We start from the raw sequence: 46,028 nt of genomic DNA, 5'->3' as shown, positions 1-46,028 counted from the left end.
ATCCGATTGAGAACGCCTTCGCCAAACTCAAGGCGCTGCTGCGAGCAAAGGCCGAGAGAACCATCAAGGCTCTGTGGGACGTGGTCGGCGCGGTCGTCGACCTCTTCACCCCAGCCGAATGTGCCAATTACTTCAAAGCCGCAGGATATGAACCGGATTAAACAGGACGTGCTCTAGTGCATCAAGCCTGCCGATCGCAGGGCATCCTCTATGACTTTTCGTATCTCCGCGGCGGAGTTGGGCTTCTGAGAAGGCGGGATGTCTGCACGTTTCGCAGACTGAGGGACATTGGGAACCCCAGCCTTGGGCATCGAAAAAGCGCGCGCGCAACCGGGCGCGAGCGCCTCGCTGTTGGCTCTTGCCGGCTTGGTCTTCGCATCTCGCATTACGCACGGCTTCGCTATTCCCCAGAACCGCGCGATATGCCGGGTAGAGGAGATACCGACGTCCAGCATGAACGGACCCCCAACGCCCAGCGCGGCGTCGCCGGCTGTGTCAAGTGGCGTACCGTGGCCCATTCCGGCGATGCGATATTCCTCGATCAGCTCCTGTCCTTGAGCATTGCACCAGACATACCGTGAATGACCATCCACCATTTCGGATCGGGTCGAACGTGCATCGAGTCCGTGAATGGCCCGCCATTGCTCGACGATGGCATCAGCGTTGGAAGATGATGATCGGCGGAGCCGTGCCAGACCGATATCGTAGGCCAAGGACCTTGGTGCGGCGAGGCATCGCGTAGGGATTTCTGCAATTGCCGACCCGATGGCATGCCATAACCGCGCATGCGGTCGAAGGCGGTCTTTGCGCTCCCGTAGGGCAGGCCGGCGATGATCGCGCCACCGGTAAAAACCTCCGGGTAGCACGCCAGCATCACCGATGCCATGGCGCCTCCCGCGGCGCCCAGGGTCGAGGCCATATTCGACGACAACCGCCTCGATCATCTGCCGGATGGAAAGGGCCTCTCGTTCCGCTTTGTGTCGCTGGGAACGAACCAGTTGAAGCACAGGTTGGGATTGTTGGCGCGTTGCTGCTCGGGAAATAGCAGCGCAAAACCTTCCTGATCGGCAAGTTGCGACCAGCCGGAGCCACTGTCGTAGCCAGCCGCCGTCTGCGTGCAGCCATGCAGCACCACGACGAGAGGCGCCGCTTCGGGCAGACTCATCCGGAACGTAGATCCTGGCACGCAAGGCACCCGGATTGGACCCGAAATCGCCAGATCCGATAACCGATCGCGGCATTGGTCTGAAAACCCGGCCCGGCGCGGAATGCGGCGAGGCGGGTGATGGTGTCGGAGATTTTTCGCAAATCAGTATTCCTTGTCGTCGGCCGTTAAGATGGCCACGACGCTGCGCAGAACGCGGATGCAGCAGTATCGTTGCTGCACTGCACAATAACAAGGTTCATTTGAACTGTTGCGGAGGGCCTCCAGGTCACCTCCCGCTCCAAACGGGGCTGGCGTAGTTCGCCTCGCCTAGAAGCCAATACGTCGGCCAAGGGCCAAATTGGCGCTCATACAAAGAAAAAGCCCACTGCCGGAGGAGGTGGCAGTGGGCTCGATTTGAAATGCAGCGCGGGAGGAGGTGCACCGCATTCAGCGTCGGCATCGCATCTGTGAGGAGTAGATGGCCGACAACAGGATCATATCGATCGCCGCATATATTGCAATGCACAAATTGCATATCGCATGTGCGAAAGCGAGACGTGGGTAAGCATCGACATGGTCTCGAAAGGATCCACTCTCAAAATCGTTGCCATAGCTGGCGGCTGTAGAGATTAATAGAGCTGGTCATTTGCTCTCCTTTCCGCTGTCGCAAGGAGGGCAGATCTGCGCCTCGATCAATACGTCGAGCGCTGGCGCTCGTCGGCGACAAGCAGATCCGGCTGCAGCATGAGCGCGCGCGCGTGCCAAGCCGATGCGCTGCCTTTGGCCTCCCGAAAAAGCGTGCGGGCATCGATCGGCCGCACTGCAGCTAAGCCCGGCGCGAACAAGAAGCCGGAACATACGCTCCTCGGGCCTTTCGCGCGAGAGGCCGCTGACGATTGCGGCTTCCGTCGAGATGCGGCGAACGCGATGGCGCGGATTGAGGGAGACGAAGGGATAGCGAACTCGGCCGCGTAGGCGCTGGCCGCGTCAATCGTGCTGATGTCGCCAGGCGTAGCTTCTTCACAAGACGGCGCACATGATGTCGATGTTCAGCTGGAGTACGCGGTGACGGAACCGATTAGCCTTGCTTGCAGCTTCATGCCGGGCTGCGGCGCGATCCGCCACTGATATGGTGGTGGCGTGCCATGGACTGCGTAGTCGCCAACGATGCGATCCTTGAGATGCGTGGGTTGTGCGACGACTGGCTGAAATTTTCTCCTGCGTCCCGGCAAGAGCGAATGAGCGCCGGGTAAGGCGTGGTTTGGTCCCCCCTTTTCCTATTCTGCGCAGATCATGCCGATAGCAGCCGCGCGCTCCCGCACGACCCTCGAGAGATAAGTCAAGCTGCGACCTTCTTGCCGGTCCGCTTCGCCGGCGCCGGCGTTTCCGACTCTTTCGGTTTGCGGCCGAGACCCATGGTCTTGGCCAAGGCCGAGCGCGCAGCGGCGTAATTCGGCGCGACCATGGGATAGTCCGCCGGCAGGCCCCATTTGGCGCGATATTCGTCCGGCGTGAGGCCATAGTGGGTCGACAGATGGCGCTTCAGCGATTTGAAGTTCTTTCCATCCTCAAGGCAGATGATGTAGTCCGCCATCACCGACTTCTTGATCGGGACAGCAGGCTTGAGAGCCTGCGGCTGTTCTGCGGAAACGCTGACGGAGGTTCCTTTCAGTGCCGCATGTACTTGGCCGATCAGGGCGGGGAGATCGCCCACTGGGACCGGATTGTTCGAGACATAGGCTGAGACGACGTCGGCGGTAAGCTCGATGAGGGCGTCGAGATTGTGATCGGCTTCTTCTGTCATGAAATTCTCCGGGTGGCTTGAAGACAGCAGGCGAAGTCTCGCTACATAGTGATGGTTGTGGCTGAAGGCAATAAATGTCTCGGCAGCATAATTATCGCCATAAAGCCATTGCTAATAGGCGTTCGCCCCGGAAATCGTTTCGGCTGCCAGGCGCCGGAACCGATATGCAGCCATGCCGTCTTGAGCTCTTGTAATTCCAAAAAAAACGTGACGAAATTCCGCGCTACACGAAAATACGGCCAGGTGAACGAAACCTGGCATTCGTCTTTCGTCAGTGACATTGGCCCAACGGGGCCGGTCTATTCCCGGCGACTTCTACGGATGACTGTTTGTTTTTTTGCGAGCTGATCGGCCTTTCGCCGGAGCTTGGTCCGAGAATGAAGTCAAACACGGGTTGGGGCTGACCGAGCGCTGTCGCCTGCAAGGCTGCCGGAATCCGTGCCGCGGCTTCTGCGTATTCGGCGAGCGCTGCAGGTGACATGCCGAGCGCACGCTCGAAGGTATGATCCGCCGTGTTCAGCCGACGAAGGAGCGCCGCGGCGCGTCCGGCATGACGCATCGCCGCCGCCTGCTTGCCCTCGCGGATCTTCACGCCGGCCGCCGAAAACAGGATCAATCCCTTGAAGAGCGTCCGAAGCGGAGCGCCTCGGTCTGCAACTTGCCACAGACCCTCCCACGCCTCATGGGCTTCCCAGTAATACCCATGGTTGAAGAGGTCGAGACCCCAAAGGAATATGTCTGAGTCCAGCGACGCCTCTGCCGCCAACGGCATGGCTTCGCTATTGTAGCTATGTCCCGCGGGGTCGCGCACGGGATGCGGTTGCCTGCCCGGCAGATACGCATACGATGGAAAGCTCTTTTCCGGCAGCCAGCGCCGGCGCAACATCGAACCAATAGTCATCAAAGCCGTATAGCACACCCGTGGCCCTGAACAGATGCTCAGTTCCGTGCATAGCCGCCGCATCAGGAATGTCTTGGCAAATAGTTGTCAGCCGGTCAGATCTCACGAACCTGCGAGGTTGCGTCGGCGGTCATCGGGCAGTTCATGCGGGCCCTCACTTCGTAGGCGGTCATATTGTGGCTCGGCAGTTAAACGGGGCCTTTCAATTTTGTGTGGTTCATACGCCGTTAGAGAATGACGGCACCCGGGGGGTATGTTCTCCTCAGATCAGGCCAGGAAGGAAGATAGATGCCTGAGCAGGTTTCGCCGGACTTCGCGGTGATGCGCAGCCGAACTGCTTACCGAGGATGCAGATCACGCATCCTCTTGAATCGTCATCGCCCTGACAGCACATTTCTGCAATGGTCGGCGGGCGTCGATGCGGCCCGGGTCGTGCAAATTGGCTATGGAGCAGGTGGAGGGGAACGAATGAACGCTGAGGCTTTTAGCAGCCCCATTTTCGTGAAGCGAGCCAGCTATATCGTGCAAGAGATTGCCAGTCTTGCGGACGCTATCGATTTTCTCAATGAGTGGCCCGAGGATCGCAGAGACCTGACCTACGAGACCGCCCTGAGGGCATGTTGTGATGCATATGCCGGGCACATACCGGTAGACGCTGCCAGCAATGCCTTTGTCGGCTTTGCAAAGCGAGTTGCGATATCGGAAGACCCAACCTCCGCCATGCAGTGGATCGCTGCGTGCAAGGCGGGCAGCGGAAAGGTGCAGGCGTAGGCTTGCACCAACTGTGCGACACTGGCGCAAGGCGACATTGTCGAGATTGAGCTAGCCAATCCGCGCCACCCCGACATGAACCAGACAGCGCTCATGACGATCTCTTGGACGCCAGCGACCAAGTTTAGCTGCGAGGGTGCAGCCGAATATTTCGGTAAGGAAATAAATGCGAGCGAGGCTGTCGCCGCTGGGTGTAGAGGGGGGGTGATGACCGGCTCGAGCAGATTTGAAAGGCCAGTCGTTGTTCAAGTCAGCCGTCACAGTTCGGAGCGTGTCGTGTTCGATGTCAATGACGCGTCCAACATCCTGCTGCGGCATCTCCATCGTCAGACCGCGAAGCGCAAGGCAGCAATGGACGCCTGTCTGCAGGTGTTGCGAGGTGAGGCTCATCCACCAGTCGCTCGGCGTGCTTTTGTGGCAGCCGCGCTCGAAGCAAAGCTTCTGCGCAGCGATTGAGAGCTTGGACGCGCGCTCATGAATTTCGTTCATCTCGGACAGAGTGGTCCAGGCGTCTAGCGATTATTCAGCGTTTGTTCATTATGATAGCGCACGATCATAACTGGACATGCTGGTAGCTCGTACATGCCTGAAGGCCCTGCGCGCCGACCCAGCGCCGGGGCCTTTTTACTTCCGCAAAATCGATTCTCCAGCAACGCGGGCACTTCGCAGGATGTCGCAATCCCGCGCTTGCGATGATACGCAGTACAGCGAATTGCGCGAGTCAAACGAATATGGGTTCCTCAAAATAAAGACTCGTCGACACCGATCCTGATGGATCGAGCCTCGACGACGAAATCAACCATCTTCAAACGGAATTGTTCAACGTTGCCGAGAGCCCGGTGTGCCGTCGAAGCCGACATTCGCGAGGTCGGCGGTCAACAACGATCATGGTGATCGCCAGCATATTTCGTATTCACATAACCGCCGTCGGCCGCATCGGTGCCGAGACCAGAAGTCGCTGATCGTATATGTCAGTTTTCGCAGCGGACGTACGCCATGATGTGAGTCTTGTCTTCCAAGCGCCGATGTGGCCGGGTAGGGTTTGCAAGGGGGGCGAACAACCGGATGAACGAACGGAATGATACTGGAAAAACTGCGCGCCTGTTGGGCGTTTAGCCCGACCGTCGATAGGAATGTCGCCCTGGTCGAAGGTTTTCTGAAGGGCAAGAGTTTCGCCGACCTAGCGCAAGAACATAGCCCGTCGAAATTGAGGGTGCGCCAAATCATCGAGAAGGCTGATCGGCTCGTGGGCGGCGGCATCCTGACCAAGGCTGAACCGTCCAAGGCCTCGCCTCGATCCGATTTCATGGTCGACTATCCATATGTGTGGAACCTGGCCGAGATGCACCGGCTCGGTAGCGTCACGCCGCATCATTTCTTTGCGGAGCTGGAACGCGCAGGATCGCTGGAGCGGCTGGTTGACAAGATGAAGCGGTTGCCGTGGCGCGCACCAACGACAGGTGAGCTGGCGCGCCTCGTGTGGCTAAGGGGGAGGGGCGAGAGCCCATGGCCTGCAATGAAGCGATCGAGCGTTGCGATCGTGGAACCAAGCTGCCCGGTCGACCATCCGGATCGCGGCCTTCAATGCCAGCTCGCCTTGGAACCCGCCTTCCAGCAATTGGCTGAGCGGGCAGCAGAATCCGGCTGGACCGAGAACGAGATAGCCTACGCGCTCCTCGAACTCGCCGGCGCGCGCCTCAAGAGCAACTCCGCCAATTGTGAGACTGAGAGGGCGAATGCTGCCGCCGCTCCACACAAAGTGAGGAAGAACCGTTTTGCGTGCAAAGGGCGACGTCGGACTCGTCCAAGAACCTAGCTGCGGCTTTCGCAAAAAATTTAGCCAGCTACCGACAATACGGGCTAAGGTCTCAGCGAAATGGATGGCCGGGCCTTTGAAGAAAAAGAAGCTGGGGAAGCGAGCGCGCCGTGGTAAGCCCATCGCACAGGTTGCCGCTTTGCCTTATCGCCGCGCTGCAGACGGAGACACTGAAATCTTGCTGCTAACGTCTCGGCAAACGGGCCGCTTCATCTTGCCCAAGGGGTGGCCGATGAAGGGTCGAACAGACCGCGAGGCTGCAGCTCAAGAGGCGGGTGAGGAAGCCGGAGTAGTGGGCACTTTGCATGAGCAATCTGTTGGCAGCTTCCATTTATTGCAAGCGATTGAAGGACACGTTTGTCCCGATAACCGTCAAAGTATACCCGCTTCACGTGCAGCAGGAGCTGGATGAATGGAAGGAGCAGAAGAATCGAAGACGGGCCTGGCTTAAGCCGGATCAAGCGGCACTCCTGGTCGATGAACCTAAGTTGGCTGCCCTACTGGAATCTATAGCACCTGAACTGGCTCGTTTCTGAAACGCTACAGGATAAAACATGCTCAATTGGTTTCGTGCGCTGTTGCCCCGCGAGGACAAGTTCTTCGACCTCTTCGAGCGCCATTCCCGCATCCTGGTCGCCGGCGCCGAGGCGCTACAGAAGCTGCTCGATGGCGGTGAGGGCTTCGAGCGCCATTGCCGTGAGATCGTCGAGCTCGAGGACCAGGCCGACGTGGTCACCCGCGAGGTGCTGCTCGCCGTGCGCAAGAGCTTCATCACCCTTTTGACCGTGGCGACATCAAGGACCTGATCCAGTCGATGGATGACGCCATCGACATGATGCACAAGGTGGTCAAGATGGTGAGGCTGTTCGAGCAAACGAGCTTCGAGCCGCGTATGCGCGAGATGGGCGCCGTCATTGTCGAGGCCGCGCATCTGACCGCCGAGGCGATCCCGCTGCTGGAAAAAGTCGGCGCCAATGTCACACGGCTCGGCGCACTTGCCGAGGAGATCACCAAGGTCGAGGAGCGCGCCGACGGGCTACACGACGCAGGCCTGAAGGAACTGTTCCAGCGCCACGGCAGGACCGACGCCATGGCGTGGATCGTCGGCAGCGAGCTCTATGGCCAGCTGGAAAAGGTGGTCGACCGCTTCGAGGACGTCGCCAACGAGATCAGCGGCATCGTGATCGAGAACGTTTGAGCGGATGGACCCCACTCTCGCCTTTCCGCTTCTCGTCGGCCTTATCGGCGTCGCTCTGTTCTTCGATTTCCTGAACGGCCTGCATGACGCTGCGAACTCCATCGCCACCATCGTCTCAACGCGTGTGCTGCGCCCGCAATATGCGGTCTTCTGGGCTGCCTTCTTCAATTTTATAGCCTTCATATTCTTCGGTCTCCACGTCGCCGAGACCATCGGCAGGGGCATCGTCAGCGCCGACATCGTGACGCCGCAGGTCGTGTTCGCGGCGCTCGTCGGCGCAATCGCCTGGAACATCATCACCTGGCTCTACGGCATACCCTCGTCGAGCTCGCATGCGCTGATCGGCGGGCTGGTCGGCGGGGCTGTCGCCAAGGCGGGAAGCGTCGCCATCGTCTGGTCGGGCCTGCTGAAGACGGTCGCGGCCATCGTGCTGTCGCCGCTCACCGGCTTCGTGCTGGCTCTGGTGCTGATACTCACCGTCTCCTGGATTTTCGTCCGCCAGACGCCGTTCGCGGTCGACAATACCTTCCGCACCCTGCAATTCGTCTCAGCCTCGCTCTATTCGCTCGGCCATGGCGGCAATGATGCGCAAAAGACGATGGGCATCATCGCGGTGCTGCTCTACTCGCAGGGCATGCTCGGGGGCGAGTTCTACGTGCCCTTCTGGGTGGTGATCACCTGCCAGGCAATGCTGGCGCTAGGCACGCTGTTTGGCGGCTGGCGTATCGTCCACACGATGGGCTCGAAGATCACTCGGCTCAATCCGATGCAGGGTTTCTGCGCCGAGACCGGCGGCGCGATCACGTTGTTCGGCGCGACCTGGCTCGGGATCCCGGTCTCCACCACGCACACTATCACCGGCGCGATCGTCGGCGTCGGAGCGGCACGGCGCATCTCTGCCGTCCGCTGGGGCATAGCCGGCTCGATCGTGATCGCCTGGGTCATCACCATGCCCTCTACGGCGCTGATTGCTGCCTGCTGTTATGGAATCGTGGCACTCTTCAGTTAATGCGGAGCCCGGAAGTTTGACTGACGATCGCGAAGGTCGACTGCTGCCGCTGCGCGAAGATCAGCTTTGGAGAGCGGCCAGAATGTCGCGAAATGGCGCGACCGAGCCGGCCGAAGGATTCGTTCTGCCGTACAGCCGCGGAGCGTTCTTCGTCGCGGTTGGGCGGCGAGCCGACTTTTCTGCCGCAGACCGGTCAGACCGGTTGACGTTGGAAAGCGGACATTCCTTCTGTTTCCGATCAAGTAGGGCTCACAAGAAGCTATCCAACTGGACTCTGGCTCAATCTGCTGTTCATTGTAACGCATGGGCAACCGAAAATCCTCGGGGGAAAGCAGGCCACCCCCGTTGTACAATCTCGGTTCAACTGGCCTTGCCGAAGCGATCTTGCAGACCATGGATCAGCCGCTGCTGGTCCTAAGATACGACCTTACGGTCGAGGAAGCCAATTCGGCGTTCTATAGGCTGTTCAAGGTCGACACCGAAGAGACCCGCGGGCGCCTGCTCTACGAACTCGGCAATGGCCAGTGGAATATCCCCGAGCTCCGTCGGCTCCTGGAAGAGATCCTGCCGCAGCAGTCGGTAGTGGAGCACTACCGGCTAGAGCATAAGTTCCCGGAGATCGGCAAAAGGATCATGATCCTGAACGCGAGGCGGCTGCCGCCCGAGGGCGACCGCCCTGAACTGATCCTTTTGGTCATCTCAGATCGCACCGAGACCGAACAGGCCCGGTTCGAACTCGAAGGCCACGTCGAGTTCGGGGAAAAGCTGATCGACAGTATCCGGGAGGCGCTGCTGGTGCTCGATTGGGATCTGAAGGTGGTTCGCGCCAACCAGCCCTTCTACGACGCCTTCCAGGTGTCTCCTGCCGACACTAAGGGGCGGCTTATCTACGAGCTCGGCAATCGGCAATGGGATATCCCGCGTCTGAGAGAGCTGCTTGAGAACGTCCTGCCCGACAACAACGCCTTCGATGATGTGGAAGTGGAGCATGATTTTGAGCACGTTGGCCGCCGCATCATGCTCATCAACGGCCGACGCCTCGACCATCTGGACCTCATCTTGCTGGCGATCCGCGACGTCACCGAGCAGCGCCGCATGGAGAAGGAGCGGGAAACGCGGGTGGGCGAGCTCCATCACCGGATAAAGAACGTCCTAACCACCGTCGATGCGCTGGTAAGACGAACGCTGCGCGACAGTGGTTCGCTTGAGGAATTCGGCCACGCCTTCGAGAGCAGGCTCGGTGCCATGGCACGCACGCAGGATCTGTTGGTGCGCGCGCCGAAAGGAAGTGTTGATATGTCCGAAATTCTGCGGCTGGAGCTGCAGGCGCATGGCGGACGGGAAGGTGGGAATTTCAATCTCGACGGCCCCGCAATCGCGCTACCGCAAGATGCGGTCCAGGCATTCGCAATGGCCGTTCACGAACTCACCACCAACGCAGTCAAGCATGGCGCGTTTGCTTCGCATGAGGGGCGAGTTGAGATTAGATGGACGTTGGAGGCGGGCGAAGAGGGCGCGACGCTTGTAATGTTTCGCTGGCGGGAACGCTGCCCGATCAAAATCAGCCCCAGCCGCACCGGCTACGGCACGAGCGTCCTGGAGGCCGCGTTCCGCCATACCCTGAAGGGCAGCTCCCGGCTTACGCTGCATCCTGATGGAGCTGAATTTTCGGCTGAGTTCCAGGTCTAATACCCCGCGGACATGTCGAGGCTGCGAGGACTGCCGCCAAATCCCGTATCCACATGATAGTGTCAGGCTGCGGTTCTGCATGCTGGCACAGCAACCGGTCTGGATCGAACGGGTTCTCCCATGGCCCGAAACGACCGCTGCCGAGGGTTCCGCAGTCATTCCTCCCATCGCCCCGGCGTCTCGAATGGGTCGCGTCAAGTCATAGCGCGAACGGCAGGTTTGTAGATGCGCCATGAAGGTCAGCAAAGGGCGCTCCTTGCTCCTTCCGGTGGTCGACACAGTTGATGCGAGCAGACCCGGGACAGTCCTTCAAAACGAGCACCCAAGAAAATCACCGTTTGTTCTCCCTTAGCGTTGTTTGGCGTACTTTCAACGCGTTGCCCTCTTCCTGCGCTTCGCTCCGTGCAGACCGGGGAGACCCCTCCGCCCCCCGGGACTTGCCCCCTCTCTCCCCGCTGCTCGCCGCGAGGCAAGGGTTCAGGGAGGCCTGAACCGTCAGGTCAACCTGAAACTAACAAGGAGCAAGACCATGAACATGAATGAAATCACTATCCCGCTCGGCAAGCTGGTGCCGAGCAGGGCCAACGTCCGTATGCCGACCTTACTCTTCCGCCAGATCATGGATCTGCTGCGGGGAGGCGAGTTCTCCCGGATACTTGCCCTCTGTCATCGCCATTACGCTAAGTCCACCCGATATGGTCTTACTTAGAAAGCCGCAGAAACAGATCGAAGTAGAACCGGTATTCGGCATCTTCCGGATTGCCAGACACTTCCAGGGCGCAATACATAGGCGACCGACGTGCAAGGGTCTTTGCCATGCCTTTCGATCGCGGCTTCTATGCCCCGTCCTCAGCTAGGAGTTCCCAATCTTCAACAACGCGATCTTGGTTACGCCTAGGCACCCCGACGCCTCCCAACCTTCAACACAATGACAACGGCCATGACCAACACCGACGCCGCCAAGACGCCGTAAAACCCTTCGGCCGTTATCGCAAAACCCCAGAAGTCGATTGTGATCTTGTCCATTTCTTCGGTAGCCTTTGGCTGGTGCCAGATTCAAACGACAGACTGCACTGTCTGCACTGTCAGCACTGGTGTTGCGTTTTACGGCGCAAGCATGAGGCACCCTTGCAGGCGTCAATTGCAAAAGGACCCTTTTAGAAATTGTACTACAAACCGCGTTGTTTCAGTTGCCAACCAGGCCGCAATCGTGCCCTTGTCGAACTGGACGCGTGGCCGCTCTACGGGTCAATTGCTGTTTTTCAGGTGGTCTGCAGCCTCAACCCAATTTTTTCAGCTCGGCAAGGTAACGATTGTGCTCCTCCAAAGCTTTCAGCAAAGATCCCGTGGCAGACGATTCCGTCATGCGCTTCAATTCTCGCTGAATGGACGATTCGTGAAGACCCAGCGCTGTCCTCTGCGCCAGTGAGTCCAAGACACCCTGCACCTCTCTCTGGAGCGGCGTATCGAGGTATCCAGCCGCAGCGTTTTGGAGGGCAGCTACTTCCGAAAAATTGTACATGCTCGCCGTCTCTTTGGCTTTCCTCATTAGGTAGGCGCTAGCCGAGCCGGAGATGGGTGAAGTTGCGGGCGAGGCCGCTCGCGCAGCTCTCTTGGCTACGGCTTTGTCCATGAACTTCTGTCCGTTCAGCCTCCAACGGCCCTGCCATCGACGGATCAATGTCACATCTGTCTCCCGACGCGAGCCGGGCATGTCACCGAGGACCCGTCTCATGGCGGTAGTCGCTTTCATGCCTGGATTGTCCAGCAAAATACCGGCAACTTTGGTAAGGGCCTGATCGTCGTCCTTGACGCCGCTGCCGATTGGGCGGCCGACGCGGCGCGTCACAGATTTTTCCATTGCTTCGCCTCCAAGTTGGTGTCGTCTGCCCGCTTCCTCTGATATTCTAGCAACGGGTGAATTTCTCAAGCGATTTAAATGCCTTCGGTCAGTTTAAAAGCGCGGAAAATCGGCGTTCGTGAATCCAAAAGCGCGGAAAATTCAACAGCCGATAATTTTCCGCGCTTTTACGGCCATACACACGAGGCTGAGCGCGGAAAATTGCCCGCCGGCGGGCCGTTGTCGGCAATCGCCCCATCAGCATCCAGGAACAGAGGGGATCCTGCGTCAAAGGAAATTGATAGTTGTTCGATATTCGAGGGGCCCGCACCCCTGCCTGACCGGCGAGGTTCCGGGGTTGCGCAGGCAAGAGGGGTTGGGTGCGGCCGCAGGCGAAGCCGAGGCTCGGCCCTCTTGACGGCGCGAGGGGAAGCGCCCCTTAGCCTAGTCGACGGGTGTCAGAAGCAACTGCCCGAGCCTTCATCATCGATGGCGATTCCAGCCACGATCCCGTCGGCGCTCGCTCAGAATGGCCTTTTCAAACCAATCAGGCATCACTTTTCACGTATGGCGCCATCTTGCCAGTTCGGTCGATCATAGGCGGGAATCGAAAGCTTGATGAATTCGGATATGCTGGCGGTGCGACCAAGTTCGACGGAGCGACGCCCCGACCAAGCTAAATACTGTCCCCACCTTCCATTGTGCCCCGCACTCCAGGCCTCGGGATCGTATGCCTCGAAAATTACTTGAGCATTGTGCCGATCAAGATCGGTGATCTGCCCGGGCGGAGCAAGATTCAATTGGTCGAGTCCGTGGCAGATTTCGTGAACCAACATGGGGTCTACGTCAGGAGCGGGCTGCTCAAAATAGTCAGTGTTCAAGAGGAATATGTCAGCACGCACTGGTAGGCGTTTCAACGCCTTCTGGGCTGATATGCGGAATCCGGCATCCGTGTCAAAAAACCGTTCATTGATTATCGCCATTGATCCGGTGTCGATATTTCCCAGCAGGTCGACCAATGTGCGTTGCTGACTATCAATTCCCAGGAGCCAAAATTGATGGGCTCTGTCGGCGGCAATCTTCTTTAGGCTCAGACCAAAAAAGTCCTGAGACAACCCCTTGTGTCTCTAGAATCATGCATGATCGGGTTGGCGGGTGACCCGGGTCATGACCGGATCACCCGCTGCGGCGGAAGCCCGTACACCCCTTGGTATGAGTCCGTGGTTGAGCAAGGAGCTCCGTCGCATCTTCCATAGCCCGAACGGTTGCCAGGGTTCGACCCCGCACCAGCAAGGAAGGGATCAGAGGATGACACAAATTGCGTTTCATGTCGGCATCGATGTGGCCAAGGATCGACTGGACGTGGCCATTCTGGAAACAGGGGAGTTGTTCACAGTCGACAACACCGAAGCCGGTTATGCGGCGTTGGTCGAGCGGCTGTCGGACAACGAGATCGGTGCCATCGGTGTTGAGGCGAGCGGCGGCTATGAACGCGCTGTACTCAAGGCGCTGTGGCAAGCAGGACTTCCGGTGCGTCGCATCAATCCGCACAGGCTGCGCCAGTTCGCGCGTGCAGCCGGCATCAACGCCAAGAACGATCGCATCGATGCCCGTTTGATCGCCCGCTTCCTGGCGACGCTACCGGTGCATCCGGTGGAGCTCGATCCAAGCCTGCAACTGGTGATCGAACTGGTCACGGCACGGCGCCAGCTCCAGGCCGAGCTCAGCCGCGTCAACAATCAGGCCGAGCACGTGCGCGATGCTGCTCTCAAGCGCCTGGCCAAGCGGCGTGCGACCCGGCTCAGTGCCGATATCCTGCTACTCGACAAACGCATTGCCCAAGCAATTGCGGCCGATCCCGCTCTGGCTCAGCGCGACCGCCTGCTGCGTTCCACTCCCAGCGTCGGTCCGGTCCTGAGTGCCACACTGATCGCGCTGCTACCCGAACTGGGTCGCCTGTCCAACCGGCAGATCACCGCCCTGGTCGGGCTCGCCCCCTATGACCATGACAGCGGCAAGCTCAAAGGCAAGCGATGCATTTGGGGTGGCCGCGAGCCTGTCCGCAACGTCCTCTACATGGCCGCGCTCAGTGCCGGAGTTCATAACCCCGTCTTCGCCGCTTTCCGCCAGCGGCTGCGCTCCAACGGCAAGGTAGCAAAGGTCGCCATCGTCGCCGTCATGCGCAAGCTCATCACAACCCTCAACGCTATGGTGCGCACCAACAAACCCTGGAATCCGGCTTCCGTTTGAAGCACGGTTGCTCAATCCTCTCAAGCAGAGGCGACCCAAAAGCCGTCCAATTTGTCGACACCGAACTCTCCACATCTTTTACCAAGGCGTATCACACATAGGCCGCTCGACGAGCATCTGATGCCGCGGTCGACATTCACCACAATGAAAGAGGAGGATCGTCTCGGGTTGGGCGTCCAAGGTGACGGCGCGCAGTGGCTTGCCGAAGCGCGTCAGATGCTCGACTTCAACCTGAAGCGTCTGGGACATAGGGCACGGTCCGGAAAGCTCGAAGGTGTTCGTCTTGAAGCCGGTACCTTGATCGTGACGCCAACGGCTGGCGAGGTTCCGGCGGCGGCCGACGAACTGAATGCCGAGATCAGCGAACTTTTTCCGCTGGTTGAAGTGCCTGACCTCTTGAGGGAGGTGCACGAATGGACCGGCTTCGCGGATTGCTTCACGCATGTTCGCACGGGCGACACTCCGAGGAACGTCACGGCTATGTTGGCCGGCGTGCTGGCCGATGCGACCAATCTCGGTCCGAAACGGATGGCGAGCGCATCCAAGGGCATCAGCGCTCACCAGATCGGCTGGATGCGCACCTTCCACGCCCGGTCGGAGACCTATCGCGCGGCGCAAGCATGTATCACCGATGCGCACACTCGGCATCCGCATTCGCGCCTCTGGGGCAACGGAACCACCTCTTCATCGGATGGCCAATTCTTCCGCGCAAGCGACCGAGCCGCTAAGCGCGGCGACGTCAATCTGCACTACGGCAGCGAGCCGGGTTCGAAGTTCTACAGCCATCTGTCGGATCAGTACGGCTACTTCAGCATTCTGCCCATCAGTCCGACCGAAAGCGAGGCGGCCTATGTGCTCGATGGGCTGTTCGATCAGGACACAATCCTCGACATCCAGGAACACTTCACCGATACGGGCGGTGCGAGTGATCACGTCTTCGGGCTTTTCGCCTTGATCGGCAAACGCTTTGCACCTCGGCTGCGCAACCTCAAGGACCGGAAGTTCCACACATTCGAGAAAGGCGACGCATATCCGGCGTTGTCGAACCACATTGGAGCCCCAATCAACACCACCCTGATCCTCGAGCACTGGGATGATCTGCTCCATCTCGCGGCGTCCATCACGACGCGATCCGTGGTGCCGTCCACGATCCTGAAGAAGCTGTCCGCATCACCGAAGGAAAGCCAGCTCGCAAGGGCGCTGCGCGAACTCGGCCGGATCGAGCGATCGTTGTTCATGATCGAATGGTATTCAAGTTCGGCGCTGCGCCGGCGATGCCAGGCCGCCTCAACAAGGGCGAGGCAGCACATAAGCTGAAGCGCGCCGTCTTCTTCCACGAGCGCGGAGAGATCCGGGACCGATCGTTCGAAAGCCAGGCGTTCCGCGCCTCCGGCCTCAACCTCGTCGTTAGCTCGATCGTGCATTGGAATACGGTCTACATCGAACGGGCCGTCAGCCATTTGCGCAAAATGCATCGCGAGATTCCGGATCATCTGCTCAAGCACGTCTCGCCGCTGAGCTGGGAACACATTAATCTGACCGGCATCTACACCTGGGATGCAGAACATCAGATGCCTGAAGGCTTCCGGTCGCTCAGACTACCGGCTCGGTTACGCCACGCCGCATGACGTTCATGCTCCGTTCGACCTTGGCGTGTCGCTGGGAACAGTTCTTGTTCTGACCCCGGCTTGCGATGATTACCGGCCGATAGGAACGGCCGGGCTCGTAAGGACCGGAAGAGCTGCTGTTTCCTTTTTGGGGGTTTCCCTGAAAAGTCTTCAGCCTAAACCTCATTGTTGTGGTCCAGCCGTCGTATTTTCCAAGGCCATTACACGGTAGAGTCATAGCACTTGCTGCCTGCGCGGCAGAGAAGAGTTAGGCCATGGCAGAGCCGGAACCACCGTAAGACGGCGCAGACCGTCAGGCTCTTCAAAAAACTATTCCGAGGGGATCCTCATCATTGGTCCGGCGATTGGGAGGCTCGGCCGGCTGAAAAGAGGACAATGGCAATGAGGCGGCCACGAGATAGCTGGGGTGATCCACGCCACGCACTTGCACGGATCACCTGCCAAAAATGGCGGACCGGTCCCGGAATCGAGCCGCCGTCGCGGGTTTTTTGCGGCCGTAGCGGCCTCGCTGTCTGCTGTGCGCCTGACGAAGCCCGCAGCAGATGAGAAACCTGCGTGCGTCGCGCTGGCGCTGATAGTGCAGCCGGAGATACGGCTGCTCGACGAGCCGTGAGGGGCTCTCGAGGCCATGAGCCAGATTTCCATACAGGAAGAACTGGCGCGCATCTGAGCGATGAAACGTCATCATGGCGGACACGCGCGTGTCAGCCGGCGCGGGCGTTTCGCGCCTCCAGCGCGGCAATCATCCCTGTGAATCAGGCTTGTTTATATAGTGAAACTTCGACAAAAAGTCGCTCCGACTCGGATCGGGAGAAGGGAGCGGATATGGTCTTTCGATTGAAAGAGCGACTTGGCAAGAAACTTGAGGAAGAAGTGCAATTCTTCAAATGTTGGCAGAAGGATAAGAAAGGTGTGGGCGCACTCATGCCCACATCAATCCATGCGGCGCGCCGCATGGCTAGTGTGGTCAACCCGCATTCTGGATTGCCGGTTTTGGAGCTTGGTGCCGGGACTGGTGTCATCACCAGGGCCATCCTGGAAAGAGGCATCAAACCGCATCGGTTGACTTCGGTCGAATATTCCAAGGATTTTTATGATGGCCTGGTGCGACGCTTTCCGGGAGTGGATTTCCGCTTGGGCAATGCGTTTGCCCTGGAAGAAATTCTGGGGGAGCGCCGGGAAAAGTTCGATTGTGTCATAAGCGCAGTGCCGATGTTGAGCTTTCCGATGCAACAGCGCCTCACACTGCTCGAGGATTTGCTTGCACGAATCCCGGCCGGGCGACCTGTGATCCAAATCACCTACGGTCTTCTGTCACCGGTGCTCAAAATGCCCGACCGTTACATCGTTTCTCACTATGATTTCGTCCTTCGCAATGTTCCCCCCGCACAACTCTGGACCTATCGACGAGCAGTGTGAAACCACAGGGGACGCGAGCGACAGGTGGTTCGGAATCCTGGTACAGGACTGCAAAGCCGATTGAACTTGGTGCTGTGGCCAGCCATTCGCGCCCTGGCTGGACCGTCTTCCCTTCCGCATTTTATGAGGATCGATTTGACCGCAGCAGAGAGATGATGTTCGGCTACAAGCATTGAGAGCGGCGAAGCTTGCGCGAACGCCGATGTTTCTCCGGTATTTCCGGAGATGCATTCCTCGAGACGCGCCAGGCGGGACTTCGCATTGCGAAGTTCATGTCCGGCTTCGAAACGTCGATGGCGTCCTTGAGGTGTGGGCGCTATGAGGTCGCGCTCCAGTTCCGCAATGCGCGCACGCACCTGCCGAGCCTCGTCCTGACGCAACGCCTTGATCCATCCACGCCCGCGCATCGGTCTTCCTGCCAGCAAAAGCCATGCGGGTTTATCCACCGAGACCTTAATTTCCGGCAAGTTCCAAAGGCTGCCGACATCGGGATCTGCCATGGGTCAGGCCTATCGCAATCGGCTATCGAGCTTGCCATTGAAACCGAGCAGTCGCCGCCAGGAAAAAGGGACAGCGCGTCACATTTCTGACAGATCGGTCGACATTGGATGCACTGCTTGGCGCGAGCCCCCGAAAAAGCCTTTGTCGAAGGAACCATGATGTCCGCTTCCATTGCCCCGCAACCATTTAATCAGCGGAAGAGACTTTTGGTCGTCCAGGCCTTGAGCATAGCGGCGATTGGCTCGCTGCTATTCTCTCGCCCCGGTTGGGATGAAGCATCTAGCCTTCACGAGGTCATCGAGATGATCGGTTTTGTTCTGATCCTCGTCTGCATACTCGGGAGGTTGTAAAGCATCCTCTATGTCGGGGGGCGGAAGAACAGCGAGTTGGCAGTCAGCGGGCCGTACTCGATCACTCGCAATCCCCTATATCCGTTTTCGACGATCGGAGCATTCGGCATCGGCCTCATGTTCGGATCGCTCATCGTTGCATCCGCTCTGGGGGGGTGCACCTACGCGGTTTTCGGGATGACTGCCCGAAAGGAAGAGACGTTTCTTCGTGACAAATTTGGTTCGGAGTTCGAAGCATATGTGGCAAGAACGCCGCGGTTCTGGCCCAAGCCGTGGCTGCATCAGGACAAGCATCAGCACACGTTCTCCACGAACGCATTAAGAAGCACATTCTTCGATGCCCTCTATTTTCTGGCGATCTTTCCAGCCATCGAAGGCATCGAATACCTCCAGGTAGCTGGCTACCTGCCCACCTTTTTTTGGCTGTTCTGATCTTAAAGACGGAGCAATAAGCTTTGTAGCGTACCAGAACCGCGCCTGTTGCGATCAAGGCAACCCCTGCCCAGTTCGACAATGACAAGTGTTCCTTGAGGAATGTCACTCCGAACACCGCCACAAGCACGAGGCTCAGTTTGTCGACAGGGGCTACGCGTGCTGCGCCTCCCAAACTGGAGCGCGCGAAAGTAGCAGATCCACGATGCACCCGTCGCCACCCCGGATTGTCCTGCGTCACGTAATCGTCCAGGCACTCGGGAAGCAGTGCCGCTTGCCGGCGATCCTCGCCCTCGACAAACCGCTTCAGCCCGACTCACCTCGCTGATCGGGAATCACGTTATCAAATCAAAGCTTTTCCACGACAGGCTGGACCCGTTCCGGCCATTGCCGTTGCCACCACGAAGGGTCTTGCAAGGGATTGTTAAGGTCCTCACACCTCTTGGCGATCACCGGAGCAGACCTGGCATTCCTAAGACGTTGTGGCACGGTGGCTTTGTTAGCGCACCGGTATGGTGGGTGTGGCCCTGGACGGAGGCGCGCGTCGCTTCGGGTCTGGCAGGCGATGCACACCGAACCGGCCGAGTGCCAGCGTGCCGTTGTCAAGAACACTTGGAATTCGGCGTGAAATGTCGCGCCAGTGCGAGGCATATTGATAGACGGCTACGGTATCTTCGACCGCGTTGTGATCGACGGCGCTTTCAGGTTGCACCTCCCCACCCTTCATCTGGACGATTTGCTTCTTGGGCTCAAGGATCGTCGTGCGGCCATGCATGATCATGGCCACCTTCTGGTAGTTGGAGATGTAGACCGGCCGCTCCGGTTCGTCCGCTTCGATCAGGTCGTCGCCGAAAAAGCGGCTGCGATAGCTAGCCTGCAGCAGGGCAAGCAGCGACGGCGCAATATCCACCTGGCTCGCCAGCCGGTTGATCCGGCGGGGCTCGACAAAGCCCTGCGACCAGATGATGCACGGTATGTGGTATTTGTTCATGTCGAGCTCGACCTTGCCTGCGACGCTCGCCGTATGATCGGCGACAAAGACAAAAACGGTATCCCTGAACCACGGTTTCGCCGATGCCTTCTTGACCAGTTCCCCGATCGCGTAGTCGGAATATTTGACCGCCCCGTCGCGCCCGCCCGGCGATGGGATGTCTATCGCGCCAGCTGGATAGGTAAAGGGCCGGTGGTTTGACGTGTTCATGACGAAGCTGAAGAAGTTCTTGCCGGCTTTCGCCGAGGCGTCGGCTTGGCGGATCACCTCGTCATAGAGATCCTCATCGCTAACGCCCCACGCATTGGCGAAATGCACATCGCCTGCCGCCATCGTAGCGCGGTCGACGATACCGAAGCCGTTACCGGAAAAGAACGCGTTCATGTTGTCGAAATAGCCGTAGCCGCCATAGAGGAAGCGCGTATCGTAGCCCGAATCCTGGAACACCGAGCCAATGGTGAAGAGATTGTCGTTGCCGGGGCGACGCAGGATCGATTGCCCCGGGGTCGGCGGGACTGAAAGCGCGATCGCTTCAAGCCCGCGCACGGTGCGCGTGCCGGTCGCCCGCATTTCCGTGAAAAGCAGGCCTTCAGACGCCAGCCGGTCAAGGTTCGGTGTCAGTCTTTTCGGATTGCCGAATGTGCCCATGAACTCCGCACTCATGCTTTCCATGCCGACCAGGATGACGTTCTTGCGCAGCATCGGCCCCTCGGCTCGAATGTCACGCGTGATGTCGTTTAAATCGGTGCTTTCGAACGGCTCGTGATCTTCCGCTAAAAGGTCGCGTGTCCGTTCGGCCGCCTGTTTCTCGGGTATGGTCCGATAGAAATTCGCGAAATCGATCTCATTCGAGAAGAAGGCGCTAACCAAACCATAGAGTCCGTTGCCCCCGAGTTCGCGGGCGATCGCGCTCGGCATCGGCCGTGTGATCGAATCGGACGTCACCAACACGCCGGCGGCGGCCATCCCCGTTATCGTCGCAAAGACCGCCAGCCGCTTCATGAACGGCGGATGCGGCGCGAAGCCTGCCTTCACCTGGCGGCGGAGCAGATAGGCCCCGCCGACCGCCAACAGGCCGATGCCGGCAAGCAGCGGCACGACCGGATAGCTCTCCATAATGTTCTGGATCACTTCCTGCGTGTACACGAGGTAGTCGACCGCGATGAAATTGAAGCGCGTCGTGAATTCGTCCCAGAAGAAATACTCGCTGACCCCCTGCACGACCATCAGAAACAGGAAGATTGCGAAGCCCGAGAGCCCAACTGCGCGGTCAAACCGCTTTCCGGCCCACGAAACTGGCAGGAGCAGCGGGAATAGGAGAAAGACCACGAGGATTGGAAGCAGCGTGACGATATCGAACCAGAAGCCAGTGAAGAAAGGAACCAGCCAGTCGGCCGGATGGAAAGATAGGTCTTTGGCCGAAACCAGCGTCAGCGCCAGCCTGACCAGGAACTGAGTCAACAGGAAAAGCAGGATGAATGGCTTCAGCCGACGAAAGAACGCACCGACCGATTGAGCAAAAGTCATAGGAAGTCTCCGAAGCAGCTGGATGTCTGGGCAATTATGCCTCGTTTTCGATTTTGGCAACCATCGGGACGAGATCGATCGCATGGTCTGCGATGCCGATCCCCGATTCGGCCCGCGCGAGTCCGAAACTTCATCGACGGTGGTGGTGGCGAGACAATGTGAAAGGTTCGCGGCGAGGTGATTTGTTCCTCACTTTGAAGGCGCTGCATCCCAGTCTCCCCTGTGGGAGAAGGTGGATGGGCACGAAACGCCGAGCCGAATGAGCGACCGTCCTCATGTTGCCGGGCCACTCGAGCATCACCCGAGGATGCAGCCGGGAGACCCGCGGCGGCGGCAGCTTTCGGCGAGATCATGGAACGATTTCTCAATAGTCCGTGACGTGTCTGCAGAGCGAGCCTAGGCGGCGACGCATGCGAGGCTGGCGCGGGGCTGGTCAAGAGGGCATTGTCGACATTCAGGGCAGCGGAACCGGCTCGGCTCGGCAGAGAAGCGAACTGGGCCTCTTGACACATGATCGCCTTTGGGGGGGCGGAGAGATGACCGCCTTGCGGAGATTTGAGAGGCCGGTTGTTGTCCGGGTTGGCCGCCACAGCACCGAGCGTATCGTGTTCGACGTCAATGAGGCGGCCAATATCCTGCTGCGTGATCTACATCGTCAGACCGAGAGACGGAGGGTGGCGATGGACGCCTGTCTGCAGGTATTGCGTGGTGAGGCTCATCCACCAGCTGCTCGAAGAGCTTTTGTGGCAGCCGCGCTCGAACCAAAGATCCTGCGCAGCGATTAAATGCTGGGACGATGGCTCAAGCATTTGTTCATCTTCGCGTCGGGACAGCTCTCGCGCAAACGATGGGCACGGTGTGGTTCACCCTGTTGCCGTGTTCCTTCAGGACTGGGCGCTTGTTTTCATGGACAGGCGAGCGCGCCCCAATTGGTTTCGCTACCGAGCGAAAGTGCAGGGACAAAATCCGGTTGATGAGTTCATCCCGCCAATGCTGATCTTGATAGTCTTCGTCCGCGCATCTGGCCGTTACTGAGCAAAAATCCAATGCTCACGCGAATTCTTTCACCAGAATGATCAGCGGTAAGCGAGAACGTTCCGCCATGCCAGGAGGAATTCGATACTATCCATTTGCGGTAGAAGTATCTCCGCGCCCAGCTCTGACGCGATTTGAAAAGCACCAGCCGTTGGCGGCGACCGCACAAACCGGTGCGCGCAATAATATTCCCACTGGCCGCGAACATTCGGATTTGTTTGACTTTCAAATCCGTGGCTTCGGCGGCATTGCGGACAGCGCAGACTTCCACTCGTTCCAAGGCTTAGCATGAGGTTTCGCCTCTTCGTCCCAATCCTCGCCGGTGCGACGCTACGCGAGCGGCTGCTCGCCTGCATCGGCGCCACTATTAGCATCGCGCTGACCGGCGTGATCAGCGGGCTCGCTATGGGCGGCGGCCCGCATGTGGCGCTGCTGGTGGCCCCGATGGGCGCCTCCGCCGTGCTGCTCTTTGCCGTGCCGTCGAGCCCGCTTGCGCAGCCCTGGTCGATTATCGGCGGCAATTCGATCTCTGCACTGGTCGGCGTGACAGTGGCGCATTTCGTGCCCGATCCGGTGATCGCGTCGGGCCTCGCTGTGGCGCTGGCGATCGCCACTATGTCGTTCACGCGCTGCTTGCATCCGCCGGGCGGTGCCGCGGCGCTGACTGCCGTGCTCGGCGGACCGGCCGTGGTCAGCGCCGGCTTCCTGTTCCCCGTCGTGCCGGTGGCGCTGAATTCGGCCGTACTGGTGGCGCTCGGCTTTATTTTCCACCTTCTGTCACGGCGCAACTATCCGCATGTCCATGCACCCGCCGTCAACAGCCACGGCACCGCCGATCCGCCGGCGGCAAAGCGCGTCGGCTTCCATCCCGAGGATGTCGATGCGGCACTCGCCGCTTTGGACGAAACTTTCGACATTGGCCGCGACGACCTCGAGAGGCTGCTGCGGCAGGTCGAACTGCAGGCGATGGTGCGCTCGCACCGACCGCTGCTTTGCCGGGACATCATGTCCCGCGACGTGATTTCGGTGCCGGAAACTGCCACCGCCGACGAGGCCCGAAAGCAGCTTCTCGACCACAACATCCGCACCTTGCCAGTGGTCGATGCCGAGGCAAAGCTGGTCGGCGCCGTCGGTCTGCGCGAGCTGACGCGAGCGACCGACACGGTCAAGGGGGTGACGTCGAAGGCGGGCACCGCCTCGCCCGACACGCCGGCGATGAGTCTCCTTCCCGTACTTACCGACGGTCGCAGCCATGCCGTCGTCATCGTCGATGCCGAGCAGCGCATCCTCGGCCTGATCACCCAGACCGACCTGCTGGCGGCGGCGGCGCGCCTGCAAACGGCAGACGAGCCGCCGCTCAAAGCAGTGGCATAGCGGCCATTCGAACATCGCAGGTTCAGGAACTTTTTGCCGACAGGCACATCCAATCCACGGGCGAACCCTGTTTGTAGAGATCGGGTCGCGATGAGAAAGCCCGCAATTCCTACCGTCGCGCTTACAACGGCCGATGACGCCATGGCCGTTGAAATGGCGCTGGTGCGCGGCGCTTTTGAGGGTTTGCGCAGATCGTCGTCCCAGAAGGAGAAGAACCGGCAGCGAACGTGCTGCGGGTCAGCGACGTCGTGTTCGCCAGCGCCTATTACCCGCGCACTCTCTAAATGCTCGACAAGGAGGGCTACAAGGTTGTGCTGTTGAATACGGCCGAGACGGATCCCGCACCTTGGCCGTGCGTGTCTTCCGGCCTCGATCATCGGTTTCTTCGACCGGGCATCTCCCGCCACATCTTGAGCAGATGCAGCACGCGCCGATCAACGATCCGGCGCGCCACCGACCTTAATAGCTCGGCATGGGGAATACTTCCGAAGTAAGATCGACGCAGGGCATGCGAAGATGCTCGACGCCGGGCTCTTGCCGGAGGCCGACCATAGTCTTGGGCGCTGGCTCGCGGACGCGGTGCTGGCTCAAAAATTCGCTGGCCAGTCCCGTAGCGTCCTTCGGCGCACATCTTTTTGCCACCAGGCTAGCGGCCGCAAGGGAACGTAGCTGTTGGTGCGCTCGGATTTGCCAACAATCAGTCGGCGCCTTCTTCCTGGTGCGACCTCTCTCTGACCGGGACGTCAGACTACGGCGCCAACAAAAGGCTGATCTTGGTCAATCTCATACGCGCCAATCGCCGCGCCGGATTGTGGAACCTCTCGCGGGTGGTTTCTACGACAAACACCAGGGTCATCAGATCAAGCAGGAAGTCATCGATAGCTTGGGCGAGTGTTTCTGACCTACCATCGAACTGATCCAGCAAAACGCGCGCCTTATCGATCGCATCCACGCTGGCCTCATCGATCAACGTCTCGATCCTCTGGAGACAATGCAATTTCGAAACTCCCTCAAAGCCCTTGCCAGGGTAGTTTTGCAACGAAGGTGGGCGATTTGGATTTAGCCCGACAATGGCGGTCAGGATGGTTTCTCCACATTTCCGCTGTCGAACGCGCGGGGAGGGGCCCTGGTGATCGTCGCATCAGAAAAGCCGGGGATTTCGGCTGGCGATGTCCAGGTTCGGATTGCGCGTTCAGCTTCCTCGTCGACCAGAGTTTCGCCCCGACGGGCTGCACCGCAAGATTGGCGCAAAGGGGAGGGGGAAGACGCCTCTTGCCAGTCATCGCCAAGAAAAAACCGCCGGCAGGGAACCGGCGGGCGAGGCAGGAGGAAACTTTTCGGGCCTGGAATATCAGGCGGCTAGGGCCGTTTTGGGCTCCGCCATTTCGTAGCCGAGCGCTTCGGCGACGGCGCGGTTGGTGATCTTGCCCTTGTGGACGTTGAGGCCATTGCGCAGATGATGATCGTCGAGGATCGCCTTCAGGCCTTTGTCGGCGAGCTGCAGACCGTAATGCAGCGTCGCGTTGTTCAACGCCTGGGCCGAGGTGACCGGCACGGCGCCCGGCATGTTGGCGACGCAATAGTGAATAACGCCGTCGACCTCATAGGTCGGCTCGGCATGAGTTGTGGCGTGCGAGGTCTCGAAGCAACCGCCCTGGTCGATGGCGACGTCGACCAGCACCGAGCCCTTCTTCATTCCCGACAGCATTTCGCGCGAAACGAGTTTTGGCGCGGCGGCACCCGGGATCAGCACGGCGCCGACGACGATGTCGGCCGAAAAACATTCCTCTTCCAGCGCCTCGACCGTCGAGTAGCGGGTGTGGACGCGGCCGCCGAAGATATCATCGAGCTGGCGCAGGCGCGGGATCGAGCGGTCGATGATGGTGACGTCGGCGCCGAGGCCGGCCGCCATCCGCGCGGCGTGCAGGCCGACGACGCCGCCGCCGAGCACAGTGACCTTGCCGGGCAGCACGCCGGGCACGCCGCCGAGCAGAACGCCGCGGCCGCCATTGGCCTTCTGCAGCGCGGTGGCGCCCGCCTGGATCGACAGGCGGCCCGCGACTTCCGACATCGGCGCCAGCAGCGGCAGGCCGCCGCGGTCGTCGGTGACCGTCTCGTAGGCGATGGCCGTCACGCCCGAGGCGAGCAGGCCCTTGGTCTGCTCCGGATCCGGAGCGAGATGGAGATAGGTGTAGAGGATCTGGCCGTCACGGAGGTGGACCCATTCGTTGGGCTGCGGCTCCTTGACCTTGACGATCATGTCGGACTTGGCAAACACGTCGGCGGCCGTCTTGGCGATGGTGGCGCCGGCGGCGCGATAGGCGTTGTCGTCGGCGCCGATGCCGGCGCCGGCGCCGGTCTCGACCAGCACTTCGTGGCCATGCGCGACATATTCGCGGACCGATCCCGGCGTCAGGCCGACGCGGTATTCGTGGTTCTTGATTTCCCGGGGGCAGCCGACGCGCATTCGTTCCTCCTCGAATTCTGATTTTGCGGGGTGGACCATAAAACCATAAATAACGTGGCAAGTGTTTGCGTATCCGGTTGTCGCCGGGTGTGGTAATCGCTATTCCTTGCGCCAAAGTCCGTTCTATTCGCAGGAAGCACGAACAATGTCGCTCGACAGGATCGATATCGCCATTCCCGAGACATTGCAGAAGGATGGGCGGATATTCTAACGATGCGCGCACCCGGATGCAGTCCGGCTTGAAATCGCCATTGCTATGAAAGACGGCTTGGCGAAATATTCCTGCTCGGCGTCGCCGCTCATACTGGGGAAGTGCAGGACGGCGATTTACGGCTTCGGCGGCGGTGGGGTTGCTATCACCAATAAGTCGCCTCCCAAAGCCAACGCCAGACAGTCAGAATCTCTGTGCACTTCCACTTAGCAGAAGGCGGCAGGGGCTATCTGTCCGGCTCCGCGAGGCCTGCTCACGTCGCTTTGCCGACGGCCGCGTCCATTCCCATCTCCTCGGAAATGTCGTCGAACGAAGCGTAGTTCATGTTGTAGAGACGGGCGTAGAGGCCTTTTTTTGCCATCAGCTGTTCGTGGTTGCCGCTTTCGACGATCTCGCCGTTCTGCAGCACGACGATTCGGTCGGCGCCGCGGATGGTGGCCAGGCGATGGGCAATAACCAGCCCTGTCCGGCCTTCCAGCAGTTTTATCAGCGCCTTCTGGATCAGCATCTCCGTATAGGAATCGATGCTGGCCGTGGCTTCGTCGAGCACAAGGATCTTGGCGTCGGCGACCAGCGCCCGCGCGAAACTGATCAGCTGGCGCTGGCCGAGCGAGAGATTGCCGCCACGCTGCTCGAGTTCGGTGTCGTAGCCATCGGGCAAGTTCTCGATGAAGTCGTGCGCGCCGACGGCCAGTGCGGCGCGGACCACCTCCTCGCGGCTGGCGCCGGTCTTATGATAGCGGATGTTGCGAAAACGAGAGCGGGTGATGCAGGGCTTCCGGTCGCCAGGAAGCCTGCAGCGTTTCGTCTCGATCTTCTCGGCTCTGCGCAACCTCTTCGTTCCACCTCGCTCAAAACGCTCCGCTCTCGCCACACATATTCACCGCCTGCAGGCCATGGCGGAATGGAAAGCCGTAACCGTGGTCAGCTGACAACAGCGCCGCAGCTCTCAGCGCGTTCATGGCCAGACAACGTGACATCGCCGCCGAGAGGATCGATGACCCTGCAGTGTCGATACCGGATCAATACTCCCCAGAAGTGCCGTTTGAATCTTCCCCAGTTTAGCGCCGCCGCCGGTCTCCCGGGGCGCGCTCCGGGAGACCGGCGGCGCGTCATCGCCGATATTTCTTCCGATGGTCGGGAGAGAGGTTTCGGTGGTCAAGATCGGGGAGATTGTGATGATATTGGATTTGCATCGGCAGGGCCTGTCGGTGTCGGCAATCGCCAGACAAAGCGGCATCGACCGCAAGACGGTGCGCAAGTACATCGAACGGGGTTTGGAGGCGCCCGTCTACGGGCCTCGCCAGCCGCGCGAGACGGTGATCGATCCCTTCACGGCCTATCTGCGCGAACGGGTGACGCGATATCCCGGCCTCACAAGCAAGCGGCTTTTCCGGGAGTTGAAGGAGCTCGGCTATGGCGGCGGCTATACGGCCGTCACCGACTTCCTGCGCGACGTCCGCCGGCCGCGGCGCAACGCGGCTACGAGGTCCGCTTCGAGACCCCGCCCGGCGAGCAGGCGCAGGTCGACTTCGCCCGCTTTCACGTCGTCTTCACCGACGAGCCAACGACGCCGAGGATCGTGTGGTTGTTTTCCCTCGTGCTCGGCTTCAGCCGCCTCATCTGGGCGCGCTTCGTCGTCCATCAGGATCTTCCGACGGTTTTGCGCTGCCATGCGAGCGCCTTCGAGGCGCTGGGCGGCGTTCCCCGCGAGGTGCTCTATCATCGGATGAAGACCGCCGTCATCGGCGAAGGCGAGGCTGGCGGGATCGTCTACAATCGCGCACTCGTCGACCTCGCCCGCCACTACGGCTTTCATCCGAAGGCCTGTCAGCCCCATCGCGCCAAGACGAAGGGCAAGGTCGAGCGGCCGTTTCGCTATATCCGCGAGGACTTCTTCCTGGCCCGCTCCTTCCGCAATCTCGACGACCTGAACGCGCAGCTGCGCCATTGGCTCGACACGGTGGCGAACCCGCGGGTTCACGCCACCACCAGACGTGTCGTCAACGAAGCCTTCGCCGAAGATCGGGCGGCGCTGCGGCCGCTGCCCCTGGCGCCGTTCCGATCGGTCCTGAAGCTTGAACGGCGCATCAGCAGGGAGGGGATGGTCAGCGTCGGCGGCAATTTCTACAGCGTGCCCGATGCTACAAGGCGGCGGGTCGTGGAGGTGCACACGCTCGCCGACGAGATCCGCATCTTGGAGAACGGCGTGCTGATTGCCACCCATCCCGTTCTCGATGGCCGTCATCAGCGCCACGTCCTGGCCGGTCATCGCGTTGCTCAAGCTCGCCCGCGTCGGCAAAGATCGGAATCCGGGGAGATCATCCTTCACGGCTCCGGCGACAGGGTCGTCCAGCGACCGCTGGCCTTCTACGACGCCGTTGCCAGAGCGATGGCCCGGGAGCAGCGGCCATGACCGGCGCGCTCGACACCACGCCGTCGACGATCGACCGCATCCGCCATGACCTGGTCGGTCTGAAGATGCCGCGCGCGCTGGAAGCGCTCGACCATGTCGTACGCCGTCTCGAGAAGGGCGAGATCGCCGCGCTCGAAGCCATCGACATCCTGCTTTCGGAAGAACTGACCCTGCGCGAGAACAGCCGCATCAAGACGGCGTTGCGCATGGGGCGCCTGGCCACCATCAAGACGCTCGCCGGATTCGACTTCTCCTTCCAGCCCTCGCTCGACCGCGACCGGATCTTCACGCTCGCCCAGCTCGGGTTCGTCGCCGTTGCGAAGTCGTTCACTTCCTCGGACCGCCCGGCACCGGGAAGAGCCATCTCGCCATCGCGCTGGCCGTCGAGGCCGTGAAGGCGGGAAAGAGCGTCTACTTCTGCACGCTGGCCGAACTCATCGCCGCACTGGCACGGGCCGAGCGCGAAGGCCGCCTGCAGGAGCGCATACGCTTCTTCTGCCGGCCCGCCCTCCTGGTCGTCGACGAGATCGGCTACCTCCCCGTCGTCCCCGGCGGCGGCAACCTGTTCTTCCAGCTCGTCAACGCCCGCTACGAAAGAGGCGCCATGATCCTCACCTCGAACCGCGGCTTTGCCGAATGGGGCGAGGTCTTCGGCGATCCCGTCGTCGCCACCGCGCTGCTCGACCGGCTGCTGCACCATGCCGTCGTCGTCCAGATCGAAGGCTCGAGCTACCGGCTCAGGCAGCACGCCGAACTCATGCCGGAACACCTGCGATCCAAAGCCGCCATCACGCCGCCGGCGATCAACCCGGCGCCGCGGCCGCGCGGAAGACCACCGAAAAATCCGCAACTCTCCGCGACGAGCTGAGCGGCCGAACTGGGGAAGTTTACTTCGGCACTTTTGGGGAAAATTCACGCGGCATTGACATGCAGATCGCGTCCGGGCCTTTCGAGCCCTCACGGGAGGCGAGTCGCCGCTTGCGGCCGAGCTAAGACCGCGTCTGAATGTCATTGCGAACGGTTTTGCCGAGCCGGAGGATCGGGCTCGGCCCCTGGCAGCGCTGTTGCCCACTCGGCAATAATCAATGTGAGGCAATGCGCGTCAGCGCCAAACGCGGTCCATTCAAGAGATCGTTCAAGTGGCCCGTTATTTGCTGGGTGATCTCGGATGAAGACCATCCGGCACATCCGGCTTGCGCCGGTCACAAACCAAAGGTGAGAGAAATCATGAGGGATTTTGACGTGCGAGGTAAGGCGCCCATGCCTATCGCCTTGGAAGCTGACATCACAAACGATTCTCCAGCCGAGCCGGTTCTTGAAGTTGAAGGACCGGGCCAATCATCCACTTCTGTGGTGGAGCAGACGCACTTTGAGCCGCAAGCGGCGAGCGGCGCTTCCTCCTCTCGTCGCAGGCAGCACACCAGCAGTCTCCTTTCTCTCCCACAGAACGCGCTCAGTAACATTGCCGACAGGCTCAGGCCAGTGGATGTGCTGAGCTTGGCGTCGTCGAGCCGTGAGCTGCAAACTGCCGTCCAGCAAACTCCGCTCGCTGAAATAAGGCGCCGGACGGCTAGGCGGGTTCAGGCCATCTGGAACGGATTGATCAGATATGACGTCGATAATCCCTTTGCCGCGCTGATGTATCCCGGCGTGACCGAGTCACTCGCGCCGAATTTCGATTGCCTCACCAGGGCGCAGCAGGGGCGTCTCGTCGCGTTCATCGAGGGGCAGCTTGGCCCGGAACGGAACTCGGTACTGGACGGCATCGGAGCGAACTTGGCAGGATTAATGCCCGAGCTCCAGGAGCGCCTAGTCGCGCTGGTCGAGGGGTTACAAGACCCCGAGCATCGCGGCTTGGCCTTGCAGGCCCTCGGAGGTGGCGCACCAGCAGTTGCAGCTGAGCTACAGGAGCGTCTCGTCACGGTCGCCGAGGGACTCGACGGGTACGATCGCTCTTTGGGCGTATGGGGCCTCGGACTCGGCGTGGGACGGCTCTCGCCCGAGTTTCAGGAGCGTCTCGTTGCCCTCGCCGAGCGACTTCATGAAGCTGAGGATCGCGTCTACGCCCTGCGGGGCATCACACTAGCAGGACTTCGCCCCGACCTGCAGCAGCGCCTGTTCGTCCTCGCCAACAGCATCAACGAAGCCGAGCAGCGCGTTTGGGGACTTGCGGCATTCGCACAGGAAGTGGCGTCGCTTGCGCCCGCCCTTCAGCAGGAACTTGTCCGCCTCGCGGAGGGCCTCGGAGAACAAGATCGCGCTTCGGTCCTCAGGGGTTTCGGAGCGGGCGTGGCGTCGCTTGCGCCCGCCCTTCAGCAGGAAGTTGTCCGCCTCGCGGAGCGCCTCGGAGAGCAAAATCGCGCTTCGGTCCTGAGGGATTTCGGAGCGGGCGTGGCAGGGCTTGAGCCGAACCTCCAGAAGCGTCTTGTGGCCATTGCCGAACGGCTGGCATCGGCTGCAGACCGCGCCTCGGCTTTGGAGGGCCTCGGAACCGGCATGGCTAGGCTTGCGGTTGAGGTCCAGGAGCGTCTCGTCGCGCTCGTCGAGCGGCTCGACCAGACCGAACGCGCTGCGGCTCTGCAGGCCCTCGGGGCGGATCTGGGACGGCTTGCCTCCGAGCTCCAGGAGCGTCTCCTCTCAGTTGCCGAGGGAATCCATCACCGTGCAGATCGCGTCCGGGCCTATCGAGCCCTCACGGGAGGCGTGTCGCCGCTTGCGGCCGAGCTAACACCGCGCCTGACTGCTTTTGCGAACAGTCTTGCCGACCCGGAGTATTGGGCTCGCGTCCTGGCAGCGATGCTGCCCACTCGGGAACAATCAAAGTGAGGCAATGCGCGTCAGCGCCAAACGGATCCTATCAACAAGTGGCCCGTCATTTGCTGGGTGATCTCGGACGAATACCATTCGGCAGATCCGGCTTTCGCCTGTCACAAACCAAGTGAGGGAACTCATGAGGGATTTTGACGTGCGAGGTAAGGCGAGACCCGTGCCGGCCGACAGGGACGTATCGCCGACCATCTCACTCGGCTCGACTTCGTCGTGTTCGATGAACTCGGCTATCTTCCCTTCGCCCAGGCCGGCGGGCAGTTGCTCTTCCATCTCGTCTCCAAGCTCTACGAGCGCACCAGCGTCATCATCACCACCAATCTCGCCTTCGGCGAATGGCCGAGCGTCTTCGGTGATGCCAAGATGACCACCGCGCTGCTCGATCGCCTTACGCATCATTGCGAGATCGTCGAGACCGGAAACGACTCCTGGCGCTTCAAGAGCCGCTCTCAAAGCTAAAGCCGAAAAGCCAATCAGCCGCGCCCGATCAGGCTGTGCAACCCCGACCAGCTCCGCCTGATCGGGCGCTCATCGGCGTGCCCTTCACCGCCCCAAAACCGGGGTCCCTTTTGCGCGAAAATGCGGGGTCCCGATTCCACGGTCATTGACAAGCATCGGCCGCACACGGCGCTTGATGCGCCGGTGGTCCTGCTCGATCCTGTGGTTCAAGTATCGACTTTTCCTGACCGTGATCGGTTTCAGCCAGCGCCGGGAACGATCCTGCAATCGATTTGCCGCGTCGCAGGAAGTGATGGCTTCGTGATTGGTCTGGCTGCCGTCGATGACGATGCGATCGGGCCGGCCATGGCGCTCCAGGGCTTTCCTGAAGAAGCGCTTGGCCGCCAGCAGGTCGCGATGCTCGCTGAACCAGAATTCGACCGTGTCGCCGACGCTGTCGATGGCGCGGTAGAGATACATCCACTCACAGCGAACCTTGATGTAGGTTTCGTCGACATGCCATTTGCCGGTGACGGCACGCTTGCGGCGGTTGAAGCGCTCCAGCAACCGCGGCGCGAAATGAATGACCCAGCGATGGATCGTCGAACGATCGACGCCGATGCCGCGTTAGGCCATCATTTCTTTCAAGTCGCGCAGGCTCAGATCGTAGGCCAGATACCAGCGCATCATAACAAGATGACGGACTGGTCGAACTGACGGCCTTTGAACATCTCGAACCTCGCGAAAATTGATGCAGGGTTCTCCCACGCGACCAGTTACCAAAACTTTGCAACACAACCTGGCGGCTGCCATCCAACTGCGGCAGCAGCGACGTCACGGTCCGATCGTTGCGGTAGCGCGCCAGCAGATTGTAGACTTGGCGGGTCGAGAGGCGCAGCTCGGCCGCGGCCCGGTTGATTGCCGCGCGTCTTGGCCCCGAACCGTCGAGAATCCTGTCGAGCTCGCGAGCGAGTCGACGTGCCGCCGACCATGCTTCGTCGGAATGCGACGTGCCGGGTGCGGCTTTGCGGTTGTGCAATCGGTGTGGCAAATCGAGCAGTCAGTGAAATCGTTAGCGAAAAAATCGAGGGCTGTCGTAGCGCCTAACCTAAACAATACCTGACTTTTCCCTGTTTGAAATCGGGAAGTAAAAGCGACAGCCACCGAGGTTTTGGCCCGCCTTGACGAGCGGCTGGCTCGTTCCCCCGTCCGCGACGGTTTTGTCGAGCGCCAGCACTTCGCCGACGCTGCCGGCGCGCTCTGGCTCGAAGGCGAGCTCGTCCACCTCGAGGACCTTGTCCTGCACGACGCCCACATGGACATTCGCACCCTGACCCACGAACTCACCCGCGCGCTCGCGGTGCTGCGTACCCGTCGGCGCATTTTTGTGCAGAAGCCGGACTGGGCGCTCAGTCGCGACGGTTTTGGCTCTGACCGGTCGGGACGGCGCTACGCCTGCGGCGGGACAAAAAAGCCGGGAAGGGGAGGGGGCCAGCCCCATTGAGGCTGATGGTCGGGATGACGCTGACGACGATCTTCTGGCCGAAGAATTTGCCGAGATCGATGCTGTCCTGGCACGCTCGTCAAAGATTCTCAGCGGCGCCGACGTGCCTGGTCGAAAGCATGAAACGTCACGACGTGACCAAAACGGCCTGATCTACGATCTCGACTGGAATGAAGAAGAACGGCTGGCCGAATGGCGGGATGTGATGGCCAAGACCCGCGATCTGCCGGTCGTCCTGCGCGCCGCGGTCCTGCTCGAAGCCTGGTCGGACATCGAGGTGCTGCAGCATGCCACGTGGCTCGGGGCCGCTGTTCGTCGCCGCGCTGCTGCGGCAGGAGGGTCTTACCGCCAACCATCTCGTCAGCCTGCAGCTCGGCGCCAAGAACATTCCACGAGAGCGGCGGCGGGCGCGCAATCGCTCGGATCGGTTGTTGGCTTTTGTCGATGCCATCCACGAGGCAGCGCTCGCCGGGTTGAAAGAGCATGACCGGCTGGTGATGGCGAAAAGCCAGATGGAACGGCGGCTGCGGGAGCGGCGCGTCAGTTCCAAACTTTCCGACCTGATCGAGCTGGTGCTGTCGCGGCCACTTGTCTCGACTGGGATGGTTCAGAAGGGGCTAAAAGTGACAAAACAGGGGGCGCTGAATCTGGTCGGTGAGCTTGGGCTGCGCGAGATGACGGGCAGGGGAAGGTTTCGGGCGTGGGGAATTGTGTGAGCCTCAGTCGGTCACGATAATAATTCCACCGCCTCTACGAAATTATCGAACTTGACGAACTTACGATCGGTAACCATATTGGTGACAGCAGGAGGTTGTCATCATGGCCGCTCCAAAACGCAGCAATCATAGCGGGACCGCATCCCATGCGGGAGTCGCCCTGAGTTTTACCACGAAGTTGCCGGCACAGGCCGATTTCAAAAAGGTGTTGCTCGAACGCTATCAGGAGGCGATCGCACGCAGCCGCAAGATCGGCCATCGCGTATCGTTCCGGGTAGAGGTCGATCCGGCCGCCGGCGCGCAGACGATCACGCCGGTCGAGGAACAGCCGAGCGCTTCAGATGAGATGTTTCCCGTCGAGGATACGGGCAAGGCCGACGCTGAGCTTGAAGCGGCGCTCGCCAAGGCGTGCGAACGCGGTCGCAAGCGTGTTGCCGAAATTGTGGCCGCCGAAGACATGCTAAGTGCCGAAGCTTTTGCCAAGCTGCTCGGCACGTCGCGGGTGACGGTCAACGCTAAGCGGCAGCGCGGGCAGGTGCTCGGGATCGATGGCGCCAAGCGCGGCTTCCGCTTTCCTGTCTGGCAGCTCGACAAGCATGGCCGGCCCTTCGGGGCCTTGCCGACGCTCCATGCGACGTTGGGCAATAATGCCTGGGCGGTCTATCGGTTTCTGGTGTCGCGCCATGGCGCGCTCGATGGGCGGACGGCACTCCGAGCCCTTCAGCAAGGCGATGACGGCTCGGTGTTGGCCGCGGCGGAAGGCATAGCCAGGGGCGATTTCGACTGAAGGCCCGGCGTTCCACCTCCACCCGATTTCGGGCGCGCAAAGCTCGATTCGAGACCATACTGCCGGGGCGGACATTCGGTCGGATCTACTGGAGCACCTATCCTGATCCCCTCGGATACGGGAAGTCGGCGAGCCGTTTCAGCGATCCGCGGCGTCGTGTTGCTGCCAACCGTTTTGGCGTTCTCTACCTCGGCGACTCTCTGAAGGTTTGCTTCCTCGAGACCGTGCTCCGAGATCGGCGCGAAGGACTATTCGACGACCTCCCGATAGCGGAGGTGGAACTGACCCCACGGCGCTATGCGGAGATCACGACTACGGCGGAGCTTCGCCTGATCGATCTCAGGGGCGACAATGCGGTCAGGATGGGTGTTCCCACGGACGTAGTTCGGGCGCAGCGCCAGAACTTGGCTCGCCGATGGTCGGTGGCGTTTCACGAGCACTCGTCTCGGCCCGACGGCATCATTTACCCCTCTCGCCTCAACGGCGCGACCAATCTCGCCATCTACGATCATTCCATTGCAAAGCTTCAGCCGAAGCGCATTTTGGCGCTTCTCGGAGCGCCAGGGCTAGCTCAGGTTCTGGAGGATTTCCGGATCGGCTTGGCGTAAGGAAGCAGCGTCGGTTCGCGGGGTGAGGGATCTTCGGCCTTCAAAGGCCTGCAGATCAGCAACCTCTTACAGTAGCTGTCCCTCATTGGTACGGTGTCGCGATCCATCGTTCACTCCCGAGCGCGGGTCGCACGCTCTCACTTCAGGCGATCGACCTGTTGCTCAAGACCGACCGGGCGCTCCAGAGCTTGAGGCGAAAAGTAATGTACACCCGCATTCCCACCGGGAGGGTTTTATGCCAACTTGCCCAGTGATAGTATGTCATATACTTGGGGGGCACGTTTGGAAAAGTTGTTGCTGGATCTCGAGCATTGCTACGGGATCAAGAAGCTGAAAGCCGATCTGGATTTCAGCAAGAAGAGCGCGATTGCGATCTATGCGCCGATGGTGAAATGAAGTCGTCACTAGCAAAAACGTTCCAAGACATCGCTGATGAGGAGAATAGTGGCGACCGGATCTTCAAAGACCGCATCAACAAGCGAGTAGTCACCGACGAAAAGGGGACAGCGTTACCGCCGGAAAGCGTCATGGTCGTGCTTCCTTACGAGGAAGCGTTCGGTCACAGCGAGAAGACGTCCACTTTGCTGGTGAACAGCAAGCTTCGCGAGGAGTACGAAAAACTCAACCTCGGCTTTGAAGACGCTAGGCAGCGGCTACTCGCCGCCCTGAAACATCACACAGGCTCGAAGAAAGACTTGGGACGCGAGATATCTTCGACCTTCACGCAGGGCGAGGACCAATTCTACAAGGCTCTTTTGCGCGTTCAGGACGAACTCTTGAAGCAGAAGACCGCGCCGTTGACTACGGTCAGATATGACGTCATTTTTGATGACAACGTTTTAGCCTTGCTGGACAACGCAGATTTTAAGGCTAGCATCGAAAATTACATCAAACAGTACAATCAACTAATCGGAAAATCGACGTATTTCAGGAAGGGGAGGTTCACTTACTGTAATGCTTCGGAAATCGCGAAAAACTTAGCTGACAACGGGTTTTTCAAGGCCAAGCACTCTATCAATCTTAACTCAGGGGCGAAGCTGGAGATCACGACCGAGAAGCAGCTGAAGGAGCTGGTGGAAAAGGAAAAGGAGGCGATCAGCAACGATCCAGACCTGCGCAAGAAGTTCGCCGCCGTTGAAAAGCTGATCACCAAAAACGTCAACGTCCGGCAGTTTGAGACCTACCTGACCGACAACGAGGACCTGCTACCCCACTTGGCAAACATGCCGGCGTTCAAGGAAGAGGTCTGGAAGAGTTACCTGTTCGCGTTCCTGGATCTCTACAAGGACGTCATCGAAAGGTACCAGGCTGCGGAGAAGCGCCGCGGCGAGATTGAAGCAGAGGCTGCAAAAGAACGGACGCAGTGGGCGGACGTGATCGAGATATTCAACGACCGCTTCTTCGTGCCGTTCAAGCTGGTGCCTAAGAATTTCAGGGAGGTGGTACTCGGCCAGGAACCAATCCTCAGCGTCGGTTTCACATTTGAGGATGGGGCGGACACTGCGTCGGTAGAGCACGCCGATTTGTTGGCTACGCTCAGCACGGGCGAGAAAAAGGCACTCTACATCCTAAATATCATTTTCGATATCTGGAGTGCCTGCGAACCGGAACGGAATTGGACAGCGGCGGCTGATCGCTACCAACCGCTAGATCACACCACACAAAGCCCACATCCTGGGACTGCATGAAGCCCCATCTTATGCAGCGTCCTTTGCTTAGGCGCGGAACCATACGGAGCGATACGGGAAGACTTCTGATTTTGGCCCGCCAAGACAATGAAATCAAAGCTCTTGATACATCCGGCGACTTTTTTTGAGTACTAGGTAAGCCTGCAAATGGGTGCTTCTCCATGAAGGGTGCCGCTTCATCCGCGGCGTCCGCCGGTACGCCTGAAAGTGGTGGACGGTACCACAGATACGTCGGGGAGGCATCAGGTCTGAGAGGCGGCTTGTACGGTCGGGTCGGCTTCCTCTTCGAGAACGTCGTCGAAGGACGAGTAGTTCAGATTGTAGAGTTTGGAATAGAGCCCACCCATAGCCATCAGTTTGTCGTGGTTACCGGTTTCACTAATTTGGCCATTCTGAAGTACGATGATTCGATCGGCACCGCGGATTGTGGCGAGCCGGTGAGCGATGACAAGCCCAGTGCGCCCTTCCAGGAGTTTTGTCAGAGCCTTCTGGATCAGCATTTCCGTGTAGCTGTCGATGTTGGCGGTGGCCTCGTCAAGAACTAGGATCTTGGCATCGGCAACGAGAGCGCGGGCGAAACTGACAAGCTGACGCTGGCCGAGAGAAAGGTTGCCGCCGCGTTCGCCGAGCTGGGTATCATACCCGTCGGCAAGGCTCATGATGAAGTCGTGGGCGCCCACCACCTTGGCGGCCTCGATCACTTTGTCCCGCGTGGCTTCCCTCTTGTGGTAGCGGATGTTCTCGAAGACCGTCCCGGTGAACAGAAACGGCTCCTGCAGCACCATGGCGATCTGGAGCCCGAGCGATTCCTGGGTGAGATCGCGCACATCATGTCCGCCGACCAGCACTTGGCCTTGCTGAACATCATAAAAGCGGTGGACGAGGGCCATCGCGCTCGATTTGCCAGAGCCGGTCGGCCCGACCAGGGCGACCGTCTCGCCGGGATTGACGCCGAAGGAGACGTTTTTCAGCACCGGATTTTTGGGATCGTAGCCGAACGTGACGTTCCTGAACTCGACCGAGCCGTCCATTTCGGGCGCAAGGACCTTGGCATCCGGTTTGTCCTGGATCTCGATCCTGACGTCGAGCACATCGGTCAGGCGCTTGCCGGAGGCCATGGCGCGCTGCATGACGGAATATTGCAGAGTAAGTGAGCGAATTGGGTCAAAGAAGCGTTGGATATAGAGTATGTAGGCAACCAATACCCCCACATCGACACGGCCATTCACGATCATGGAGCCGCCGACCACAATGACGACGGCCATCGCGAGACCCGTGAGGCCATCAACGATCGGCACCATGACCTGTGCATACCTGGCAGCGACCAGGTGTGTCCTGAGGTCGGCATGTGCCTTGTCGTCATACAGCAGGAAGTTTACCTGCTGGCGGTCCATGGACTGGACGGTGCGCACGCCGTGAATGGCTTCGGCCAACGCGCCGTTGACGACTGAGTTGGTCTCGTGTGCAGCCATGAAGGCCTCGCGGGCACGCGGCAGCCAGACGATGCGGATCATCAACAGGGCCGGCAAGATCGAGAGCGTGAGAAAGCCCAGGCTGAAGTTGACGTACAGCATTACGAAAACGATGCCGAAGAGAAGCGCGATATCGCCTACGGAGTAGATCGAGCTTTCGAGGAATTCGTGTATAGAGTTGACGTCGCCTTGAAGGCGGGACATCAGTCGTCCGACCTCGGTCTTGTCCATGAAGGAGAGCGACACCTTCTGCAGATGGGCAAACATGGCGCGCCGGATGTCGAAGAGGACGTTCTCGGCCATTTTCCCCACCACGGTTTCCTGCGCGTAGGCGGCGCCGAAGTTAACCAGAATGGTGAGCGCAAACGCGCCGGCGGCCGCGAGAACGGCCGAGCGATCAACACCTCCCGGAGTTGTGGCGTGATCGATCGCGTGGCGGATGATCAGCGGGATGAGAAGCTGCGTGCCGGTGAAAACCAGCAATGCGGCAACCGAGACGACTGCCATGGCTCGGTAGGGACGAACGAAGGCCCAGATGCGCCGGATGATTTTCTTGTCGAAAGCCCGGCCGAACATCTCCTCCTCGACGCGGTGGGAGCCGACGACCGCGCGCGGGGGGCGCCTGCCGCTGTCATTGGGTTCGGTTTCGATTTCGCTGGCGTGCACCTTGGCCATCAGGGCGCGCCTCTGGACGTGGTCGCAATGTGATCTTCCGGGCGCAACTGAAGATCATGAAGGGCCTTATAGCGCCCCCGCTTGGCCAAAAGCTCCTGATGGGTGCCGCATTCCACGATCTCGCCATTGTCGACAAACAGGATACGGTCGGCGTGCTTGAGCGAACTGAGCCGGTGGGCGATGATGATCGTCACCCTATCCTGGGCGAAACGTCGTATCGCCGCGCGGATGCGCTGCTCGGTGGCGGCGTCGATCGAGGCCGTTGAGTCGTCGAAAATGACGATTGATGGGCGCAACATCATCGTGCGAGCTATGGTGAGACGCTGGCGCTGGCCGCCAGAGAGAGAGGCGCCACGTTCGCCGACGACCGTCTTGTAGCCCGCGGGGAGGCCAAGAATGTAATTGTGTAACTGGGCGGATTCGCTAGCGCGCGCAATCCGCGGGTCCTTCGCCCAGGGATCGCCATAGGCGATGTTGTTCTCGATCGTGGTAGTGAACAGGAATGCATCCTGTTGTACGACGGCGACCGCCTGGCGAAGCGTGGCGAGGGTAACCTCGCGGATGTCCTGCCCGTCAAGCATGATGGCGCCACCAGTGACATCGTAAAAGCGGGGGATCAGGTGAGCCATTGTCGATTTTCCCGAACCCGGCGGACCCACGATCGCGATCGTCTCGCCCCTACGGGCGCTAAAGGTGATATTCTTCAAAATGGCGCGGTTTCCGGTGCCGGGATATGCAAACGAGACATTGTCGAAGCGCAGAGTGCCTTCACCGATCTCAAGCGGTCTGGCGGTGGAAGCATCCCTGATCGTAATGTCCTGGTCGAGCAGACCGAAGAGGCGCGAACCGCAAGTGTAGGCGCGGGCGAAGCCGTTGACCATCAGACCGATCTGGCGGACGGGCATTTGAAGGATCGTCATGAAGGCCAGGAACATCGTGAGCGTCCCAACGCTGAACTGGCCGGCGATGACCTTGTTGCAACCGATCCAGAGGACCAACCCCATGGCGAAAAAGAAGGCCAGGGTCATTGCCGACGTATTGGGCACGTGGACATCAACCTGCTCGTGGGCGAGTTCGAGCGCGTTTTTCGAGGCGCGGTCGAACTTTACCATTTCATAAGCTTGTGCCGAAAACGCCCGGACAACGCGGATCCCCGCGAGATTTTCCTCCATCACCCGGCCTAGGACGGAAAGCCGCTCCTGCAGGTCAAGCCAGATGACGCGTAGCTTAAGCTGCGTGACCGACGATCTCCAGGCCACGAAAGGCACGAAGCTTAGCGCGATGAGACCGAGCACCGGGTCGGTTGAGATCATCATGTAGGCGCCGATCCCGATCAGCATGGTGAGCAGAAGCAAGCGAACCAGGGCGGTGGAAAAATACATCCGCACGCCGTCGAGATCGAGGATGCCGAGAGTAATCAGGTCGCCTGAATGCACCCGGTCGTGAAAGGAAAAGTTGAGGCGCTGGACCTTGTCGTAACAAGCCAGCCGCAGTTCATACGCGACGTGATGCCCGACGGCTTCGGCAAAATAGTTTTGCGCCATCGTGAAGATGCCGCGCAGCGTACTCGCGGCGAGAAGCAGGAGAGCCAGAGTCAATAGCGCTTGTGCTGCATCCGTCCCAGTGACACTACTCCCGATTGCCGCCTGGGTCTGGTCGACAGCCCTGCCGAGAAGCCGGGGTATTAGCAACTGCAGGATCACGGCTATGATCGTCGCACTGATAGCAAGCGCGACCTGCCACGGGTGCCTCAAATTCATGCGCGTAATGCGCAGCAGAGTGCTCAAGCCTCGGCCCCACCCCGCCGCTTTCACATGCCCGGACGATTTGAGAGAGGTCATGCCAACAGCATCTCTGCTCACGGTGTGTTCCCGACTGAATTTTGCGCCTTCGGAAGCAAGCCGGTCGACTTACATCAAAGGCGCCCTCCAAGTTGATCCTGACCACTATCGGCTCAAGACGCTGACCCGGCGAGCTGCGCCACGGCTTCGCTCGCTGGCATGTCGACCACCGTGATTCCGCTTGCCGCAAGGAAACGGGCTTCGTTTCTGGTCAGCGCTTGCCCATCCATGATCGCGTAACGTGGGCCTTCTGAGCGCTTCATGATCTGCCTGGCGTAAGTACGCAGCATCTGATCGTTGAAGCGGCAGCCGACGAAGAAAAAGCCCCGATTGGTGCGCCGTTGCTTCACCAGATCAGGGATAGGTGTCTGGATATCGATTTCAGTCAGGGCTTCGACATAGTCGGAATCGGCGATGAGAAAATTGGCAGCCGGCCTGATACTGCCATGAGGGGTATAGAGAACCGTCGTTGTCGCTGCTGCGGCGTCGAGTTCCCTTCCGGACAAGTCGTAAGTTCTGGTCCAAATGTTACCGACTTCATTCGCCCGCGTGACGCCTTGAATCTCGATGACGTCGGTTCGGCCGGCCTCTGCTAGCGACGCGCGCATGGCGCCTTCGTACCAGCTGTCGATGATGAGGGAGAGGGGGAGTCTTGCGAGCCAGGCGTGGAGGAGGTTCGGCGCGGCCGGCTCCGCGAATATATCAGTCATCCAAGCTTGAAGCGTGCGGCGGTGCCGGCGCTGTTCGATGAACTGCGCGACTGACCACATATTGGTGCGGATCTTCGAGGGGGCTGGCGCGCGCGTGTTGAGTGCCGCGGCAACTGCTTCGGGGGTACACGGTACAGGCGGCTCCGCAGAGCCGAGCCGGAGGAGACCCGGACCGAGATAAGGGATCACCTGATCGGAGACGAGCGCTTGTCTTGCCAGCTCAAGCAGCTTTCTGGCAAAACTGTCCCGGACGACGACGAGGTGGCCCGAGGTCGGGGTCGTGTTCATGCTCGTTTCCTCTCGATGCCTCTCATAAGGGGCAGCATTAGTCCTCGTCGGAAAGCTTCCTTGCCTCGACGGTGATCGGCAGACGCGTATGTGGCGGAAGATCGGGTAAGAGGAGCCGCCAGCCGTTCCTGAGCGTTACGACCCCGCCCCACAGATCTTGGTTCTCGAATTTGATAATCGGCTCTTCGAGATCCTTCTTGGGGACATACGCTGACAACCCGGCATCGGTCCTGCGGATCATTACTTTCATCCGGACGTTCCTTGTTTCGCGTTTTCTTCGGCACTGCAGGGAGCGTCGGCTTTGTCGAGGCTCATCAATTCACGCGCTCGCATGCCAACGACGGTGCCACGGTCGATCCATTCGACCGCATAGATGAAGAACTGCTGTAGAAAGGTGCCAATGTCCCGCACATAGCCCTCTTCACCCTTGCGCACGAGATTTTCGCCGATCTCCCTGCCAGGATAGGTGCCGTCATTCTTTATGTGACGGATGGCACGGACCCGCTCTCCCGGCCTAAATCGGGGAGGCCTGTGGATTTCGACCTCCTGTTCGCGTGCGAGCCACATGGCGGTTCCTTGTTTCTTTGAGGCTACAGTTGTTGATGTTCGCAGGCTCCCGGAGGCAGCCGCTATGCGGTAGCCTGATTGGGGTCAGGCAGGAACGCAGGTCTTCGGCACCGGACATACCGAGGCACATTGCTGCGTCTCGAAGGCTCCCTCACATTCGGTGCACTTCTGCGGCTCGACCACGTAGCTCTCGCCTTTGAACTTGATCGCACCAGACGGGCATTCGAATTCGCAGGCGCCACATTGCGTGCATTGGGATGCGATGATCTTGAAAGCCATTTTGACTCCTGGTTCGAGTGGAATGAGACGGCTCAGGCGGTCGCCGTGAGTGCCGGGACGCCAGACTCGGCGGCGTAAATGGCGCCGATTGCCGTCTCAATGTAGTCATGACCGTAAGCGTCGGTCGCTCGGATACCGGCGTCCGCGAGCTGATCCTTGGGGCAATTTCCAATCTTGGCGCAAAGCACGAAGTCTATGCCTTCCAGCGCAGCGATGACGCCGTCGAGAGTGGCATTCTCGCCCCAACCGCCAAGGCAATACTGCTCAACCTTGCGGTGCCCGACAAAGTTGATCCCTGTCGGCGAGGCTTCATACACTTGGAATTCTTTGGTATGGCCGAAGTGTTCGTTGACGCGGCCGCCGCCCTTAGTCGCCACCGCGACGAGGAGGGACTTGCCGGAGCTCGCTGTCTTGACCATTCCGATCGCTTCGCTCCTGGCCGCCAGGTGATCGCGACGCTCGTCCGCGACCAGCTCCCGATAGGTTTCGCGCTTGCTGGCATCGTATGTGAGCTCCCTGGGAATCTGATCGAGTGTGAATTCCTGGCCACGATCCTCGCCCAGCAGGCCGACGGCATCTGCCCGGCACTGCCGGCAGTGGCGCATCAACTTGGCGCCGCCTTCAAGACGATCCTGAAGAGCCTTCATCTCCATTGCATTTGGGCCGCGCTGCCCGGTCAGTCCGTAGTGCGTGCCGTGCGCCGGGTCCGAGATCAGAGGCATGACGTTGTGCAGGAACGCGCCTCGTTGCTTGACCCACTTGTTCACCTCAATCAGGTGCTGATCGTTCACGCCAGGGATCATCACCGAATTGATTTTTGTGAGGATGCCGCGCGCGCTCAGCATCTCTAATCCCAGCATCTGCCGCTCGTGCAAAATCCTGGCGGCTTGTGAGCCGACGTAGCGGCGATGGTCGTGAAAGATCCAGGGATAGATCTTTGCGCCGACTTCCGGATCGACCATGTTGATGGTGATCGTCACGTGATCGACATTCATTTCGGCAAGCTCGTCGACGTGGTCTGGCAGCGCGAGCCCGTTGGTAGAGACGCACAGCTTTATGTCGGGGATTTGCCTGGCGACGCGTTCGAACGTTGCCTTCGTCTTCTCCCAGTCGTAACAGGCATCGCCCGGTCCGGCGATGCCAAGCACGGAAAGCTGCGGTACTTCGTTGGCGACCGCGATCACCTTGCGTACCGCCTGGTCGGGCGTCAGCTTTTCCGACACTACCCCGGGCCGGCTTTCGTTGGCGCAGTCATATTTGCGATTGCAGTAGTTGCACTGGACATTGCAGGCCGGTGCGACCGCGACGTGCATGCGCGCGAAATAGTGATGCGCCTCTTCTGAAAAGCACGGGTGATCCTTGATTTTGTCCCAGACAGCCGGATCAACATCGCTGGGCCTTGTCGACGAGCCGCAGGAGGAAGATGCGCAGCCACCCGAATCCGCGCTCGCCAGCAGCTGGTCGGAGAACCTGCCGGTCAGGCTCTCAACCGAAATTACCGGTGCGGACATTGAACGGCTCCGTTGCGGGTTAACGTCGCCGTTCAAAGCGCAAGCGCAATGCCAAACTCAAAAGGTGGCGCTAGATCACGAATTGGCTTTCGCGTCTGATATCGTGGGGTTGCCCCGACATGACTTTGTCGGACCTCCGACAGTGGCTACGCACACAACGTGAGGAAGACGACTCCGGCGGACATGATTCCGAGAGAGAAAGTCGACCCTTTCACCCGTGATCGCCTCGGCACAACGTGCTCGACCGGTCTGCGACGAAGATGTCGGTCTCGGCGACGGCAAACTCGCCCGTGGTGAAGTTATCGCGCGATACTCGCGTCGGCATGGTTCGGATAAGGATTAGTCAGTGCGCCCCCCTACGCTTGTCAAGACGCTGGAAAGGGCCCCGGTGGCGTCACCGCGATGAAGGCGTGACGATCGTCGCACGCTCGCGTAGATTTGGCTCGGGCTCCGACAGGTTCTCGCGAACCTGGCGCATAGTCTTGTTCTCAGGTCACGAGCACGCTAGAATTTCTTCACCTCGATATTGTGTCGGCGCAGAGCGTATCCGACCTGCCGCGGCGTGACGCCGAGGATACGAGCGGCCTTGGCCTGAACCCAGCCGACCTTCTCCATCGCTTCGAGCAGCCGGTCGCGTTCCGTCAGGCGCGGGCCTATTGCAGGAAAAGCGGGATCGTTTGGAGCGTCGGCCGTATGAGGCAATACGCTGTCCTGTGGGTCGCGGAAGCGCCCGGCCGGCATCCGCGATCCAACGGGCGTAATGTTGCTTCGAGCCCGCTCGTCGCCGGTATTGCCGCCGTGCGAACGATCAGCTCTTTTCCAGAGGAGCCAAGACAGGCATTGGTTATTGTAGCAGGCAAAATCCGACGGAGCGATTGTCCTTGAACGCGCTAGCGTCGCCGTCCTTTGCACACAGTTCTCCAACTCGCGGACGTTGCCGGGGAAATAGCATTGCGAGATCAGCTCCAGCGCCGACGGCGCGAAGGCGAGTTCGCGATGGTTGTCCTTGTTAAATCGGTCTAGGAACGCGTTCGCAAGGCGCGGAATATCCCCGGGTCGCTCTCGAAGCGGAGGCAGGATGATTGGCATCACATTGATGCGAAAATAAAGGTCGGCCCTGAAATTCCCGTTTACAGCAGCCGTCTCAAGGTCCCTGTTGGTGGCGCATATGGGCGGACATCCACCTGTAGCGTCTTGGTGCCGCCGACACGCTCTAGAGCACGTCCTGTGATCGATGAATCGATTGTGATGTGACAGCTGCGTCTTGTGCTGATTCAACATCCACCTCGATGGAGGTGGACGATGGGAAGAGCATTGAGCGGGGATCTTCGATCGCGGGTTT

At 59.9% G+C, this 46,028-nt stretch carries 36 protein-coding genes and 15 pseudogenes; 28 read left to right on the top strand and 23 right to left on the bottom strand.

Going from position 1 to position 46,028, the window contains the following annotated elements; translation table 11 throughout:
* A pseudogene (locus tag EN807_RS30825) lies at positions 1-161 on the top strand (IS630 family transposase); the annotation flags it as partial.
* A 12-nt stretch (positions 162-173) separates the two neighbouring features.
* Here the strand turns inward: EN807_RS30825 and EN807_RS37005 are convergent.
* The 5 genes and pseudogenes from EN807_RS37005 to EN807_RS30805 all read right to left on the bottom strand — a co-directional run bounded on the left by EN807_RS37005 (position 174) and on the right by EN807_RS30805 (position 3,723).
* The gene (locus tag EN807_RS37005) at positions 174-713 is read right to left on the bottom strand and encodes a hypothetical protein (RefSeq protein ID WP_245485769.1); all 540 of its coding nucleotides are present in this window, start codon (positions 711-713) and stop codon (positions 174-176) included.
* A gap of 20 nt (positions 714-733) precedes the next feature.
* Positions 734-1,165 (bottom strand): annotated as a pseudogene (locus EN807_RS37000) (PHB depolymerase family esterase); the annotation flags it as partial.
* Positions 1,166-1,839: 674 nt separating this feature from the next.
* A complete protein-coding gene (locus tag EN807_RS37520; RefSeq protein WP_281033739.1) occupies positions 1,840-1,968 on the bottom strand; it encodes a hypothetical protein in 129 nt (42 codons plus the stop codon).
* 518 nt (positions 1,969-2,486) lie between these two features.
* Positions 2,487-2,951, bottom strand: a complete 465-nt coding sequence (locus tag EN807_RS30810; protein ID WP_128178266.1) for a MucR family transcriptional regulator — start codon at positions 2,949-2,951, stop codon at positions 2,487-2,489.
* Between the two features lie 271 nt (positions 2,952-3,222).
* The gene (locus EN807_RS30805; protein WP_246684466.1) at positions 3,223-3,723 is read right to left on the bottom strand and encodes a DUF309 domain-containing protein; all 501 of its coding nucleotides are present in this window, start codon (positions 3,721-3,723) and stop codon (positions 3,223-3,225) included.
* 597 nt (positions 3,724-4,320) lie between these two features.
* Here EN807_RS30805 and EN807_RS30800 point away from each other — a divergent pair.
* The 8 genes and pseudogenes from EN807_RS30800 to EN807_RS30765 all read left to right on the top strand — a co-directional run bounded on the left by EN807_RS30800 (position 4,321) and on the right by EN807_RS30765 (position 11,044).
* Positions 4,321-4,623 (top strand): DUF982 domain-containing protein, encoded by a 303-nt coding sequence (locus tag EN807_RS30800; RefSeq protein WP_127209966.1) that lies wholly within the window; start codon positions 4,321-4,323, stop codon positions 4,621-4,623.
* A 75-nt stretch (positions 4,624-4,698) separates the two neighbouring features.
* Positions 4,699-5,079 carry a DUF982 domain-containing protein gene (locus tag EN807_RS30795; RefSeq protein ID WP_348627908.1) on the top strand — a complete coding sequence of 127 codons (381 nt, stop codon included), beginning with the start codon at positions 4,699-4,701 and terminating at the stop codon, positions 5,077-5,079.
* Positions 5,080-5,701: 622 nt separating this feature from the next.
* A complete protein-coding gene (locus EN807_RS30790) occupies positions 5,702-6,439 on the top strand; it encodes a hypothetical protein (protein WP_246684464.1) in 738 nt (245 codons plus the stop codon).
* Between the two features lie 305 nt (positions 6,440-6,744).
* A complete protein-coding gene (locus tag EN807_RS37715) occupies positions 6,745-6,975 on the top strand; it encodes a hypothetical protein (protein ID WP_348640279.1) in 231 nt (76 codons plus the stop codon).
* An 18-nt stretch (positions 6,976-6,993) separates the two neighbouring features.
* A pseudogene (locus EN807_RS30780) lies at positions 6,994-7,637 on the top strand (DUF47 family protein).
* A gap of 4 nt (positions 7,638-7,641) precedes the next feature.
* Positions 7,642-8,646 (top strand): inorganic phosphate transporter, encoded by a 1,005-nt coding sequence (locus tag EN807_RS30775; RefSeq protein WP_135937795.1) that lies wholly within the window; start codon positions 7,642-7,644, stop codon positions 8,644-8,646.
* 345 nt (positions 8,647-8,991) lie between these two features.
* A complete protein-coding gene (locus EN807_RS30770; RefSeq protein WP_246684463.1) occupies positions 8,992-10,335 on the top strand; it encodes an HWE histidine kinase domain-containing protein in 1,344 nt (447 codons plus the stop codon).
* A gap of 529 nt (positions 10,336-10,864) precedes the next feature.
* The gene (locus EN807_RS30765) at positions 10,865-11,044 is read left to right on the top strand and encodes a hypothetical protein (RefSeq protein WP_135937793.1); all 180 of its coding nucleotides are present in this window, start codon (positions 10,865-10,867) and stop codon (positions 11,042-11,044) included.
* A gap of 570 nt (positions 11,045-11,614) precedes the next feature.
* On the opposite strand, the gene EN807_RS30755 is transcribed toward EN807_RS30765, so the two are convergent.
* Positions 11,615-12,196: a hypothetical protein gene (locus EN807_RS30755; protein ID WP_127209499.1), complete on the bottom strand. Its 582-nt coding sequence runs from the start codon at positions 12,194-12,196 to the stop codon at positions 11,615-11,617.
* Positions 12,197-12,729: 533 nt separating this feature from the next.
* A complete protein-coding gene (locus EN807_RS30750; RefSeq protein ID WP_128248411.1) occupies positions 12,730-13,290 on the bottom strand; it encodes a hypothetical protein in 561 nt (186 codons plus the stop codon).
* Between the two features lie 40 nt (positions 13,291-13,330).
* Between EN807_RS30750 and EN807_RS30745 the strand changes: the two genes are divergently transcribed.
* The 3 genes and pseudogenes from EN807_RS30745 to pmtA all read left to right on the top strand — a co-directional run bounded on the left by EN807_RS30745 (position 13,331) and on the right by pmtA (position 17,472).
* Entirely contained in the window at positions 13,331-14,425 is a 1,095-nt protein-coding gene (locus EN807_RS30745; RefSeq protein ID WP_189522628.1) for an IS110 family transposase, read from the top strand.
* Between the two features lie 99 nt (positions 14,426-14,524).
* A pseudogene (locus tag EN807_RS30740) lies at positions 14,525-16,053 on the top strand (Tn3 family transposase); the annotation flags it as partial.
* Between the two features lie 825 nt (positions 16,054-16,878).
* Complete coding sequence (gene pmtA, locus EN807_RS30735) at positions 16,879-17,472, top strand: phospholipid N-methyltransferase PmtA (RefSeq protein ID WP_127209497.1); 594 nt, start codon at positions 16,879-16,881, stop codon at positions 17,470-17,472.
* Here the strand turns inward: pmtA and EN807_RS36995 are convergent.
* A complete protein-coding gene (locus tag EN807_RS36995) occupies positions 17,454-17,972 on the bottom strand; it encodes a hypothetical protein (protein WP_246684462.1) in 519 nt (172 codons plus the stop codon). The genes pmtA and EN807_RS36995 overlap by 19 nt on opposite strands.
* A gap of 354 nt (positions 17,973-18,326) precedes the next feature.
* Here EN807_RS36995 and EN807_RS30725 point away from each other — a divergent pair, with 354 nt between their 5' ends.
* Positions 18,327-18,755 carry an isoprenylcysteine carboxylmethyltransferase family protein gene (locus EN807_RS30725; RefSeq protein WP_348640281.1) on the top strand — a complete coding sequence of 143 codons (429 nt, stop codon included), beginning with the start codon at positions 18,327-18,329 and terminating at the stop codon, positions 18,753-18,755.
* A 22-nt stretch (positions 18,756-18,777) separates the two neighbouring features.
* On the opposite strand, the pseudogene EN807_RS36990 reads toward EN807_RS30725, so the two are convergent.
* Positions 18,778-18,982 (bottom strand): annotated as a pseudogene (locus EN807_RS36990) (EamA family transporter); the annotation flags it as partial.
* Between the two features lie 272 nt (positions 18,983-19,254).
* On the bottom strand, positions 19,255-21,273 hold the full coding sequence (locus EN807_RS30720; protein ID WP_164759606.1) for an alkaline phosphatase family protein: 2,019 nt from the start codon (positions 21,271-21,273) through the stop codon (positions 19,255-19,257).
* A gap of 536 nt (positions 21,274-21,809) precedes the next feature.
* Here EN807_RS30720 and EN807_RS30715 point away from each other — a divergent pair.
* The 4 genes and pseudogenes from EN807_RS30715 to EN807_RS36985 all read left to right on the top strand — a co-directional run.
* Positions 21,810-22,058 carry a DUF982 domain-containing protein gene (locus EN807_RS30715; protein ID WP_127209495.1) on the top strand — a complete coding sequence of 83 codons (249 nt, stop codon included), beginning with the start codon at positions 21,810-21,812 and terminating at the stop codon, positions 22,056-22,058.
* 287 nt (positions 22,059-22,345) lie between these two features.
* Positions 22,346-22,600 (top strand): hypothetical protein, encoded by a 255-nt coding sequence (locus EN807_RS36105; RefSeq protein ID WP_127209494.1) that lies wholly within the window; start codon positions 22,346-22,348, stop codon positions 22,598-22,600.
* Entirely contained in the window at positions 22,597-23,682 is a 1,086-nt protein-coding gene (locus EN807_RS30710) for an HPP family protein (RefSeq protein ID WP_128174456.1), read from the top strand. Before EN807_RS36105 ends, EN807_RS30710 begins: the two co-directional genes overlap by 4 nt.
* 182 nt (positions 23,683-23,864) lie before the next feature.
* Positions 23,865-23,963, top strand: a pseudogene (locus EN807_RS36985) (dimethylarginine dimethylaminohydrolase); the annotation flags it as partial.
* 467 nt (positions 23,964-24,430) lie between these two features.
* On the opposite strand, the gene EN807_RS30695 reads toward EN807_RS36985, so the two are convergent.
* From EN807_RS30695 to EN807_RS30685, 3 genes and pseudogenes are all read right to left on the bottom strand, one after another.
* A complete protein-coding gene (locus EN807_RS30695; protein ID WP_245485680.1) occupies positions 24,431-24,652 on the bottom strand; it encodes a hypothetical protein in 222 nt (73 codons plus the stop codon).
* Between the two features lie 381 nt (positions 24,653-25,033).
* The gene (gene ald / locus EN807_RS30690; RefSeq protein ID WP_135937791.1) at positions 25,034-26,149 is read right to left on the bottom strand and encodes an alanine dehydrogenase; all 1,116 of its coding nucleotides are present in this window, start codon (positions 26,147-26,149) and stop codon (positions 25,034-25,036) included.
* A 464-nt stretch (positions 26,150-26,613) separates the two neighbouring features.
* A pseudogene (locus EN807_RS30685) lies at positions 26,614-27,108 on the bottom strand (ATP-binding cassette domain-containing protein); the annotation flags it as partial.
* Between EN807_RS30685 and EN807_RS30680 the strand changes: the two are divergent.
* From EN807_RS30680 to EN807_RS30660, 5 genes and pseudogenes are all read left to right on the top strand, one after another.
* Positions 27,107-27,292 (top strand): annotated as a pseudogene (locus EN807_RS30680) (IS6 family transposase); the annotation flags it as partial. The pseudogenes EN807_RS30685 and EN807_RS30680 overlap by 2 nt on opposite strands.
* A 201-nt stretch (positions 27,293-27,493) precedes the next feature.
* Positions 27,494-28,776 (top strand): annotated as a pseudogene (istA, locus tag EN807_RS30675) (IS21 family transposase).
* A pseudogene (istB, locus tag EN807_RS30670) lies at positions 28,773-29,644 on the top strand (IS21-like element helper ATPase IstB). Before istA ends, istB begins: the two co-directional pseudogenes overlap by 4 nt.
* 227 nt (positions 29,645-29,871) lie before the next feature.
* Positions 29,872-31,602 carry a hypothetical protein gene (locus EN807_RS30665; RefSeq protein ID WP_135937790.1) on the top strand — a complete coding sequence of 577 codons (1,731 nt, stop codon included), beginning with the start codon at positions 29,872-29,874 and terminating at the stop codon, positions 31,600-31,602.
* A 159-nt stretch (positions 31,603-31,761) separates the two neighbouring features.
* Positions 31,762-32,061: pseudogene (locus EN807_RS30660) on the top strand (ATP-binding protein); the annotation flags it as partial.
* A gap of 150 nt (positions 32,062-32,211) precedes the next feature.
* Here the strand turns inward: EN807_RS30660 and EN807_RS30655 are convergent.
* Both EN807_RS30655 and EN807_RS36980 read right to left on the bottom strand, forming a co-directional pair.
* A pseudogene (locus EN807_RS30655) lies at positions 32,212-32,771 on the bottom strand (IS6 family transposase); the annotation flags it as partial.
* Between the two features lie 80 nt (positions 32,772-32,851).
* A pseudogene (locus tag EN807_RS36980) lies at positions 32,852-33,091 on the bottom strand (transposase); the annotation flags it as partial.
* A gap of 120 nt (positions 33,092-33,211) precedes the next feature.
* Between EN807_RS36980 and EN807_RS36975 the strand changes: the two are divergent.
* The 6 genes and pseudogenes from EN807_RS36975 (at position 33,212) to EN807_RS30625 (ending at position 37,343) form a co-directional block, all read left to right on the top strand.
* Positions 33,212-33,544, top strand: coding sequence for a hypothetical protein (locus tag EN807_RS36975; protein ID WP_246684461.1), 333 nt, complete (start codon positions 33,212-33,214; stop codon positions 33,542-33,544).
* Positions 33,545-33,749: 205 nt separating this feature from the next.
* A pseudogene (locus EN807_RS36970) lies at positions 33,750-33,794 on the top strand (hypothetical protein); the annotation flags it as partial.
* 37 nt (positions 33,795-33,831) lie between these two features.
* The gene (locus EN807_RS36965) at positions 33,832-34,260 is read left to right on the top strand and encodes a helix-turn-helix domain-containing protein (protein ID WP_246684460.1); all 429 of its coding nucleotides are present in this window, start codon (positions 33,832-33,834) and stop codon (positions 34,258-34,260) included.
* A gap of 103 nt (positions 34,261-34,363) precedes the next feature.
* Positions 34,364-35,047, top strand: coding sequence for an XRE family transcriptional regulator (locus EN807_RS30635; RefSeq protein ID WP_135937788.1), 684 nt, complete (start codon positions 34,364-34,366; stop codon positions 35,045-35,047).
* Complete coding sequence (locus tag EN807_RS30630) at positions 35,044-35,655, top strand: RES family NAD+ phosphorylase (protein WP_348640280.1); 612 nt, start codon at positions 35,044-35,046, stop codon at positions 35,653-35,655. The genes EN807_RS30635 and EN807_RS30630 overlap by 4 nt, the downstream gene beginning before the upstream one ends.
* Positions 35,656-36,047: 392 nt before the next feature.
* Positions 36,048-37,343 carry a hypothetical protein gene (locus tag EN807_RS30625; RefSeq protein ID WP_135937787.1) on the top strand — a complete coding sequence of 432 codons (1,296 nt, stop codon included), beginning with the start codon at positions 36,048-36,050 and terminating at the stop codon, positions 37,341-37,343.
* Positions 37,344-37,585: 242 nt separating this feature from the next.
* Here the strand turns inward: EN807_RS30625 and EN807_RS30620 are convergent, their stop codons facing one another.
* The 8 genes and pseudogenes from EN807_RS30620 to EN807_RS30585 form a co-directional block, all read right to left on the bottom strand.
* Positions 37,586-39,490, bottom strand: a complete 1,905-nt coding sequence (locus EN807_RS30620; protein ID WP_128248125.1) for an ABC transporter ATP-binding protein — start codon at positions 39,488-39,490, stop codon at positions 37,586-37,588.
* On the bottom strand, positions 39,490-41,331 hold the full coding sequence (locus tag EN807_RS30615; protein WP_189522626.1) for an ABC transporter ATP-binding protein: 1,842 nt from the start codon (positions 41,329-41,331) through the stop codon (positions 39,490-39,492). The genes EN807_RS30620 and EN807_RS30615 overlap by 1 nt, the downstream gene beginning before the upstream one ends.
* A 113-nt stretch (positions 41,332-41,444) precedes the next feature.
* Positions 41,445-42,329 carry an SIR2 family protein gene (locus EN807_RS30610; RefSeq protein WP_127207974.1) on the bottom strand — a complete coding sequence of 295 codons (885 nt, stop codon included), beginning with the start codon at positions 42,327-42,329 and terminating at the stop codon, positions 41,445-41,447.
* Between the two features lie 37 nt (positions 42,330-42,366).
* Positions 42,367-42,579, bottom strand: a complete 213-nt coding sequence (nifT, locus tag EN807_RS30605) for a putative nitrogen fixation protein NifT (RefSeq protein WP_123150881.1) — start codon at positions 42,577-42,579, stop codon at positions 42,367-42,369.
* Positions 42,576-42,896, bottom strand: coding sequence for a nitrogen fixation protein NifZ (locus EN807_RS30600; protein WP_127207975.1), 321 nt, complete (start codon positions 42,894-42,896; stop codon positions 42,576-42,578). The genes nifT and EN807_RS30600 overlap by 4 nt, the downstream gene beginning before the upstream one ends.
* A gap of 84 nt (positions 42,897-42,980) precedes the next feature.
* Positions 42,981-43,175: a 4Fe-4S dicluster domain-containing protein gene (locus tag EN807_RS30595; RefSeq protein ID WP_127207976.1), complete on the bottom strand. Its 195-nt coding sequence runs from the start codon at positions 43,173-43,175 to the stop codon at positions 42,981-42,983.
* 32 nt (positions 43,176-43,207) lie between these two features.
* Positions 43,208-44,686 carry a nitrogenase cofactor biosynthesis protein NifB gene (gene nifB / locus EN807_RS30590; protein WP_128176697.1) on the bottom strand — a complete coding sequence of 493 codons (1,479 nt, stop codon included), beginning with the start codon at positions 44,684-44,686 and terminating at the stop codon, positions 43,208-43,210.
* Positions 44,687-45,190: 504 nt separating this feature from the next.
* Positions 45,191-45,903 (bottom strand): annotated as a pseudogene (locus EN807_RS30585) (sigma 54-interacting transcriptional regulator); the annotation flags it as partial.
* Positions 45,904-46,028 lie beyond the last annotated feature (125 nt).

The sequence above is a fragment of the Mesorhizobium sp. M5C.F.Ca.ET.164.01.1.1 genome (assembly GCF_004792125.1).
Classification (GTDB): Bacteria; Pseudomonadota; Alphaproteobacteria; order Rhizobiales; family Rhizobiaceae; genus Mesorhizobium; species Mesorhizobium wenxiniae.
This window is presented reverse-complemented; position numbering and strand designations above follow the sequence as displayed.

Bases quoted from the DNA above. Each gene is read 5' to 3' on its own strand.
- EN807_RS30810 (WP_128178266.1), bottom strand. From the start codon at position 2,951: ATGACAGAAGAAGCCGATCACAATCTCGACGCCCTCATCGAGCTTACC.
- EN807_RS30805 (WP_246684466.1), bottom strand. From the start codon at position 3,723: ATGCCGTTGGCGGCAGAGGCGTCGCTGGACTCAGACATATTCCTTTGG.
- EN807_RS30800 (WP_127209966.1), top strand. From the start codon at position 4,321: ATGAACGCTGAGGCTTTTAGCAGCCCCATTTTCGTGAAGCGAGCCAGC.
- EN807_RS30795 (WP_348627908.1), top strand. From the start codon at position 4,699: ATGAACCAGACAGCGCTCATGACGATCTCTTGGACGCCAGCGACCAAG.
- EN807_RS30790 (WP_246684464.1), top strand. From the start codon at position 5,702: ATGATACTGGAAAAACTGCGCGCCTGTTGGGCGTTTAGCCCGACCGTC.
- EN807_RS37715 (WP_348640279.1), top strand. From the start codon at position 6,745: ATGAGCAATCTGTTGGCAGCTTCCATTTATTGCAAGCGATTGAAGGAC.
- EN807_RS30775 (WP_135937795.1), top strand. From the start codon at position 7,642: ATGGACCCCACTCTCGCCTTTCCGCTTCTCGTCGGCCTTATCGGCGTC.
- EN807_RS30765 (WP_135937793.1), top strand. From the start codon at position 10,865: ATGAACATGAATGAAATCACTATCCCGCTCGGCAAGCTGGTGCCGAGC.
- EN807_RS30755 (WP_127209499.1), bottom strand. From the start codon at position 12,196: ATGGAAAAATCTGTGACGCGCCGCGTCGGCCGCCCAATCGGCAGCGGC.
- pmtA (WP_127209497.1), top strand. From the start codon at position 16,879: ATGGTCTTTCGATTGAAAGAGCGACTTGGCAAGAAACTTGAGGAAGAA.
- EN807_RS36995 (WP_246684462.1), bottom strand. From the start codon at position 17,972: ATGGCAGATCCCGATGTCGGCAGCCTTTGGAACTTGCCGGAAATTAAG.
- EN807_RS30720 (WP_164759606.1), bottom strand. From the start codon at position 21,273: ATGACTTTTGCTCAATCGGTCGGTGCGTTCTTTCGTCGGCTGAAGCCA.
- EN807_RS30715 (WP_127209495.1), top strand. From the start codon at position 21,810: ATGACCGCCTTGCGGAGATTTGAGAGGCCGGTTGTTGTCCGGGTTGGC.
- EN807_RS36105 (WP_127209494.1), top strand. From the start codon at position 22,346: ATGATCAGCGGTAAGCGAGAACGTTCCGCCATGCCAGGAGGAATTCGA.
- EN807_RS30710 (WP_128174456.1), top strand. From the start codon at position 22,597: ATGAGGTTTCGCCTCTTCGTCCCAATCCTCGCCGGTGCGACGCTACGC.
- ald (WP_135937791.1), bottom strand. From the start codon at position 26,149: ATGCGCGTCGGCTGCCCCCGGGAAATCAAGAACCACGAATACCGCGTC.
- EN807_RS30665 (WP_135937790.1), top strand. From the start codon at position 29,872: ATGCGCGTCAGCGCCAAACGCGGTCCATTCAAGAGATCGTTCAAGTGG.
- EN807_RS36965 (WP_246684460.1), top strand. From the start codon at position 33,832: ATGCCACGTGGCTCGGGGCCGCTGTTCGTCGCCGCGCTGCTGCGGCAG.
- EN807_RS30635 (WP_135937788.1), top strand. From the start codon at position 34,364: ATGGCCGCTCCAAAACGCAGCAATCATAGCGGGACCGCATCCCATGCG.
- EN807_RS30625 (WP_135937787.1), top strand. From the start codon at position 36,048: ATGAAGTCGTCACTAGCAAAAACGTTCCAAGACATCGCTGATGAGGAG.
- EN807_RS30620 (WP_128248125.1), bottom strand. From the start codon at position 39,490: ATGGCCAAGGTGCACGCCAGCGAAATCGAAACCGAACCCAATGACAGC.
- EN807_RS30615 (WP_189522626.1), bottom strand. From the start codon at position 41,331: ATGACCTCTCTCAAATCGTCCGGGCATGTGAAAGCGGCGGGGTGGGGC.
- EN807_RS30610 (WP_127207974.1), bottom strand. From the start codon at position 42,329: ATGAACACGACCCCGACCTCGGGCCACCTCGTCGTCGTCCGGGACAGT.
- nifT (WP_123150881.1), bottom strand. From the start codon at position 42,579: ATGAAAGTAATGATCCGCAGGACCGATGCCGGGTTGTCAGCGTATGTC.
- EN807_RS30600 (WP_127207975.1), bottom strand. From the start codon at position 42,896: ATGTGGCTCGCACGCGAACAGGAGGTCGAAATCCACAGGCCTCCCCGA.
- EN807_RS30595 (WP_127207976.1), bottom strand. From the start codon at position 43,175: ATGGCTTTCAAGATCATCGCATCCCAATGCACGCAATGTGGCGCCTGC.
- nifB (WP_128176697.1), bottom strand. From the start codon at position 44,686: ATGTCCGCACCGGTAATTTCGGTTGAGAGCCTGACCGGCAGGTTCTCC.